Source organism: Nonomuraea sp. NPDC049419, from assembly GCF_040676995.1.
GTDB lineage: Bacteria > Actinomycetota > Actinomycetes > Streptosporangiales > Streptosporangiaceae > Nonomuraea > Nonomuraea salmonea.
In genome coordinates, this window is the sequence record NZ_JBFAQB010000011.1 from 215,181 (window position 1) to 270,482 (window position 55,302).

At 71.9% G+C, this 55,302-nt stretch carries 56 protein-coding genes (1 of these 56 cut by a window edge); 24 read left to right on the forward strand and 32 right to left on the reverse strand.

Annotated elements, in window-relative coordinates; genetic code table 11:
* Positions 1-89: 89 nt before the first annotated feature.
* Both AB0K12_RS29460 and AB0K12_RS29465 read right to left on the reverse strand, forming a co-directional pair.
* Positions 90-1,619: a UDP-N-acetylglucosamine 1-carboxyvinyltransferase gene (locus AB0K12_RS29460; RefSeq protein WP_364568098.1), complete on the reverse strand. Its 1,530-nt coding sequence runs from the start codon at positions 1,617-1,619 to the stop codon at positions 90-92.
* 16 nt (positions 1,620-1,635) lie between these two features.
* Positions 1,636-3,339 (reverse strand): enoyl-CoA hydratase-related protein, encoded by a 1,704-nt coding sequence (locus AB0K12_RS29465; RefSeq protein ID WP_364568101.1) that lies wholly within the window; start codon positions 3,337-3,339, stop codon positions 1,636-1,638.
* A gap of 539 nt (positions 3,340-3,878) precedes the next feature.
* Here AB0K12_RS29465 and AB0K12_RS29470 point away from each other — a divergent pair.
* Positions 3,879-4,253 (forward strand): hypothetical protein, encoded by a 375-nt coding sequence (locus AB0K12_RS29470; protein ID WP_364568104.1) that lies wholly within the window; start codon positions 3,879-3,881, stop codon positions 4,251-4,253.
* A 145-nt stretch (positions 4,254-4,398) separates the two neighbouring features.
* Here AB0K12_RS29470 and AB0K12_RS29475 read toward each other — a convergent pair whose 3' ends face one another.
* On the reverse strand, positions 4,399-4,593 hold the full coding sequence (locus AB0K12_RS29475; protein WP_364568107.1) for a hypothetical protein: 195 nt from the start codon (positions 4,591-4,593) through the stop codon (positions 4,399-4,401).
* A 135-nt stretch (positions 4,594-4,728) separates the two neighbouring features.
* Here AB0K12_RS29475 and AB0K12_RS29480 point away from each other — a divergent pair, with 135 nt between their 5' ends.
* Complete coding sequence (locus AB0K12_RS29480; protein ID WP_364568110.1) at positions 4,729-5,577, forward strand: family 16 glycosylhydrolase; 849 nt, start codon at positions 4,729-4,731, stop codon at positions 5,575-5,577.
* Positions 5,578-5,983: 406 nt separating this feature from the next.
* On the opposite strand, the gene AB0K12_RS29485 is transcribed toward AB0K12_RS29480, so the two are convergent.
* The 6 genes from AB0K12_RS29485 to AB0K12_RS29510 all read right to left on the reverse strand — a co-directional run bounded on the left by AB0K12_RS29485 (position 5,984) and on the right by AB0K12_RS29510 (position 10,447).
* The gene (locus AB0K12_RS29485; protein ID WP_364568113.1) at positions 5,984-6,499 is read right to left on the reverse strand and encodes a GNAT family N-acetyltransferase; all 516 of its coding nucleotides are present in this window, start codon (positions 6,497-6,499) and stop codon (positions 5,984-5,986) included.
* 569 nt (positions 6,500-7,068) lie between these two features.
* Positions 7,069-7,323 (reverse strand): hypothetical protein, encoded by a 255-nt coding sequence (locus AB0K12_RS29490; protein ID WP_364568115.1) that lies wholly within the window; start codon positions 7,321-7,323, stop codon positions 7,069-7,071.
* A 394-nt stretch (positions 7,324-7,717) separates the two neighbouring features.
* Positions 7,718-8,188 carry a hypothetical protein gene (locus AB0K12_RS29495; RefSeq protein ID WP_364568118.1) on the reverse strand — a complete coding sequence of 157 codons (471 nt, stop codon included), beginning with the start codon at positions 8,186-8,188 and terminating at the stop codon, positions 7,718-7,720.
* A gap of 709 nt (positions 8,189-8,897) precedes the next feature.
* The gene (locus AB0K12_RS29500; protein WP_364568120.1) at positions 8,898-9,272 is read right to left on the reverse strand and encodes a nuclear transport factor 2 family protein; all 375 of its coding nucleotides are present in this window, start codon (positions 9,270-9,272) and stop codon (positions 8,898-8,900) included.
* A 9-nt stretch (positions 9,273-9,281) separates the two neighbouring features.
* The gene (locus AB0K12_RS29505) at positions 9,282-10,127 is read right to left on the reverse strand and encodes a DUF952 domain-containing protein (protein WP_364568123.1); all 846 of its coding nucleotides are present in this window, start codon (positions 10,125-10,127) and stop codon (positions 9,282-9,284) included.
* Positions 10,124-10,447 carry a multidrug efflux SMR transporter gene (locus tag AB0K12_RS29510; protein WP_345407234.1) on the reverse strand — a complete coding sequence of 108 codons (324 nt, stop codon included), beginning with the start codon at positions 10,445-10,447 and terminating at the stop codon, positions 10,124-10,126. The genes AB0K12_RS29505 and AB0K12_RS29510 overlap by 4 nt, the downstream gene beginning before the upstream one ends.
* 117 nt (positions 10,448-10,564) lie before the next feature.
* Between AB0K12_RS29510 and AB0K12_RS29515 the strand changes: the two genes are divergently transcribed.
* Both AB0K12_RS29515 and AB0K12_RS29520 read left to right on the forward strand, forming a co-directional pair.
* The gene (locus tag AB0K12_RS29515; RefSeq protein WP_364568126.1) at positions 10,565-11,524 is read left to right on the forward strand and encodes a radical SAM protein; all 960 of its coding nucleotides are present in this window, start codon (positions 10,565-10,567) and stop codon (positions 11,522-11,524) included.
* Positions 11,525-11,900: 376 nt separating this feature from the next.
* Positions 11,901-12,152 (forward strand): hypothetical protein, encoded by a 252-nt coding sequence (locus tag AB0K12_RS29520; protein ID WP_364568129.1) that lies wholly within the window; start codon positions 11,901-11,903, stop codon positions 12,150-12,152.
* Positions 12,153-12,310: 158 nt separating this feature from the next.
* Here AB0K12_RS29520 and AB0K12_RS29525 read toward each other — a convergent pair whose 3' ends face one another.
* The 4 genes from AB0K12_RS29525 to AB0K12_RS29540 all read right to left on the reverse strand — a co-directional run bounded on the left by AB0K12_RS29525 (position 12,311) and on the right by AB0K12_RS29540 (position 17,517).
* A complete protein-coding gene (locus AB0K12_RS29525; protein WP_364568132.1) occupies positions 12,311-13,705 on the reverse strand; it encodes an ABC transporter substrate-binding protein in 1,395 nt (464 codons plus the stop codon).
* Positions 13,706-13,735: 30 nt separating this feature from the next.
* Complete coding sequence (locus AB0K12_RS29530) at positions 13,736-14,581, reverse strand: carbohydrate ABC transporter permease (protein WP_345407201.1); 846 nt, start codon at positions 14,579-14,581, stop codon at positions 13,736-13,738.
* A complete protein-coding gene (locus tag AB0K12_RS29535; RefSeq protein WP_364568135.1) occupies positions 14,578-15,483 on the reverse strand; it encodes a sugar ABC transporter permease in 906 nt (301 codons plus the stop codon). The genes AB0K12_RS29530 and AB0K12_RS29535 overlap by 4 nt, the downstream gene beginning before the upstream one ends.
* Before the next feature lie 189 nt (positions 15,484-15,672).
* The gene (locus tag AB0K12_RS29540; RefSeq protein WP_364568137.1) at positions 15,673-17,517 is read right to left on the reverse strand and encodes an MOSC and FAD-binding oxidoreductase domain-containing protein; all 1,845 of its coding nucleotides are present in this window, start codon (positions 17,515-17,517) and stop codon (positions 15,673-15,675) included.
* A gap of 159 nt (positions 17,518-17,676) precedes the next feature.
* Here AB0K12_RS29540 and AB0K12_RS29545 point away from each other — a divergent pair, with 159 nt between their 5' ends.
* From AB0K12_RS29545 to AB0K12_RS29560, 4 genes are all read left to right on the forward strand, one after another.
* Complete coding sequence (locus tag AB0K12_RS29545; RefSeq protein ID WP_364568140.1) at positions 17,677-18,558, forward strand: NlpC/P60 family protein; 882 nt, start codon at positions 17,677-17,679, stop codon at positions 18,556-18,558.
* A gap of 98 nt (positions 18,559-18,656) precedes the next feature.
* Positions 18,657-21,857, forward strand: coding sequence for a BTAD domain-containing putative transcriptional regulator (locus AB0K12_RS29550; protein WP_364568143.1), 3,201 nt, complete (start codon positions 18,657-18,659; stop codon positions 21,855-21,857).
* On the forward strand, positions 21,829-22,119 hold the full coding sequence (locus AB0K12_RS29555) for a hypothetical protein (RefSeq protein WP_364568146.1): 291 nt from the start codon (positions 21,829-21,831) through the stop codon (positions 22,117-22,119). The genes AB0K12_RS29550 and AB0K12_RS29555 overlap by 29 nt, the downstream gene beginning before the upstream one ends.
* 34 nt (positions 22,120-22,153) lie before the next feature.
* Entirely contained in the window at positions 22,154-23,173 is a 1,020-nt protein-coding gene (locus AB0K12_RS29560) for an NADPH:quinone reductase (RefSeq protein WP_364568149.1), read from the forward strand.
* Here the strand turns inward: AB0K12_RS29560 and AB0K12_RS29565 are convergent.
* The 4 genes from AB0K12_RS29565 to AB0K12_RS29580 form a co-directional block, all read right to left on the reverse strand.
* Positions 23,163-23,669, reverse strand: a complete 507-nt coding sequence (locus AB0K12_RS29565) for a GNAT family N-acetyltransferase (protein WP_364568152.1) — start codon at positions 23,667-23,669, stop codon at positions 23,163-23,165. The two genes, AB0K12_RS29560 and AB0K12_RS29565, sit on opposite strands and share 11 nt — an antisense overlap.
* Positions 23,666-24,862, reverse strand: a complete 1,197-nt coding sequence (locus AB0K12_RS29570) for an Ig-like domain-containing protein (RefSeq protein ID WP_364568155.1) — start codon at positions 24,860-24,862, stop codon at positions 23,666-23,668. Before AB0K12_RS29570 ends, AB0K12_RS29565 begins: the two co-directional genes overlap by 4 nt.
* 98 nt (positions 24,863-24,960) lie before the next feature.
* Positions 24,961-27,195 (reverse strand): ATP-dependent RecD-like DNA helicase, encoded by a 2,235-nt coding sequence (locus AB0K12_RS29575; protein ID WP_364568317.1) that lies wholly within the window; start codon positions 27,193-27,195, stop codon positions 24,961-24,963.
* A 69-nt stretch (positions 27,196-27,264) separates the two neighbouring features.
* Positions 27,265-27,702 (reverse strand): group II truncated hemoglobin, encoded by a 438-nt coding sequence (locus AB0K12_RS29580; RefSeq protein ID WP_364568158.1) that lies wholly within the window; start codon positions 27,700-27,702, stop codon positions 27,265-27,267.
* A 111-nt stretch (positions 27,703-27,813) separates the two neighbouring features.
* Here AB0K12_RS29580 and AB0K12_RS29585 point away from each other — a divergent pair, with 111 nt between their 5' ends.
* The gene (locus AB0K12_RS29585; protein ID WP_364568161.1) at positions 27,814-27,993 is read left to right on the forward strand and encodes a hypothetical protein; all 180 of its coding nucleotides are present in this window, start codon (positions 27,814-27,816) and stop codon (positions 27,991-27,993) included.
* Here AB0K12_RS29585 and AB0K12_RS29590 read toward each other — a convergent pair.
* Positions 27,965-28,633, reverse strand: coding sequence for a TetR family transcriptional regulator (locus AB0K12_RS29590; protein WP_364568164.1), 669 nt, complete (start codon positions 28,631-28,633; stop codon positions 27,965-27,967). The genes AB0K12_RS29585 and AB0K12_RS29590 overlap by 29 nt on opposite strands.
* 338 nt (positions 28,634-28,971) lie before the next feature.
* Here AB0K12_RS29590 and AB0K12_RS29595 point away from each other — a divergent pair, with 338 nt between their 5' ends.
* The 4 genes from AB0K12_RS29595 (at position 28,972) to AB0K12_RS29610 (ending at position 32,371) form a co-directional block, all read left to right on the forward strand.
* Positions 28,972-29,385, forward strand: a complete 414-nt coding sequence (locus tag AB0K12_RS29595; RefSeq protein ID WP_364568167.1) for a hemerythrin domain-containing protein — start codon at positions 28,972-28,974, stop codon at positions 29,383-29,385.
* Between the two features lie 86 nt (positions 29,386-29,471).
* The gene (locus AB0K12_RS29600) at positions 29,472-30,419 is read left to right on the forward strand and encodes a hypothetical protein (RefSeq protein ID WP_364568169.1); all 948 of its coding nucleotides are present in this window, start codon (positions 29,472-29,474) and stop codon (positions 30,417-30,419) included.
* A gap of 22 nt (positions 30,420-30,441) precedes the next feature.
* Positions 30,442-31,773: a serine hydrolase domain-containing protein gene (locus tag AB0K12_RS29605; protein WP_364568172.1), complete on the forward strand. Its 1,332-nt coding sequence runs from the start codon at positions 30,442-30,444 to the stop codon at positions 31,771-31,773.
* 13 nt (positions 31,774-31,786) lie between these two features.
* Positions 31,787-32,371, forward strand: a complete 585-nt coding sequence (locus AB0K12_RS29610) for a cadmium resistance transporter (RefSeq protein ID WP_364568175.1) — start codon at positions 31,787-31,789, stop codon at positions 32,369-32,371.
* A gap of 44 nt (positions 32,372-32,415) precedes the next feature.
* Here the strand turns inward: AB0K12_RS29610 and AB0K12_RS29615 are convergent, their stop codons facing one another.
* The gene (locus AB0K12_RS29615) at positions 32,416-32,790 is read right to left on the reverse strand and encodes a hypothetical protein (RefSeq protein WP_364568177.1); all 375 of its coding nucleotides are present in this window, start codon (positions 32,788-32,790) and stop codon (positions 32,416-32,418) included.
* Positions 32,791-33,025: 235 nt separating this feature from the next.
* Between AB0K12_RS29615 and AB0K12_RS29620 the strand changes: the two genes are divergently transcribed.
* Entirely contained in the window at positions 33,026-36,247 is a 3,222-nt protein-coding gene (locus AB0K12_RS29620) for a BTAD domain-containing putative transcriptional regulator (RefSeq protein WP_364568179.1), read from the forward strand.
* 15 nt (positions 36,248-36,262) lie between these two features.
* Here the strand turns inward: AB0K12_RS29620 and AB0K12_RS29625 are convergent, their stop codons facing one another.
* A complete protein-coding gene (locus tag AB0K12_RS29625) occupies positions 36,263-36,643 on the reverse strand; it encodes a LysR family transcriptional regulator (protein ID WP_364568182.1) in 381 nt (126 codons plus the stop codon).
* A 70-nt stretch (positions 36,644-36,713) separates the two neighbouring features.
* Between AB0K12_RS29625 and AB0K12_RS29630 the strand changes: the two genes are divergently transcribed.
* A complete protein-coding gene (locus tag AB0K12_RS29630; RefSeq protein WP_364568185.1) occupies positions 36,714-37,013 on the forward strand; it encodes a hypothetical protein in 300 nt (99 codons plus the stop codon).
* Here AB0K12_RS29630 and AB0K12_RS29635 read toward each other — a convergent pair.
* Positions 37,008-37,433, reverse strand: a complete 426-nt coding sequence (locus tag AB0K12_RS29635) for an SRPBCC family protein (protein ID WP_364568188.1) — start codon at positions 37,431-37,433, stop codon at positions 37,008-37,010. The genes AB0K12_RS29630 and AB0K12_RS29635 overlap by 6 nt on opposite strands.
* 10 nt (positions 37,434-37,443) lie before the next feature.
* The gene (locus AB0K12_RS29640; RefSeq protein ID WP_364568191.1) at positions 37,444-38,340 is read right to left on the reverse strand and encodes a LysR family transcriptional regulator; all 897 of its coding nucleotides are present in this window, start codon (positions 38,338-38,340) and stop codon (positions 37,444-37,446) included.
* A 160-nt stretch (positions 38,341-38,500) separates the two neighbouring features.
* On the opposite strand from AB0K12_RS29640, the gene AB0K12_RS29645 reads away from it, so the two are divergent.
* Positions 38,501-39,352: an SDR family NAD(P)-dependent oxidoreductase gene (locus AB0K12_RS29645; protein ID WP_364568194.1), complete on the forward strand. Its 852-nt coding sequence runs from the start codon at positions 38,501-38,503 to the stop codon at positions 39,350-39,352.
* Between the two features lie 6 nt (positions 39,353-39,358).
* Here the strand turns inward: AB0K12_RS29645 and AB0K12_RS29650 are convergent, their stop codons facing one another.
* Positions 39,359-39,964, reverse strand: coding sequence for a TetR family transcriptional regulator (locus tag AB0K12_RS29650; protein ID WP_364568197.1), 606 nt, complete (start codon positions 39,962-39,964; stop codon positions 39,359-39,361).
* Between the two features lie 105 nt (positions 39,965-40,069).
* On the opposite strand from AB0K12_RS29650, the gene AB0K12_RS29655 reads away from it, so the two are divergent.
* The gene (locus AB0K12_RS29655; protein WP_364568200.1) at positions 40,070-40,852 is read left to right on the forward strand and encodes an SDR family oxidoreductase; all 783 of its coding nucleotides are present in this window, start codon (positions 40,070-40,072) and stop codon (positions 40,850-40,852) included.
* 7 nt (positions 40,853-40,859) lie between these two features.
* Here AB0K12_RS29655 and AB0K12_RS29660 read toward each other — a convergent pair whose 3' ends face one another.
* Positions 40,860-41,438 (reverse strand): dihydrofolate reductase family protein, encoded by a 579-nt coding sequence (locus tag AB0K12_RS29660; protein ID WP_364568202.1) that lies wholly within the window; start codon positions 41,436-41,438, stop codon positions 40,860-40,862.
* Positions 41,439-41,570: 132 nt separating this feature from the next.
* Complete coding sequence (locus AB0K12_RS29665) at positions 41,571-42,485, reverse strand: aldo/keto reductase (RefSeq protein ID WP_364568204.1); 915 nt, start codon at positions 42,483-42,485, stop codon at positions 41,571-41,573.
* 88 nt (positions 42,486-42,573) lie between these two features.
* Here AB0K12_RS29665 and AB0K12_RS29670 point away from each other — a divergent pair, with 88 nt between their 5' ends.
* A complete protein-coding gene (locus AB0K12_RS29670) occupies positions 42,574-43,323 on the forward strand; it encodes a TetR/AcrR family transcriptional regulator (RefSeq protein WP_364568206.1) in 750 nt (249 codons plus the stop codon).
* Between the two features lie 9 nt (positions 43,324-43,332).
* Positions 43,333-43,626 carry a hypothetical protein gene (locus AB0K12_RS29675; protein ID WP_364568209.1) on the forward strand — a complete coding sequence of 98 codons (294 nt, stop codon included), beginning with the start codon at positions 43,333-43,335 and terminating at the stop codon, positions 43,624-43,626.
* Here the strand turns inward: AB0K12_RS29675 and AB0K12_RS29680 are convergent.
* Both AB0K12_RS29680 and AB0K12_RS29685 read right to left on the reverse strand, forming a co-directional pair.
* The gene (locus AB0K12_RS29680) at positions 43,602-44,114 is read right to left on the reverse strand and encodes an N-acetyltransferase (RefSeq protein WP_364568212.1); all 513 of its coding nucleotides are present in this window, start codon (positions 44,112-44,114) and stop codon (positions 43,602-43,604) included. The two genes, AB0K12_RS29675 and AB0K12_RS29680, sit on opposite strands and share 25 nt — an antisense overlap.
* 169 nt (positions 44,115-44,283) lie before the next feature.
* Complete coding sequence (locus AB0K12_RS29685; protein ID WP_364568214.1) at positions 44,284-45,480, reverse strand: MFS transporter; 1,197 nt, start codon at positions 45,478-45,480, stop codon at positions 44,284-44,286.
* Between the two features lie 59 nt (positions 45,481-45,539).
* Between AB0K12_RS29685 and AB0K12_RS29690 the strand changes: the two genes are divergently transcribed.
* Positions 45,540-46,568, forward strand: coding sequence for a helix-turn-helix domain-containing protein (locus AB0K12_RS29690; RefSeq protein WP_364568216.1), 1,029 nt, complete (start codon positions 45,540-45,542; stop codon positions 46,566-46,568).
* Between the two features lie 296 nt (positions 46,569-46,864).
* Positions 46,865-47,701: an NAD(P)H-binding protein gene (locus AB0K12_RS29695; RefSeq protein WP_364568218.1), complete on the forward strand. Its 837-nt coding sequence runs from the start codon at positions 46,865-46,867 to the stop codon at positions 47,699-47,701.
* Here AB0K12_RS29695 and AB0K12_RS29700 read toward each other — a convergent pair.
* Entirely contained in the window at positions 47,685-48,248 is a 564-nt protein-coding gene (locus AB0K12_RS29700) for a TetR/AcrR family transcriptional regulator (RefSeq protein WP_364568220.1), read from the reverse strand. The genes AB0K12_RS29695 and AB0K12_RS29700 overlap by 17 nt on opposite strands.
* Positions 48,249-48,376: 128 nt before the next feature.
* On the opposite strand from AB0K12_RS29700, the gene AB0K12_RS29705 reads away from it, so the two are divergent.
* From AB0K12_RS29705 to mca, 3 genes are all read left to right on the forward strand, one after another.
* Entirely contained in the window at positions 48,377-49,291 is a 915-nt protein-coding gene (locus AB0K12_RS29705) for an NmrA/HSCARG family protein (RefSeq protein WP_364568223.1), read from the forward strand.
* Between the two features lie 629 nt (positions 49,292-49,920).
* Positions 49,921-50,094 (forward strand): hypothetical protein, encoded by a 174-nt coding sequence (locus AB0K12_RS29710; RefSeq protein ID WP_364568226.1) that lies wholly within the window; start codon positions 49,921-49,923, stop codon positions 50,092-50,094.
* Complete coding sequence (gene mca / locus AB0K12_RS29715) at positions 50,091-50,954, forward strand: mycothiol conjugate amidase Mca (protein WP_364568229.1); 864 nt, start codon at positions 50,091-50,093, stop codon at positions 50,952-50,954. Before AB0K12_RS29710 ends, mca begins: the two co-directional genes overlap by 4 nt.
* Before the next feature lie 26 nt (positions 50,955-50,980).
* Here the strand turns inward: mca and AB0K12_RS29720 are convergent, their stop codons facing one another.
* The 4 genes in view from AB0K12_RS29720 to AB0K12_RS29735 are tightly spaced (at most 39 nt apart) and all read right to left on the reverse strand, a layout consistent with a single transcriptional unit that may run on beyond the window.
* Positions 50,981-51,841: a hypothetical protein gene (locus tag AB0K12_RS29720; RefSeq protein WP_364568231.1), complete on the reverse strand. Its 861-nt coding sequence runs from the start codon at positions 51,839-51,841 to the stop codon at positions 50,981-50,983.
* A 26-nt stretch (positions 51,842-51,867) separates the two neighbouring features.
* Positions 51,868-54,450 (reverse strand): DUF6493 family protein, encoded by a 2,583-nt coding sequence (locus AB0K12_RS29725; RefSeq protein ID WP_364568234.1) that lies wholly within the window; start codon positions 54,448-54,450, stop codon positions 51,868-51,870.
* 39 nt (positions 54,451-54,489) lie between these two features.
* Positions 54,490-55,134, reverse strand: a complete 645-nt coding sequence (locus AB0K12_RS29730; RefSeq protein WP_364568237.1) for a response regulator transcription factor — start codon at positions 55,132-55,134, stop codon at positions 54,490-54,492.
* Positions 55,125-55,302 carry the final stretch of a histidine kinase gene (locus tag AB0K12_RS29735; protein WP_364568240.1) on the reverse strand. The gene runs 926 nt beyond the window's last position, so the window shows 178 of its 1,104 coding nt (coding positions 927-1,104); its start codon lies beyond the right edge, outside the window; its stop codon occupies positions 55,125-55,127. Before AB0K12_RS29735 ends, AB0K12_RS29730 begins: the two co-directional genes overlap by 10 nt.

The following is a 55,302-nucleotide window of genomic DNA, read 5'->3' on the forward strand; positions in this document are numbered from 1 at the left end:
GCGCCTCGCGGCTTTGACAGCGGCGGGGCCCCCTGACTGACGAGCGGGGGGCCGCGCCGCTCAAAGGACAGGGTCAGATAGGGACAGGGTCAGATGTCGCGGAAGGTCTCGATCCGCGCGCCCAGCGCGTTCAGCCGCTCGGCCAGATCCTCATACCCCCGGTTGATCACATACACGTTGCGCAGCACGGACGTGCCCTCGGCCGCCATCATCGCCAGCAGCACCACCACCGCGGGCCGCAACGCCGGCGGGCACATCATCTCCGCGCTGCGCCACCGCGTCGGCCCCTCCACCAGCACCCGGTGCGGGTCCAGCAGCTTCACCGACGCGCCCAGCCGGGTCAGCTCCGTCAGGTAGATCGCACGGTTGTCGTACACCCAGTCGTGGATCAGCGTCGACCCCTGCGCCGAGGCCGCGATCGCCGCGAAGAACGGCACGTTGTCGATGTTCAGGCCGGGGAACGGCATCGGGTGGATCTTGTCGATGGGGGAGACCAGCTTCGAGGGCCGCACCGTCAGGTCCACCAGCCGCGTACGGCCGTTCGCCGCCGCGTACTCGCCGCCCCGATCGTGATCGAGCCCCATCTCCTCCAGCACCGCGAGCTCGATCTCCAGGAACTCCACCGGCACCCGGCAGATCGTCAGCTCCGACGACGTCACCACCGCCGCCGCCAGCAGGCTCATCGCCTCCACCGGGTCCTCGGACGGGGAGTAGTCGACGTCCCGCTCGATGTGCGGCACCCCGTGCACCGTCAGCGTCGTCGTGCCGATGCCCTCCACCCGCACGCCCAGCTGCTCCAGGAAGAAGCACAGGTCCTGCACCATGTAGTTGGACGAGGCGTTGCGGATCACCGTCACCCCGTCGTGGCGGGCGGCGGCCAGCAGCGCGTTCTCCGTCACCGTGTCGCCCCGCTCGGTCAGCACGATCGGCCGCGACGGCGCCACCCCGCGATCCACCCGCGCATGGTAGAAACCACCCGTCGCGGTGATGTCGAGCCCGAAGTGCCGCAACGCCGACATGTGCGGCTGCACCGTACGCGTGCCCAGGTCACAGCCGCCCGCGTACGGGATCTGGAACTGCTCCGTGCGGTGCATCAGCGGACCCAGGAACATGATCACGCTCCGGGTACGGCGCGCCGCCTCGGTGTCCATCGCCTCCAGCTCCAGCCGGGACGGCGGCACGATCTCCAGGTCACTGCCCTCGTTGATCCAGCGCGCCCGCACCCCGATCGAGGCCAGCACCTCCAGGATGCGGTACACCTCCTCGATCCGCGCCACCTTGCGCAGGATCGTCCGGCCGGAGTTGAGCAGCGACGCGCACAGCAGCGCCACGCACGCGTTCTTCGACGTCTTGACGTCGATGCTGCCCGACAACCGGCGGCCGCCCACCACCCGCAGATGCATCGGCCCGGCATAACCGAGCGAGACGATCTCACTGTCGAGCGCCTCGCCGATCCGGGCGATCATCTCAAGACTGATGTTCTGGTTTCCGCGCTCGATCCGGTTCACCGCGCTCTGGCTCGTCGCCAGCGCATCCGCCAGCTGCAGCTGCGTCCAACCGCGATGCTGGCGAGCGTCCCGGATCAGCCGGCCGATCCGCACAAGGTAATCATCTGCCACAACAGCGAACCATATCTCACATATGAGATGTAGTTGCGTCCGAGGGTGCCGACGCGCCGGACAACTCCCGAAGACGCGCCAGATGCTCCGGCGTCGCCTGCGCCTTCGCCTTGTGCACGAACGCCTGCCGCGCCTGCCGGAAGCCGTTCTGATCGTCGAACATGTCCCGGCTCATCTCCGCCAGCTCCTCCGCCCGATAGGCGTCCAGCGGCTTACGCCGCTCATCGGCCTCCCGCGCATGCCGCCTGCCCGCCAGGAACCGGTCATAACCCGGATCGGCCGCCAGCCGCTCGGCGTACTCCAGCACCCGCCGCTCGAAGTCCAGCCGCGAACCCGACAGCGCCTTGTCGGCCAGCCCGAACTCCACCGCCTCCGCCGCGCCGATCGGCAACGCCTCCTGCGTCAAAGCCCGCGCCCGCTCCGCACCCACCCGGCGCGTCAGCGAATACGTCCAGTACTCGCTGCCGAACAACCCCATCGTGCGGTAATGCGGGTTCAGCACCACCGAGTCACGCACGATCACCCGGTCGGCGCCCAGCCCCATCATCACCCCGCCCGCACCGGCGTTGCCCCCGATCGAGGTCACCACCAGCTGGCTCGTGCAGCCCACGATCTCCCGGCACACCGCGTTGATGGCGTTGATGTTCATCCACGCCTCCAGCTCCGGCTGCTGCGCCGCCTCGATCACGTTCAGGTGGATGCCGTTGGAGAACACCTCGCCACCGCGCACCACCAGCACCCGCGTGTCCTGCGAGACCGCGTACCGCAGCGCCGAGGCCAGCCGCCGGCACTGATCGGTCGACATCGCGCCGTTGTAGAAGTCGAAGCTCACCACGCCCACGCCCTCGCTGCGGTCGTAGGTGATCTCGCTGTAGCCCGACCGCTGCGGCGCCCCCGCCACCAGGTCGCCCAGCGCCAGCGTCGCCGGCAGCTTGATGCCGCCCTCCCGCTCGACCTTCACATGACCCACCCACAGCGTGCCGTCACCGGTGTGCACCAGCACCGCGCCCTCCCGGCGCCCCGCCACCTCACCGGGCGTCCCCGCCAGCTCAGGGCCCCGGTAGACGTCGAACACCCGCACCGGCAGGTCACACAGAACCACCCGCCCGCCGGGCGCGCCGTCGGCCGCGCGCACCCGCCGCAGGATGTCCTCGGTCGGCTCGCTCCAGGAGAACTCCCGGTCGGCGTGCCGCATCGCCCGCCGCAACCGGCCCCGCACCTCCGGCGAGCGGTAGTCCAGCGGCACCGGCACGAACGCCGGATCGGCCGCCTTGTCCGCCACCTCCGCCACCAGCTCGACCGCCGCGTCCGAGACCGGCCCGTTGTACAGCGCCGACTTGCGCGGCGGCTCGGCCGGCATCGGGAACGTCCGGTACCCCCAGATGGGGCCGGCGTCCATCTCCTCCACCGCCTGCAGCGCCGTGACGCCCCACTCGGGCTCGGCGTCGGCGATCGCCCAGTCCAGCGAGGACGGGCCCCGGTCACCGGGCGGCCCCGGGTGGATGATCACCGTACGGTGGGTGCGCCACAACGCGTCCGGCACCCGCTCCTTCAGGAACGGGCAGATGATCAGATCGGGCTTGTGCAGCTCGGCCGCCTCCGTCATCTGCTCCTGCGAGATGGCCAGCTCGACACCGACGTCATGCCCGGAACGGCGCAACTCGAGCCAGGCGCGCTGGGTCAGGCCGTTGAAGGAGGAACAGAGCAGCAAGATACGCAACGCGGGAACTTCTTTCCGAACAGGGGAGCAGCGGTCACCAGGGGAGGGGCTACCAGGCGGACGGCGGATCGCCGCACGCGTCACGACCCTTTACGGCAGTCCCATATGACCCATACATGCACATGATGCTGACATGAAACTTCCACTGCTGGTGACCAATCACGGCAAAAAGCCACGTCCGCAGCCCCAGATTGACCCGCTTTGCCCCGTAAGATCCCGCCAGGTCACAGCCCCCCACCCCCAACGAAAAAGGGGCGCCCGAGCGGGGGAGTAGCCCGAGCGCCCCCGGCGATGACAGCCCGCCCATGCGAGACACATCACCACACCCCCAGCATCCCGCCCCACCACCCCACCCCAGGTCACGCCCAGGACAGAATCCACCGCCGGCCCCTTGACACAACCCCACCCCACCACGATCCAAACCCGCCCGCCCACCCCGACTTCCCGCACCCCCAAAACCCCTTGAACCGACCTTCACCCCCACGACACCCACCCACCGGTCGTCACCCCGCATCCTGACCAGAGAAGGGGGACACACCATGCACACCACCCTCACCACCCTGACCGCCACCCTCGCCCTCACCACCGCCTGTACCACCGCCTGCACCACCACACCACCGACTCACGACACCGCCGCCCACCCACCATCCGCAGCCGCCCGCACCACCGACTGCGGCCGAACCCCCACCGGCCTCCACATCACCGCAGACCTCCCCACCCCACCCACCACCGCCTGCACCACCGCCCGCCACGTCGCCGACGCCTACCACCGCAACCGCCCCACCCCAGGCGACGACCTCCCCAACTTCACCGTCAACGTGGACGGCACCACCTGGGAATGCCGCCAACTCGATCGCCCCCGCCCCCACGGCCGCTGCCAACACCCCGCGGGCGGCGACGTCACCCTCACCTGACCGCTCAAGCCCACATCCGCCCGAACGGCCGCTCCTGGATATACCGCCGCCACTCCTGCATGGTCAGCGACCGCACACATCACCGCCCCGGAACAACAGCCCCGAGCGGGCGCGGGGGAGCGGCCACCCCGCCACGGGCACCCGATCAGGCGATACCGCCCACCGGCTTGCCGTTGTGCAGCCCCCCGACACACACCAGCCGCGTCGGACTCGACGAACTAGGCATGACGATCCCGGCCCCGAGCACACAGCCGGCGATCGTGACCGTCCCCGCCCGGAGCACTTCAGCCGAAGCGGCCGACGCGACGCCCACCGGCAGCACGGCACCGAACGCGAGCACAGCGGCGACGACACCGACTCGAAACATAATCCCGTCCAATCACTATGAGTCATGATAAGTGACTCATAGCTACCGCACCCACCACACCCCGAAACCCTCTACCGTACGACTGACAATGATCAAGAAAGGAGCCACATGCCCGACCACACCCTCAACCGCCGCACCCTCCTCACCCTCGGCACCACAACAGCCGCCGGCCTCTTAGGACTCGCCACCCCCGCCCGCGCCACCGCCCCCACCTGGGAGAACATCGTCGAAAAGACGTCATTCGACGACCAGGCCAGCTTCACCGCCGGCTGGCAGCACGGTTACCCCTGGGGCCAATACCACAACGGCGCCGCCAAAATGCTCCCCGGCAAGGCCACCCTCTCCGGCGGCGTCCTCACCCTCACCGCCACCCGCCTCGCCACCAGCACCGAGAACAGCCCCTCGAACCCGAACGCCCCCATCTGGTACCACTCCGGCGCCGTCCACGCCACAACCCCCATCCTCATCAACGACCAATTCCCCGAGTACGACATCGAAGGCGAATTCCGCACCCAGACCGGCCAAGGCATCTGGCCCGCCTTCTGGACCACCGGCATCTACCCCGACTGGCCCCCCGAGAGCGACATCCTCGAATACGTCGGCGACTCCACCAACCTCTTCAACACCTGGACCAAAGCCGCCGGCGAGAACGACCCCGCAGAACGCACCCCACTACCCGTCGCCGACCCCGGCGCCTGGCACCGCTACCGCCTCTGGATGGAGAAGGACGGCGACGACGTCCTGCTCGACTACTACTTCGACGGCCAATGGCAGGCCACCCACCGCGGCGTCGGCTGGGCCGGCATCCCGCAGTACCTCATCATCAACCTGCAGATGGGCTCCTGGGCCTCCGGCGTCGAACCCGGCGACCCCGAATGGCCCCAGCAGCCCGGTCCCAGCGGCGACACCACTTTCCAAGCCCGAAATGTCTGGTTCGGCCGCACTCGTAACTGGTGACCGTCCGTGACCTGAAGCGAGGGGAACTCCTGGCCGCGAGCCTGGCGGGGTAGGGGAGCGGCCCCTGTGATTCGAGGCCGGACGCGACCTGCCCGCGCTCCTGCACCGCCTCCGGCGCGCGGGCACCGCCTTCACACCGGCTTCTTCCAGGGGATCCACTCGCCGCGTGGCCGCGTCCACGTCGAGCGCCGCGATGGGACGCCATCACGCGTCTGTCCCGTCTCAAACGATCCGCTCACCGTCCAAGACCCTGCCTGGCCAGGGAGCAGATCGTTTGAGACATCCCGCCTTCGTAAGGCTCATCTGATCTGCTCTGTTAGCAGCGTTTGTTGAGCAACGTCTCATCTGATCTGCCCGGCGAGATGGTTCGCTGCAAAACATCTCGCCGGATGGCTACTCCCGTCGATCAGATGTTCCCGGCGTAGATGCTCACCTTTCGGTCGTTCCAGGTCGCCGAGCGTTCAAGCGTGAGACCAAGCTTCTCCGCAACGCGTTGAGATGGCACGTTGTCGGGGTTGATGATCGCGATGAGCCGATCGAGGTGAAGGGCGTCGCGAGCGTGGTCGCGGCAGGCGACTGCGGCTTCGGTAGCGTAGCCGTTACCCTGGAGATCGGCTCGGACAAGGTAGCCGATCTCAACGTGGATGGCTCCCTCGACGTTTTGCACGGTCAAGCCACAGTTGCCGACGAACTCGCCGGTGTCCTGAAGCGTGATCAGCCACAATCCGTGGCCGTGTTCTGCGTAGAGACGCTGGTTCCATTCGATCCAGCCCAAGGCTTCGTCGCGGGTCTTGGGCCTCGGGTAGTACCGCATGACCTCGGGGTCGCCCAACAGTTCCGCCATGTCGTCGAGGTCGTCAACTGTCATTTCGCGGAAGGTGAGTCTCTGGGTGGGCACTGGTGTGCGGCGTAGGGGGGTCACTGAATTCCTTTCCAGCGGGGTGCTCTTCGGGCGACCCAGCGTCCCACGGGGTCGTTCTGAAGCGCGGGCATGGTGTGGTTCGGCACGACGCGGCGTTGCACTTCGCGGTTGAAGTAGGCGAGGGAGGGACCTCCGCTCGCGGCCGGCAACCGCCAGTGGGTGGAAGCGAGAAGGCCTGTCAGAGCGACGATCTCGGGATAGTCGATGGCGTGATGACCTGACGGATAGGTGTGGTGGTGGAGGTGATGAGCGCAGCGACCAGATATGGCTAAACGCCCGACGGGATTGATTGAGACAACCGTGATCACGGTGCAGGTCAATTGAGACGCGAGCCCAGATGCACGCCCCCGGAAGCGGCCGCAGGGAGCAGGTTAAGTGAGACAAGCGCGGAACGAGAGCAGGTCGCGTGAGACACCGAGCAGGTCATCTGCGATGGGACGCCATCACGCGTCCCGCCATACGACGCTAAATCGGCATGAACGGGATGAAATACGCTATACCAGACAGAACCCACATTCTGTCTGGTATCACAATCGAGGATGAGGGCGGCCGGAAGCGGGGGCCGGGGGTCATAAACGGTTGACGAAGCGCGCGGCCGCGCGCTGGCTCATGCCGGTTTCGCCGCGTACGAGGAAGACGGCTTCCTGGATCTGGCCGACCGCCTTCAGCTCTCGTGCTTGATCGACGAGGTCGATGCTGACCGTCGGCCTGTTGCGCGGGTTCCTGGTGAGCCGGACAGCGAAGATGATCAGCCAGATGGCTGCGGCGGTGATCACCGCGGTGATCGCGACGAGGCTCGGTGTGGTGATGGCGAGGGCGGGCATGTGCAGGCGACTGCCCGGGTGCGCGGGCTTTATTCACCGCGGCGGCTCGTTGCTTGATAATGAACATTATGTCAAGTAGACCGTTCCGCGGGATCCCCTGTCGGAAGGACGTGACCGTGCGCCCGCTCAGCCGGCGCCGGTGCGCCCACCACAGCAGCGCCTGAGCGGCAAGCAGCAGCGGGACGATGAGCAGCGCCGCGACGGCCATCCGCTCGAGCGTGCCGGCCCCGCGAGTGCTCGGTGAGGAGTCCGAGTGCCGCTCCTCCCCCCGAAAGCGATGAGTCCGTCGATGCCGAGGCCGGCGGGGATGGTCAGTGAGGAGGGCGACGGCCAGGCGGGTGGTCGCTCCCGAGGGCTGATCGTGTCTCGTTCTCGAGTTGAGGGGGTTTCGTTCTCAGGTATGGGGTCGCAGCGCCGGGGTGAGGAGTTTGAGTGCGGCGCCCATGAGGAGGCGTACGGCGCCGATGATGAGCCAGCCGGTGAGGATGGCGGTGGGGCCGTCGATGCGTAAGGGCAGGCCGAGGGTGGTGCACAGCAGTGCGGACAGCCATAGGGCGGCTGGGGTCAGCAGGAGGGGGATGGCGAGGGTGGCGGGGCGGAGTGGGGCTGGGGTGTGGGGGTGGGTGCGGTGGAGGGTGATGCGGCCGGCGAGGGTGGTGGCGAGCAGGAGGAGTGCGGTGATGGCGATGGCCTGGGCCTGGTGTGCGGGCGGGCCGTCGAGGTGGATGCCGGGGGTGAGGTGGAGGGCGGCCCAGGCGGCGGCGGTGGAGCCGGCCAGTGCGATGGCGATGGTGGTGGTGGTGCGTGGTTGTGGGGGTGGTTGTGGGGGTGGTTGTGGGGGTGGTTGTGGGGGTGGGTGCGCCATTGCTTCAGAATCACATGGAATTCGGGGTTTGTGAGGTGGCGCACATTTGGCGGTGTTTGTGTGCGTAATGCAGGTGCTTATTGTGCGGTGGCGCGCAGTGGAAGTCGGGAAATGGCGGGTTTTGCCGGTTTCTCGCAGGTGGGGCGGGGGTGCGTAGCGTGATGGGTGCTGGTCGGCGGGGTGGGGTGCCGCTCCCCCGCCGGTGGGATGGGTGTGCCGGTGTGGAGATTTTTTAGCCGTGTCGGGGTGCGTGCGCAGGGTGATATCGGGGGTGTTGAGCGGGGGTTTCAGCGGCCGGGGCGGCCCGGTGGGGGCTTTGACGGCGGAATTGACTGTGTGTTGATTGGGTGTCGCCCGCTGGGGGTGGCGTTTTAGGGTGGAGCTCCTGCTATTCGCGCCGCGAGAGGAGCAGCACGTGGGGACTGAGTCGGTGTTATGCCCGGTGTGCCGGGGGGTTCTTCCCGCTTCGGGGAAGGATGCGTACACGACGTTGCGTGGTCGGCTGATCGTGACGAACGGGTACTGCGCGGGTGGTTGCGCGGAGCGGCGGACGGCCGAGCAGGAGCAGCGGCTTGCACAGCAGCAGGCGCAGCCGACTCGGCCGCAGCCTCGGGTGCAGGCGCAGCCCCGGCGGGAGCCCTCCCCCGCGCCGGTTCTTGCTGGGCCGGTGCCGTTGCGGGTGGTGCGCTGACCGGTCGACGGCCGGCGGTCAGGTGTGGCCGTCGGTGGTGTGCCAGTAGTCGCGGGTGCGGATGGCGAGCCCGTCGGGGGTGAAGCGGGCGAAGACGCAGCCCGCGAGGGTGACGGGGCGGCCGTCCTCGTGGGCGTGGACGCGGAACTCGATGGCGGCCTGGTCTCCGTCGACGATCGGGGTGGCGAAGGTGACGTGGGGGTCGGTCTCGCCGCTGAAGGACCAGGTGATGTAGTCGGCGATGGCCTTCTTGCCGCGGTGGGGCGGGCGGAAGGGCATGCTGAGGTGTTCGGCGTCGTCGTGGTAGAGGGCGATGATGGCGTCGGTGTCGTGGTGGGTCCAGCCGTGCTGCCAGGTGTCGGCGAAGCGCTGAGCGGCGGTCCTGGTGTCCATGGCGGGTCTTCAGGGCGTGTAGGGGCGGGCGGCGGTGACGGCGGTCAGCGGCAGGGGCCCGTAAAGGTGGGGGTAGCCGTTCTCGACGCGGACGTCGAGGCCGGTGGGGTCGATGTCGAGGACCAGCAGCGGCTCGGTGACGTCGGCGTAGAAGGTGTCGTGGACGGTGCGCAGCTGGGCGAGGTCGCGGCTGCAGTGGATGAAGCCTTCGTCGTCGAGGGTGCGGCCGAGGGTGGAGATGCGGTACTCCCCCGCGTTCTGGGCGTGCTGCCAGTCGGCGTGCAGGGCGAGGTGGTGGATCACGGGCCTCATTATGGCGTGCTCGATGGCGAGGGTGAGCAGGGTGCGGGCTTCGTCGAGGGGGCGGCGTTCGACGAGGTGCTCGAGCCAGAGGGTGGAGACGGTGGTGTGGAGCAGGCGCAGGCGGGGGTCGTCGGGCGGCAGGCGGAGGGTGTCGGCGAGGATGCGGAGGCAGCCGTCGCTCCAGCGGCGGGCGAGGGCCTGCAGGGCGGGGTCGCGGCCGGCGTGGACGTAGAGCTCCCACAGGGCGAGCTGGCGGGTGTGGTCGGCGGCGGCGACCTGGTCGAGGAGGCGGTGGGGGCCGTGGCGGGTGATCCAGGTGCGGGTGGTGGCGAGTTCGCGGTCGACGAGCTGGGCGAAGGCTTCGGCGATGAGCTGGTCGCGTGAGGTGAAGTAGTAGGTGGTGGCGGCCAGGGGCAGGCCGGCGCGGTGGGCGACGGCGCGGTGGGTGACGGCGGCGAATCCGCCGTGGGTGAGCAGGTGGACGGCGGCGTCGAGGAGGGTGGCGCGGCGGCGTCTGCTGCGGTCTTGGGCGGGGCTGCCGTGTGGGGTCAATGGCCACCTGCGAGGTTGAGGACGACGACGCCGGCGATGATGAGGAGGATACCGCCGATCTTGAGGGCGGTGAGGGTCTCGCCCATGAAGGCGGCGCCGATGAGGGCGATGGCGGCGGTGCCGGCGCCTGACCAGACGGCGTAGGCGGTGCCCATGTCGAGGTGGAGTTTGAGTACGCGGGCGAGCAGGGCGAAGGAGGTGAGGTAGCCGGCGGCGACGACGATGCTCCAGCCGAGGTGGGTCAGGCCGTTGGAGAGTTTGAGTGCGCTGGTGGCGAGGACTTCTGAGGCGATGGCGAGGGCGAGCAGGAGCCAGGCCATGGGGTCTCCCCGGAGTGAAGTGGTACGGGCGTACCGAATTTTAGGGCTCTTCTCCCCCGGGTCCGCGTTGGCGGGAACTGCTTGAAAACGCTGTCGAAAACGTGTTCCACTGGTGGCGTGGGTTGGGACGTGCTGGCGTTGGTCGATGACGAGGCTGCCGATGATCGGCCGCTGATCGAGCGGCGTGCGGTGGTGCGTGGCGGTTTTTACGAGATGCAGGCCCGTACGGTGATCGAGCGGGTGCCGCCCGCGGCGGGCATCGTCCAGCAGTGGGCCGTCTCCCCCTATCGCGGGTGTGCTCATGCGTGCCGGGGGTGCGGTGCGCGGGCGGGGCATCGGCGGCTGGGGCTGGGTGCGGGGGCGGATTTCGACGAGCGGATCGTGGTGCGGCCGAACGTGGTGGAGCGGTTGCGGGCGGAGCTTGCGCGGTGGGACGGGCAGGAGCTGGCGGTGGGGGTGGGTGGTGACTGTTATCAGGCGGCGGAGGAGACGTACCGGCTGATGCCGGGGGTGATCGGGGCGCTGGCGGCTTCGGGGACGCCGTTCACGGTTTACACCAAGAGTGCGCTGGTGGTGCGGGATGCGCCGTTGCTGGTGCGGGCGGGTGCGCGGGTGGCGGTGTCGATCGCGTTCGTGGACGAGCGGATCCGGCGGGCGGTGGAGCCGGGCGCGCCGACGGCGCAGGCTCGGCTGGAGCTGGTGTCGGCGCTGGTGGAGGCGGGGGTGGAGTGCCGGGTGCTGATGGCTCCGGTGCTGCCGTTGCTGAGTGACGCGGCCGATCAGCTGGGGGCGACGGTGCGGCGGATCGCGGCGACGGGTGCGCGGGTGGTGGAGCCGGTGGTGCTGCGGCTGCCGTCGGGGACGCGGGAGTGGTATCTGGAGTGGCTGGGGCGGGCTCATCCGGCTCTGGTGGAGCGGTATGAGGAGCTGTACGACCGGGCGGGGTCGCCGTCGGAGGGTTACGAGCGGCGTATCACGGGGCAGATCGCGCAGCTGTGCCGGGTGTACGGGATGGAGTGTGGTGCTCCTGAGCCGGTGCCGGGTGAGCCGAAGGCGGCTCAGCTGGCGCTGGTGTAGGGGCGCTCGAACTCGTCAGCCGGACGCTTTTCCGAACCGTTCAGCAAGCCCGGCGTCAGGCTGGCCCGGCCGGGGAAGAGAAGATCGTCTCAGGCGGCGTGGCGAGACGGGAGTCCGTATCGCCGTGTGCACGCGATGTAGCGGTTCTCCTTGCAGTGCCGACCTCACGGCGAGATTCGTTGGTGCCGTTCGCACGGAATATAGGGCCGATTGTTCGAAAATTGAGCTTTGCCGCTGGTGGGGGGACGTCTTGGGCGACCGTCGCTAGCGTGGAATTGTCCATAGCGCCGTTGGGGTGACGTTCGTACACCCGTGAACGACGCTTCGACTGTTCCAGGCCGGACCTGGGACTCTTCCCTCCATCAGGAGGAGACCAATGGTGAAACGACTTCTCGTCGCCATGGCCGTGGCCTCGTCCACGCTGGTGATCAGCAGCCCTGTCAGCTCTCAAGCCGCCACCGTCACCGACACGAACTGCACCGTCGCCGGGCAGAGCGCCGCACCGGGAAACGCCGCGGTCAAGTGCCGCTGGAAGACCGTCTACGGCGACTGGTGCAAGCAGTGCTACAGGCACGGAAAGTGGAGGACCGAGTTCTGCAAGGACGCAGATGAGGTCGAGGACGACTAGAAGCGGCTGGGCGCTCCACTAGCGCCAGCGCATCCGGCGCTCCGCGAGGATTCTCCTCGCGGAGCGCCCTATTCCCGGCCAGGCGGGGCTGCTGGCCGCTCGCCGCGGCTGGGGCACCCCTGCCTGATCACCCCTGCCTGATCACCTCGGGCGTGCCGCTACTGGCCGACGTTGGCGTTGTACTTCTGGATGGCCTGCTGCAGCCCGTCAGCCGCCGCCTGCATGGCCTGCTGGGCCGAGGTCTTCGGCTCCTGGCCGGCGCCGGCGGGGACGGCCTGCTCCAGGCCGACCTCGGCGGCCTTCCTGGCTTCGGGCATGATGCCGAGCAGGCAGCCGGAGGTGGCCGGCGAGGGCTGCTGGGCGCGCAGCTGGGTGACGGCGACCTGGAAGTTGGCGTCGTCGTTGGACTTGGCCTGCGGGTTGACCGGCACGTACCCGGTCGCGGCGTGCCACTTGGCCTGCTGCTCGGGCGTGTTGGAGAACTTCACGAACTCCCAGGCGGCGCGCTTTTCTGCGTCGCTGTGGCCGACGGCGTCGATCCACAGCGACGCGCCGCCGATGATGGTGCCGCCGCTGGAGGAGGCCGACGGCTTGGGGAACGGCGCGGTCTTCAGCTCGAACTTGCCCTCGGCGGCCTGGGTGTAGCCGCCGAGGGCGGAGGTGGATTCCAGGTGCAGGGCGACGGTGCCGGTCTTGAAGGCGTTCTGGGCCTGGTCGGTGGGGCGGCCGGTGTTGGTGGCGTAGCCCTCCTTGACCAGGGTGCCGAGCCATTCGGCGAACTTGGGGCCGGCGCCGGTGCCGAAGTTGACCTTGGTGGCCAGGCCGTTCCTGCCGTTGCCGTTGTCGCAGTACTCGGCGTTGTCCTGGGCGGTGAGCTGTTCGACGAACCAGCCGTACAGGGCGGCGTTGAAGCCGTACTGCTTGACGGTGCCGCCCTCCTTGACGGTGAGCTTCTTGGCCCATTCGCCGATCTCGTCCAGCGTCGCCGGGGGCTTGTCGGGGTCGAGGCCGGCCTTGCGTACGGCGTCGGCGTTCATGTAGAGCAGCGGCGCGGAGGAGTTGAACGGCATCGACCAGAGCTTGCCCTGGATGGAGTAGTAGCTGGCGATGTTGGGTTCGATGTTGGCGTTCTGGTCGAACTTGTCGGCCTCGATGAACTTGTACATCGGCACGACCTGCTGGGCGTCGTACATGAAGCGGGAGCCGATGTCGTAGATCTGCACGAGCGGCGGGGTGGCCTCCTGCTGGACGGCCTGCTTGTAGGCGACGATCATCTGGTCGTAGTCGCCCTTGAAGACCGGTTTGACGGTGATGTTGGGGTTGGCCTTCTTGAAGTCGTCGACCATTGCCTTGATGGCGAGCTCGTTCTTCTCCTTCATGGAGTGCCAGAACTCGATCTCGACGGGCTCGGTGATCGCGTCGGGGCCGGGGGCGGTGGCGGCCTCACCGCCCTCGCCTGAGCCGCCGTCGCTGCCGCAGCCCGCCAGGGTGAGCGACAGCGCGGCCGCGACGGCCAGTGCGCCGCGCAGGTGCCGGGTTCGGGGAGATGCCATGGGGGGAACTCCGTTTCTGGTTCGAGGAGGTCACTTGACCGCGCCCGCGGTGAGCCCGCGGATGATGAAGCGCTGTCCGAAGATCACGAGTGCGAGGGTGGGGAGCAGGGCCAGGGTGACCCCGGCCAGGATGAGCGTGGGGCTGGAGGACTCGGCGTCGTTCAGCATGGACACGCCGATCTGCAGGGTCTTGTACCTGTCGTCGTTGCCGAGGATGAGGGGCCAGAAGTACTGGTTCCAGGTGGTCATGAAGACGTAGACGCCGACGGCGGCGATGGCCGGCTTCGACAGCGGCAGCAGGATGCGCCACAGGAAGCGCAGGTGGCCGCAGCCGTCCATGACGGCGGCGTCGCGTACCTCGACGGGGAACTGCAGGAACGACTGCCGCAGCAGGAACGTGCCGAAGGCGTGGGCCAGGAACGGCAGGGTCAGCCCGAGGTAGGTGAGCGGTCCCTTGGTCAGGCCCAGGTCGGAGATGAGCAGGTAGTTCGGCAGGATGATCGCTTCCCACGGGACCATGAGGGTCACCATGAACAGCGCGAACATCGCGGTCTTGGCCCACATGCGCAGGAACGCGAACGCGTAGGCGGCAAGGACGCTGGTCAGCAGCTGGCAGATGGTGACGATGCCGGTCTGGATCGCCGAGTTGAGGTATTGGCGGGCCAGCGGGATCGTGTCGAGCGCCGAGGTGAAGTTGCCGAGGTCGATCGCCGTCGGGATGAGCTTGGGCGGGTAGCTGGCCAGGTCGCTGGGGGTCATGATGCCGCCGACGACGGCGTAGTACAGCGGGAAGACCACCGGCAGGGCGCACACGCCGAGCACGACGTAGACGACGAGCTTGCTCGTGAAGGATGAGGTGGTGGAAGAGCGGCTCATCGGTAGTGGACTTTCCTTTCCAGCACGCCGAACTGGATGCCCGTGCAGATCAGCACGATGACCAGCAGCACGATCGCGGCGGCGCTGGCGGTGCCGAAGTCGGAGGAGCCGTAGCTGAAGGCCTTCTCGTAGATCCAGTAGACGAGCGTGGAGGTGGCGCCGTCGGGTCCGCCCTTGGTGAGGATGTGGATCTGGCCGAAGCTCTGCAGCGCGTGGATCGTGGAGATCACGATGAGGAAGAACAGCTGTGGCGACAGCATGGGGATGGTGATGCGGTGGTGCAGCCGCCATCCGGTGGCTCCGTCCAGCCTGGCCGCCTCCACCACCTCGGTGGGGATGGCGCCGACCCCGGCCGACAGGACGAGCACGTTGTAGCCGAGCGTCATCCAGACGGTGGTGATCGAGACGGAGATGAGGGCCAGGTCGGGTTCGGTGAGCCAGCCGATGCGTTCCACGCCGATGTGGCTGAGGATGCCGTTGGCCATGCCGACGGCGGGGTTGTAGATGAGCGCGAAGATCACCGACGCGGTCGCGACCGAGAAGGCGAACGGCAGCGCGAACACCGTGCGGAACATGCGCTGCCCGCTGATGCGCGACTCCAGCAGCAGCACGACGGCGAGGGCGCCGAGGATCGCCGGAACCACCGTGAACAGGACGAACAGCGCGGTCGTGCCGATCGCCTTGAAGAAGGCGGGGTCGGAGAACATGGCCGTGAAGTTGTCCAGGCCGACGAACTTGTTGGCCCGCCCGATGATGTCGGTCCCCATGGTGGACAGGTAGAAGGTCCTGCCGAGGGGGTAGAAGACGAAGATCGCGAAGATGAGCAGTGAGGGCGCGAGGTAGAGCAGTGCTAACCGGCGCTCGCCCGTCGGTCCCCGTTGACTGATAGCGCGCGCTTGCATGGTCGTGCGGTCCTGCTTTCGTTCATGGTGTATTCACATTCGTGCTTGCTGGATTCTGCCTATCGCGGTCAGCTTGCGGTAGGTCTGACCAGTGTCTTCACCATGAACGTTCGCGGAATGTTATTCGGCCGAGGAGGGGGCCGTTCATCGGCGGTGGCCGCTCTGACAGCGTTTGGCGGGGGTCGCGCCTCACAGGTCCAGCACGACGTCGTGGCGGGGGCGCGAGCAGCAGATGAGCGCCTGGCCGGCGGGCGGCGGCTCCAGGGGGTCGGGGGCGTAGTCGACGTCGCCGGACAGCAGCGGCGTGGCGCAGGTGTGGCAGACGCCCGTACGGCAGGACCAGCGCGTGGGCACGTCGCAGGCGTCGGCGAGGTCGAGCAGGGAGCGGTGGCGGGGTGACCAGGCGACCGCCAGGCCGCTGCGGGCGAAGGTGATGAGCGGGCCGGTGCCCGGCTCCCCCGGCGGCTGGTGCGGGGCCACGGCGGGGCGGGCCGTCAGGCCGGGGGTGATGGCTTCGCGGGCGCCGAACAGCTCGGTGCGGATGCGCTCCGGCGGCAGGCCGAGCCTGGTGAGCATGGCGCGCAGGGCGGTCATGAAGGCGGCGGGGCCGCACAGGTAGGCGGTGGCGTCGGCGGGCGTGGCGTCGGCGGGCAGGCCGAGCGCGGCCAGGCTCTCCAGCGTGGGCCGTCCGCGGTGCACCTCGGGCGGGCGGCCCGCTCCCCCGCCGACGGGGTGGCCCCCACCCGGACCGGCCTCGCCGGGGCCGCTCATGCCGGGGCCGCTCATGCCGGGGCCGCTCATGCCGGGGTCTGTGTAATAGATGTGTTCGCGGGCGTCGGGCAGGGAGGCGAGCAGGGTGTGGGCCTCGCGGGCGAACAGGTGCTCGGCTCGGCTGCGTGCCACGTGGATCCACCACAGCGGCCCTTCTGTGGGCCCTGCTGGGGGTTCGGCGGCCAGGCGGTGCAGCATCGCCATGACGGGGGTGACGCCGACACCGGCCGAGGCGAGGATGACGGGGCCGGTGCGGGGGGCCAGGACGAAGTCGCCGCGGGGAGCCGCTGTCTCCAGCACCGCGCCGGGGCGAAGGTGGCTGTGCAGGTAGCGGCTGACTAGGCCGTGCTCCTCGCGTTTCACGCTGACCCGGTAGCCGGCCGCGCCGGGCGCGGAGGACAGGGAGTAGCTGCGCACAGGCGGCGGGTCGCCTGCTGCGGCGATCCGGAACGTCAGGTACTGCCCGGCCTCGGCGGCCGGCAGTGCGGCCCCGGCGGGCGCCTGGAGGTGGAGGGACAGCACCGAGGGGGTCTCGCGGACGACGGCGGTGACCCGCAGCGGCCGGAACCCCGGCCAGGCCTCGGCGGGCGGCTTGGCGTGCGGTTCGGTGGGCGGCTCGGATCGCGCCGCCAGGTCGAGGAACGACTGGCGCCAGCCGGGGCTGAGCGCGGGGATGGCCAGCGCTCTGCGCAGGTCGTCGGGGTCGCGGCCGGGCAGGTAGAGCAGGGCGTCGATGCTCGCGACGGTGAACGCCTGCGGACCGGTGCGCGTCTTGACGATGGCGTCGCCGGCCCGTACCTCGCCTTCGGTCAGGACGCGCAGGTAGAAGCCGGGCCGGTGGTGGGCGACGAGCAGGGCGGGCAGTTCGGGCTCGCCGAGCCGCATGCCGACGCGGTAGCAGGTGACGCGGGGCTGGGTGACCTCGAACTCGGCCTCGCCGATGCGGTAGCGGTCGCCGATGCACACCTCGTCGTCGGGCAGCCCGTCGACGGTGAAGTTCTCGCCGAACTGGCCGTAGGTGAAGTCGTCGCGGCCGAAGTGCTCCTGCCAGTGGGCGTAGGACTGGATCTGGTAGACCAGCACCGCCCGCTGCTCGCCGCCGTGTCCTTGCAGGTCGCCCTGGCCGTCGCCGTCGATGTTGAGCCGCCTGGCCATGCGCGGCCCGGCGACGGGACGCTTCCAGACGCCGGTGTGCACGGTGCGGCCCTGCCAGGACACGTCTTTCGGCATCCCGACGTTCACCGACAGGAGTGTGGCCGTCATGTTCCTCATAGCGTGAGTGCCCGTCACCTCCCACCCTAATCAGGTGGTACGGGCGCAGTACGGACAGAGTGCTGCCAGCGGCCTTTCCTACGGTGTGCTCACGCCTCTCGAGGCCGGGATCCGGCTTTCGGGGGACCCCCGCGTGAAAGGAAGACCCCGTTGAGATCCAGAATCATCGCGTCCTTCGTGGCCTTGGCCGCCGCGGCCTCCGTCTTCGTCAACGTGCCCGCGGCCTCCGCCGACGGGCTGAGCAACCCGAGCGGCACGCTCACCGTCGAGTGTGCGGGCGCCAAGGCGTTCCTGCAGGTCGACTGGAAGGCCGGCGACCGGGTGACGATCCGCTGGCGGGTCGACGACACCGGTACGGCCGGCGGCGTCTCCCCCGTGCTGCGGATCTCGGCCCACGACTTCGACCACCAGGGGTCGGCGTTCATCTTCCCCGCGGGTGATGCCTACTACATCCACAACGGCGGCAACGGCACCCATGAGGTGGGCCTGAAGTCGGACTGGAACCCCACCGCCATCGGCAACATCAACCACCTGCGGGTGCAGGTCCAGAACGGCACGGCCGCGCAGGGCGTGCACTGCACGCAGGTGCGGGAGATCTGGAACTGGAGCATGATCGGTCACAAGAACGCCATGGGCAAGCGCGGCGTGCCGTACGTGCTGGGAGGCGAGGACACCGCGGCCAACCCCGGCTTGGACTGCTCGGGCCTGGTCAAGGTGTCCTACGACGCGATCGCCCACTTCCCCGGCTGGCCCGTGCGCCGCGCGGTGGACATGTGGCGGTGGGCCGAGAGCCACCAGACCCCGTCGAAGTTCTACGCCAAGTCGGTCGCCTGGTCGGACCTGAAGGTCGGCGACCTGATCTTCTACAAGACGACCGCGGAGGCTGTCGGGCACGTGGCGTTCTGGGAGGGTGACGGCAACGTGCTGGACGCGCTCGAGCCGGGCACCGAGGTCGCCGTGCATCCGGAGGGCAGCCTGCGCAACGTGCGGGTCGCGGCCTTCCGCATCCTGGGCGTGACGACCGTGTCCTAGCTCGTCCTCCTGCGAACGGCTCAGGGTGCCCCGGCACTCTGGGCCTTTCGCGTACTTCTGACCTAAGATCGTGCGGTGTCGCACGTCACGGTCACCGGGTGCGGTCACCGGTGACGCAGGAGAGCTTCGGTGATCTGCTGCGCGCCCTGCGCCGCCGCGCCGGGCTGACCCAGCGGCGGCTCGCCGCCCGGGCAGGGGTGAGCGCGGGCGCGATCCGCGACCTCGAGCAGGGCAGGACGCGCACCCCGAAGCAGGACTCCGTACGCGCGATCGCCGCCGCGCTCGCCCTGGACGACGCCGAGGCCGCACGGCTGCACGCCGCCGCGCGCACCCGGCCCGCCCGGCACACCGAGACTCCCGGCGGGGGGCCGTTGCGCATCCGGGTGCTCGGTCCCGTCGAGGTGTGGCACGGCGAGATGCGGGTCCCGCTCGGCTCCGGCCTGCAACGCACGCTGCTGGCCCGGCTCGCGCTCGGCGCCGGCGCGCCGGCCGGGCAGGACGAGCTGATCGAGCTGCTGTGGCCGGACGGCGCCGCCTCCCGCGCGGTGGGCCTGCTGCACACGCACGTCGCCCGCTTACGCCGGCTCCTGGAGAAGGGCTCCCGGCCCGGACCCAGCCCGGAAAGCGGGCCCCGAAGCGAGGCCGACTCCGGCAGCAGTTCCAGCGGCGGGTCTGGAGGCGGGTCTGGAGGCGGGTCTGGAGGCGGGTCTGGAGGCGGGGGCGTGCTGCCCGGGGGGCGGGGCGGGTACCGGCTCGCGGTCAACGCCGACCAGCTCGACCTGCTGCGCTTTCGCGACCTGATCGCGCGGGCGGCCTGTGACGGGCCTGAGGAGGCGCTGGCCCGGCTCGGCAAGGCCGTCGCGCTGTGGCGGGGAGAGCTCGACGTGCCGCAGCTCGCCTCCGGCCCGCTGCAGGCCGCGGTGACGGCCGAGTACGCCGCCGCCGTAGGCAGGTTCGCCGCCCTGGCGCGCGACCTCGGCGTACCGGAACGGGCCCTGGAGCCGGTGGGCCGGCTGGCGCGGCGGCACGAGCTCGACGAGCCGCTGCACGCCGAGCTGATCCTCACCCTGGCCGCGAGCGGCAGGCAGGCGCAGGCGCTGGCCGCGTACGAGAGCATCAGGGCCGCGCTGGCCGACCAGCTCGGCATCGACCCCGGCGAGCGGCTGCGCGAGGCCCACCTCGCGGTCCTGCGCCGGCAGGAGCGCCACGCGGCGGGATGGACGGCGATCCAGCAGGCGCCCGCCCCGCCCCCGGACTTCGTCGGCCGGACGTCCGAACTGGCCGCCGTCGAAGCCGCCTTGACCAGCCGCCACGAGGAAGCCAGGAACGCGGCCGGCCGGAACGAGGAAACCCTGGAGGAGGCGGGCCGGCGCGAGGAAACCCCCGACGGGACGGGCAGGCGGGAGGAGGTGGGGGTGCCGCCGAGGATTGTGCTGATCGACGGGATCGCGGGTGTCGGGAAGACGGCGCTCGCGCTCGCCGCCGCTCACCGTCTGCGCGCCCGCTACCCCGACGGCCAGCTGTACGCCGACCTGCGTGGCTCCGCGGCGGCGGCGCCGGAGCCGATGCGGGTGCTGGGCCGGTTCCTGCGGGCGCTGGGCGTGCCGGGCCGGCGGATCGGGACCGACGAGAGCGAGGCGGCCGCGTTGTTCCGCAGCGAGCTGGCCGATCGGCGGATGCTGGTGCTGCTGGACAACGCGCACGACGCGGGCCAGGTGCTGCCGCTGCTGCCCGGCGCGGGCGGCAGCGACCTGATCGTCACCAGCAGGCGCAGGATGGCGGGCCTGGCCGGGGCGCGTACCGTGCACCTCGAGCCGCTGGACGCGCGGGAGTCGGTCACGCTGATCGCCGCGACGGCGGGAGCGCACCGTGTGCGGGCCGATCCCGGCGCGGCGGGAGCGCTGGCCGAGGCGTGCGCGCACCTGCCGCTGGCGCTGCGCATCGCCGGGGCGCGGCTGGCCACCCGGCAGGCGTGGACGATCGGTGACCTGACCAGGCGGCTGCGTGACGACAACCGCAGGCTGGCCGAGCTGTCCACCGGCGAGTCGAGCGTGCTGGCCGGTTTCCAGCTCGGCTACGCCGATCTGAGTGGCGCTGCCCGGCAGGCGTTCCGGTTGTGCAGCCTGCATCCGGCCGACGACTTCGGGGCGGGCGCGACCGGCGCGCTGCTCGGCCTGCCGTCCGCCGAGGCCGACCGGGTGCTGGAGGAGCTGCTGGAGGCGAACATGCTGCTGCAGTACGCGGCCGACCGTTACCGCTTCCACGACCTGCTCGGCCTGTACGCGCGGCGGCTGCTGGCCGAGGATCCGGAGGGCGAGGCGGCGCGGGCCCGGTTGCACGCCTGGTACATCGACACGGTGACGGCGGCGATGGAGTGGGTCTACCCGCAGCTGGTCAGGCTCGGCAGGCACGCCCGCAGGCAGGAGGTGTTCGCCGGGGAGGAAGAGGCGCTGGCCTGGCTGGACGGCGAGCTGCCGGCGCTGGTGGCGATCGTGCGGCAGACGGCCGTGTCGCAGGACCCGGCGGCGGCGTGGCGCATCACCGACCAGTTGCGCGGCTATTTCCTGATCCGGCGGCACGTGGAGGGGTGGCTGCCGGCGGCGCAGGCGGGCATGGAGGCGGCCGGGCGGGCCGGGGACGACGCGGCGCGGACCGCGATGCTGATCAGCCGCGGGCAGGCGTTGTGGTCGGCGGGCCGGGACGAGGAGGCGCTGGCGGACTGCCTGGCCGGTGAGCGGCTCGCGGTGGACACCGATCAGCCGAGGGCGGCGGCGTACCTGGCGCATCAGATCGGCTGGCTGCGGCTGGAGCAGGGCAGGCTCGCCGAGGCCGAGACGTGGTTGCGGCGGGCGCTGGCGCGGACGGAGGACGAGCCGCGCGGGCACGTGCGGGCGGTCGCGCTCAACGGGCTGGGGGTGCTGCGGCTGAGCCAGGGTGAGCTGCGGGAGGCGGCCGGGCTGTTCGGGGCGGCGCTGGCGATCAACGAGGAGACGGGCCGGCTGACGTCGGCGCTGGTGAACCGGGGCAATCTGGCCAGTGCGTTGCGGGGGCTGGGTGCGGAGGAGCGGGCGGGCGGGCTGCTGGGCGAGGTGCTGGCGGCGTATCGGAGGGCGGCGAACCTGCGCGGTGAGCTGTCGACGCTGGATGAGCTGGGTCTGCTGCACTTGCAGCGCGGGGACGCCGCGACGGGGCTGGGGGTGGCGCGGCGGGCGTATGACATGGCTCTCGCGGTGCGCGACAGGAAGGCCGACGGCGCAGACGGCGGCGACGGTGGCGGAGGCGTATCTGGCGCTGGGTGAGGCGGGCACGGCGGCGGCGTGGTTCGAGCGGGGCGTGGAGCTGGCGCGGGGTGGTTATCCGTTTGGGGAGGCGCGGGCGCTGGCCGGGCTCGCCGCCGCGCGGTTGCGTGCCGGTGACGTGGCGGGGGCGCGGGACGCGGCCGGGCAGGCGGCGGGGATCGCGGCGGCGTGCCGGTTCCGGCTGCTGGAGGGGCGGGCGCGGGCGGTGCTGGCCGAGGCGGGGCCGGGTCGGCTGATCACGGGTGTGGGTAGGAGGTCATAGGCTCAGCATCATCGAGGAACGGGGAAGGCACGTCATGAAGGCCATCGTTTACCGTGAGACCGGCGACGCCGGTGTTCTGCAGCTCGCCGAGCGTGACCTGCCCGAGCCTGGCCCGGGTCAGGTGCGGGTGCGCGTCGCCGTGTCGGGGGTGAACCCGACGGACTGGAAGACCCGTTCGGGGGCCACCAACCCGCAGAGCGTGCCCGAGGTCATTCCGCATCTCGACGGTGCGGGGGTGATCGACGCGGTAGGCGAGGGGGTCGATCGGGGGCGGGTGGGTGAGCGGGTCTGGCTGTTCATGGCCACGCAGGGCGGCTCCACCGGCACCGCCGCCGAGTACGCGCTCCTTGACGCCGGCCGGGCGGTCGCGCTGCCGGAGAAGGCGGGGTTCGACGTCGGGGCGAGCCTCGGGGTGCCGGCGCTGACCGCGCACCGGGCGCTCACGGTGGCCGAGGACGGGCCGCGGCGGCTCGGGCCCGGCGCGCTGGAGGGCAAGGTGGTGCTGGCCGCGGGCGGGGCGGGCGCGGTCGGGCACGCGGTCATCCAGCTGGCCCGCTGGGCCGGCGCGACGGTGATCACCACGATCTCCGGGCCGGAGAAGGCGCGGCTGGCCGCGGCCGCGGGCGCCCACCACGTCATCAACTACCGGCAGGGGGATCCTGCGGCGGAGATCCGCGAGCTCGCGCCGGGCGGCGTCGACATCATCGCCGAGGTGGCGCTGGGCGCGAACCTGGCCCTGGATCTGGCGGTGCTGCGTACCCGCGGGGTGATCGCGACCTACGCCAACGACGGCGGCAAGCCGGTCTCGCTGGATGTGCGGCAGAACATGACGCTGAACACCCGCTTCCAGTTCCTGGTGCTCTACACGGTCGGCGACGACGCGCTGCGCGCGGGCGCCGAGGACGTCGCGGCCGCCGTCGCCGACGGTGCGCTGCCGGTGGGTGAGGAGCACGGGCTGCCGCTGGTGCGTTTCCCTCTGGAGCGCACCGCCGACGCGCACCGCGCGGTGGAGGGCGGCGCGGTCGGCAAGGTGCTGGTGGACGTCAGCCCGTGATGCGGCGCTCCAGGAGCATGCCGGGCCACTCCCCCACGGTGAACGGGGCGACGCGGGTGAAGCCGCAGCTTTCGTAGAAGGCGACCAGGCGGCCGTCGTCGCCGGCGTAGCAGTCGACCCGCAGCAGCCCGAGGCCGCGTTCGCGGGCCTGCTCGGCGGCCCAGTCGAGCAGGGCGCGGCCGATGCCGTGGCCGGCGTGGCGGCGGTCGGTGACCAGGGCCTGGACGTACAGCTCGGGCTCGGTCGCGGGGGTGACGTAGGCGTGGGCGGGGCCGATGGAGATGGTGCCGGCGGGCTCGCCGTCGTGCTCGGCGATGTGCATGCCGCCGCCGCGCTGCCAGGAGGCGACCTGCTCGGTGCGGCGCTGGTCGCCGGTGAAGGGGCGGCTGCCCCACTGGCCGGTGCGGCCCTGGGCGGTCAGCCAGGCCACGGCGCTGTCGAACATGGCGAGCGTGACGGGCACGTCGCCGGGCCCGGCGGGACGGACGCGGATCACTTCTTCTTGACCGTCCTCAGGGCGCTGCCCTTCTTCCACTGGGAGAACGACATCTGCCAGTAGCCCCAGCCGTTGTTCCACTCCAGCTCGCGGTTGGTGCCGGTGATCTCCACGACGTCGCCGCGCTGCATGTGGTCGTAGAACCACTTGGCCTGGTCGGGGCGGGCGTTGACGCAGCCGTGGCTGACGTTGGTGCGGCCCTGGGCCCAGACGTTGTCCTTGGCGTGGACGTACTCGCCGGAGTTGGAGATCCGCACCGCGTGGTTGATCATCACGTCGTAGTACTCGGGGTCGTCCTTCTCGCGGCCGGGCGAGATCATGCGGACGGGGTTCCCGCGTTCCATGGTCAGGTGCACGCCCGAGGTGGTGGTGTATTCGCGGGTGTTGCCCTTGCCTGCGCTGATGCGCATGGTCTGGACCCGCTTGCCGTCCTTGTAGACGTACATCATGTGCTTGGCGACGTCGACCTTGCTGATCTGCTTGGCGCCGATCTTGAGGTTGGCGGTGTAGTCCTTGACGCCGTAGAGGTCTTTGCCGCCCTTGATGCCGGTGATGTTGGCGTTGAAGGTGACCTTCTGGTGGGCGGGCCAGTATTTCGCGGTGCGGTAGATGACGACCTTGTCGTTGATCCATCGCCAGGCGCCCTGGACGGGCTTTTCCGCCTCGACCTCCAGGGCCCGCTCGATGGTGGCCTTGTTGGTGACGGGCTGGTTGAACGTCACGATGATGGGGGCGCCGACGCCGAGCGTCTCGCCCTTGGCGTTGGGGGTGACGTCGGCGACCTGGAGCGCCCGCTCGGGCTTGGCGGTGGTGAAGGTGCTGGTCGCGGTGGTGGCGCCGGCGGTGGCCGAGACGTTGTAGCGGGTGGAGGGCTTCAGCGGCGTCTTGGAGATCCAGCGGGTCTTGTCGGCGTTGTACTTGCCGGTGACCTGCTCGCCGTCGGCCTCGACCGTGACGTTCTCCAGCGCGCCGCCCGCGGCGGAGACGACGACCTTCTTGTCGGGGTGGACCTTGCTGGTGCCCTCGGCGGGCTTGATCGCGACCGTGGGCGCCTGCGGGGTGGCGACGATGGTGGCGTCGGGCGCGTCGGGCGGAGGGCTCGCGGGACCGCCTGAACAGGACGCCGTCAGGGCAGCCGCTGCCAGCAGCGCGAATGCGGTGGCGGGTCTCCTCGGGCCGGTCTGCGCGTTCAAGTTCTTCCTCTCGCCAACGGCGCCGCAAAGGGCACTTCAAAAACCTTAATGCTCCTGCCTGTAAGACGCCGAATCGTTTGGGAGAGTTCGATCACATTTCAATTACTTGTGCGGGCCAGGCGGTGGGTCAGGCCGGTGTGGCGGCGTCCGGCGCCCTTGGTGCGTACGGCCTGGGCCAGCGCCCGGCGTGAGCCGACGATGACGACGAGCTTCTTGGCGCGGGTGATCGCGGTGTAGAGGAGGTTGCGCTGCAGCATCATCCAGGCGCTGGTGGCCAGCGGGACCACCACGGCCGGGTATTCGCTGCCCTGGGAGCGGTGGATGGACACCGCGTAGGCGTGGGCCAGCTCGTCGAGCTCGTCGAAGGCGTAGTCGACCGGCTCGTCCTCGTCGGTCAGGACGGTGAGTTTGTGCTCGTCGGGGCGGATGTCGGTGACGATGCCGACCGTGCCGTTGAACACCCCTGCCGCGCCCTTGTCGTAGTTGTTGCGCAGCTGGGTGACCTTGTCGCCGACGCGGAAGACGCGACCGCCGTAGCGGCGCTCCGGCATGCCGTCGCGGGCGGGGGTCAGCGCCTCCTGCAGGGCGGTGTTGAGCGCGCCGGCGCCGGCGGCGCCGCGGTGCATGGGGGCCAGGACCTGCACGTCGCGGCGGGGGTCGAGGCGGAAGCGGCGCGGGATGCGGCGGGCGACGACGTCGACGGTGAGCGCGGCGATCTCCTCCGGCTCCTCGCAGGGGAACAGGAAGAAGTCCTTCATGCCCTCCAGGACGGGGTGGCGGCCGGTGTTGACGCGGTGGGCGTTGACGACGACGCCGGACTCCTGGGCCTGGCGGAAGATCTGCGTCAGCCGCACCCGGGGGATGTCGGGGGCGGCCAGCAGGTCTTTGAGCACCTCGCCCGCGCCGACCGAGGGGAGCTGGTCGACGTCGCCGACGAACAGCAGGTGCGCGCCGGGCGCGACGGCCTTGACGAGCTTGTTGGCCAGCAGCAGGTCCAGCATGGACGCCTCGTCCACGACGATCAGGTCCGCGTCGAGCGGGTTGTCGCGGTCGAAGGTGGCCTCCCCGCCGGGGCGCAGCTGCAGCAGGCGGTGCACGGTGGTGGCCTCGTGGCCGGTCAGCTCGGCCAGGCGTTTGGCGGCGCGCCCGGTGGGGGCGGCCAGGATGACCTTGGCGCGGCGGGCGCGGGCCAGCAGCACGATCGAGCGTACGGTGAAGCTCTTGCCGCAGCCGGGGCCGCCGGTCAGGACGGCGACCTTGTGGGTGAGCGCCAGGCGGACGGCCTGGCGCTGCTCGGCGGCCAGGTCGGCGCCGGTCTGGCCGTGCAGCCAGCGCTCGGCGCGCTCCCAGTCGACGTCGGCGAAGCTCTTGAGCCGGTCGTGGCCGTTGCGCAGCAGGGTGAGCAGGCCGCCGGCCAGGGAGGTCTCGGCGCGGTGGAAGGGCGGCAGGTAGACGGCCGGTACGTGGTTGTCGCCGGCCGGCACCTCCTCGCGCACGACGCCCTCCTCGGCGACCAGGGTCTCCAGGCAGGTGGTGACGAGGTCGGGCGGCACGTCGAGGATCTTGACGGCGTCGGCGGCGAGGTTGGGGGCGGGCAGGTAGCAGTGGCCGTCGTCGGCGGCCTGCGACAGGGTGTAGCGCAGCCCGGCCTTGACGCGTTCGGGGCTGTCGTGGGGGATGCCGACGGCCTGGGCGATGGTGTCGGCGGTCTTGAAGCCGATGCCCCACACGTCGTCGGCCAGCTTGTACGGCTGGGTGCGCACGACGTCGATGGAGCCTTCGCCGTACTGCTTGAAGATGCGCACCGCGATGGAGGTGGACACGCCGACGCCCTGCAGGAAGATCATCACCTCTTTGATGATCTTCTGTTCCTCCCAGGCGGCGGCGATCATCCTGGTGCGCTTGGGGCCGAGCCCCGGCACCTCGACCAGGCGTTCGGGCTGCTGCTCGATGACCTCGAGCGTGTCAGTGCCGAAGTGGTCGACGATCCTTTCGGCCATCTTGGGCCCGATGCCCTTGATCAGCCCGGAGCCGAGGTAGCGGCGGATGCCCTGCACGGTGGCCGGCAGCACGGTGGTGTAGGACCACACCTCGAACTGGCGGCCGTAACGGGGATGCGACGTCCAGCGGCCGTGCAGCCGCAGCGACTCCCCCACCTGCGCGCCGAGCAGCGGCCCGACCACGGTGAGCAGGTCGGCCCCGGTGCGGTCGGTGGCGACGCGCGCGATCGTGTAGCCGGTCTCCTCATTCGCGTAGGTGATGCGCTCAAGGACGGCGCTCAACTGAGTGCCGGCATCTCTGGGGCCCGCGTCCGGGCCCGCCTCGCGGTCCACCACACCGACGAGATTAGGGGAGATCCTCACCGCCGCGACACCCGGCCCGGCCGGTGGTCCGGCCCGCGTTCACCCCCACGTCCAGAGCGGCACCTCACGCAGCGGATGGAGTTGATCGTCGGTCTCGGCGTGGGAGTTCTGCTTGGCCACCTCCGTGCCGAACTCCACGTGCGAGCGCAGGGCGGCCCGGAACGGCTCGTCGTCGGGCAGCCCCGCGCGGTCGGCGGCCTGCATGTACAGCTCGACGAAGCGCAGCCGCTGCTCCTCGGTGATCCGCAGCCCCCGGTGGGCGCGGATGAGCAGCGGGAACCCGCCCATGTCGGTGGAGAAGGTGTCGGGGCCGCCGAAGGTCTGCGCCGTGAAGGCGGTCAGGTGGTCGACGTGGGTGGCCCGGCCCGTGCCGAAGAGCGGCTGGAGCAGTGGGTCGGCCAGCAGGCTGCGATAGAAGATGTCGATGAACTCGTGCAGCTTGTCGTGACCGCCCGCGTGCTCGAATAAGGTCTCCATGGCTCCAGGGTCACACGCGCGCCGTGCGGCGGTCCAGGACAGGTCTCCGCGCTCTTTCCGGGCGGGATCACCACGCACCTGATGGGGTAATCGATCCGATGAACCGGGCCGGTGGTCAGGTTATGCGGGCAGAAACTCGGCAGCGGCAGGTGCCTCGACGTCGACAATCCTGCGGGCGTCGGCCGGGCCGTCCTGCCGCCTGACGGCGCTTTCCTGCAGATCTGGGACTGCTTCCCGGACAAGTCCTACGTGCATTGGCGGATCAACCAGTCGTGGGAGCTCCGGTTCTGACCGCGGGCAGCAGGCCGGTGACGAGGGCGCGGACGCCCTTGGCGTAGGTGTCGCGGGCCGTCAGCTCCTCCCACCGGCCGGCGATCTCGCTGAGGCGGGGGAACTCCGCCGCGTCCAGGCCGGTGAAGACCTTCTCGCGGTAGGTGGGGCCGCCCTGCTCGCGGCGCCGGCGGGCGGCCGCGCGGCCGCCGATCTCGCCGGCCGTGTAGTGCCAGATGATCCGGTACGCGTCCACCGCCTCCTCCATCGGCAGTCCCGCCCGCAGGCCGGCGTCGACGATCCGGTCGGGGTACCACAGCGCGCCCACCGCCAGCAGGTCGTCGGCGCGCAGCACGTCGACCGCCCACGGGCAGCCCGAGACGGCCTCGTGCATGGCCAGCGCGGCGGTGATCGCGCGTTCGCGGGGGTCGTCGGGCAGGTCGGGGCGGGGGATGCCGGCGGCGTAGTCGTCGAGCAGCAGCACCAGCAGCTCGTCCTTGTCGCGTACGTGCCGGTAGAGCGCCATCGGCGTGCTGCCGACCTCTCTGGCCAGCCTGCGCATGGTCAGCTCGCCCACTCCGTCCTGCTCGATGACCCGCCAGGCGGCGGTGACGATCTCCGCCCGGGAGATGCGGGGCGGCCTTCCTGTACGCGTCGGCATGACCGCCATGCTACTTTGTGTACGTGTATACAAAGTCGCTGGCCATCCCGTCCTCGCCTTCGCCGTCGCCGCGGGCTCCCTGCAGATGACCGTTGTCGTCCCCCTGCTGCCCGGCCTCCAACGCCTGTTGCACCCCCCGCCCACCACCGTCTCCTGGGCGCTCACCGCCGGCCGTCAGCAAGGGCGCCGCGTGGGGCCGGCCCTGCCCGGCTCCTCCCCACGGGCCTGTACGGCGCCGCGACCGTGCTCGGCTCGGGCACCGGCCTCGGCCACGCCGCCCTCTTCGCCACCGCCCACACCCGCCTCACCCACACACCGACCCGAGAGATGGAACCGGTATGAACGACCGCATCGCCGCCTGGGGCGACGAACTGATCAAACTGCACGACGGCTTCCGCAGGGACCTCGCCGCGCTGCGCGAGTCCAGGATGGACCCGGCCGACCTGCGTACGCACTGCCTGACCTTCTGCGACGCCCTGCACGCCCACCACGAAGGCGAGGACGGCGCCCTGTTCCCGCACCTCGCCACCGAGCACCCCGAACTGGCCGACGTCCTCACCCGGCTGCGCAAGGAGCACCAGGTGGTCGCCACCCTCATGAACGAGATCCGGCGCCTGCTCGACCACGACCGGAGCCGGATCCAGGCCGAACTCGACCGGCTCACCACGAAACTGGAGGCCCACCTCGACTACGAGGAACAGCAGCTCGTCCCGGTGCTCAACACGATGCTCACCCTCCCCGACGACGTCTGACCGCCGAAGGGGGGAAGGGACCGCCGAAGAGGGGCGTCGCAGGGGCTGCCGCTGTAGCGTTGAAGGCGGGACGGAAGGAGGCGTCCATGCTCGCCCGCCTCGCCCTGACGGCGGCACTCGCCCTGCTGGCCGTCCGCTGCGACGGAGCGCCACCGGCGCCCGTCCCGCCCTCCCCCGCCGCCCAGCCCGCCATCACCAGCGGCTGCCAGTCCGCCGACCGGCTGGAACCCGGCACCCACCGCCTCGCCCACGACGGGCTCAGCCGCCGCTTCCTGCTCGCCCTGCCCGACGGCGACGGCCCCCACCCCCTCATCCTCGACCTGCACGGGCTCAACTCCACCGCCGCCCGCCAGAACGCCTACAGCCGCCTGGCCGAGCACGGCACACGCCGCGGTTACATCGTCGCCACCCCCCAGGCCGCCGACGGCCACATGGGCTGGACCCTGCCCCGCACCGCCGGCCCCGACGACACCGGCTTCCTCACCGCGCTGCTCGCCCACCTCGAACGCCGCCTGTGCGTCCGCGCCGACCGGCGGTTCGCCGCCGGCATGTCCTACGGCGCCGCCATGGCCACCGGCCTCATCTGCGCCCTCGACGGCAAGCTGTCGGCCGTGGCCGCCGTCGCCGGCATCAACATCGCCCGCCCCTGCCGCCCACCCGCCCCCACCACGATCATCGCCTTCCACGGCACCGGCGACCGCATCGTCCCCTACGACGGCGGTCACCCCTTCCGCGACGCCACCGGCGACCTGCGAAAACTCGCCGACCTCATCGTCCTGGACCCCGTCGAGCGCGCCACCGCCGGCTGGGCGGACCTGCTCGGCTGCACCGGCCCCGCCACCACCACCCCCGCCCCCCGCGTACGCCTGCACGACTGGACCTGCCCCGGCGCCACCCTGCGCCTCTACACCGTCACCGACGGCGGCCACACCTGGCCCGGCGCCATGCCCGTCCCCCGCCTCGGCCACACCACCCGGGACCTCGACGCCACCCGCCTCATCCTCGATGCCTTCGACCGCGCACCCTCCCGCTGAGCAGCCGCTACTCTTGTCGCTCATGAGTCAGGTGGGACAGGCGACGGCGCGCGCCCTGCTGCGCAGGCTGGCCGTCGAACAGGCCGAGTGCAGGGTGCCGTCGCTGACGGCGGCGATCGTCCGCGACGGGCGGACCGCGTGGTTCGGCGGCAGAGGCCGCGTCGGCGACCAGCAGCCGACGCCCGCCACCCAATACCGCATCGGATCCATCACCAAGAGCATGGTCGCCGTCGTCGTCATGCGGCTGCGCGACGAAGGCGTCCTCGACCTCAACGACCCCCTCGAGCGGCACCTGCCCGGCACCCAGGTCGGCCACCTGACCATCGGCCAGCTGATGTCCCACACCGCCGGCCTGACCGCCGAGCCGCCCACCGACTGGTGGGAGCGCACCCCCGGCATCCCCGCCCACGACCTGCTCGACCGCCTCGGCGGACCCGAGCTGAAGCACCGTCCCGGCCGCCGTTTCCACTACTCCAACGTCGGGTTCGCGCTGCTCGGCGAGCTGGTGGGCCGGCTGCGCGGCACCACCTGGCTCAAGGCCCTGCGCGCCGAGGTGCTCGACCCGCTCGGCATGCACGACACCACCCCGCGCCCCCGCCCGCCCCACGCCACCGGCTACGCCGTCCACCCCTACGCCGACGTCGTGCTCGCCGAGCCCGAACACGACGCCGACGCCATGGGCCCGGCGGGCCAGCTGTGGTCCACCCCGCACGACCTGGCCCGCTATGCCGCGTTCCTGTCCGGCCACACCAGCGGCGTGCTGCCCGCCGCCACCCTCGCCGAGATGCGCGAACCCGTCGGCGTCGACGACGGCCACACCTGGACCGGCGGGTTCGGGCTCGGCCTGCAGCTCTCCCGCGCCCGCGGCCGCCGCCTGGCCGGTCACACCGGCTCCATGCCCGGCTTCCTGGCCACCGTGTGGGCCGACCCCGACGAGGACACCGGCGTGCTGTTCATGGCCAACACCACCTCCGGCCTCACCGGCGCCCTCGCCGACGACCTGCTCGACATCCTGCACGAGTACGAGCCGCGCCTGCCCGACGAATGGCAGCCCGCCCCCGCCGACCCCGACCTGCTCGCCCTGACCGGCCTGTGGCACTGGGGTCCCAAGCCGTACATGCTGAGCCTGCTGCCCGACCGCGGCCTGGCGCTGGAGCCGGTCGGCGGGCGCGGCCGCGCCTCCCGCTTCCTCGCCCAGGACGACGGCACCTGGCTCGGCCTCGACGGCTACTACGCCGGCGAGACGCTCAAGGTGGCCCCCGACCACCTCGACCTCAACACCTTCATCTTCACCCGCGACCCCTACGACCCCGCCGCCCCGCTCCCGGGCGGCCCCGGCGACTGGCACGCCTGACGAGGCGGGGTCGGTGAACGCCGGCGTCGCCGGGCAGGCGGCGGCCCTGTTCGCCGTCACCAACATCGACGACATCCTGATCCTGGCGCTGTTCTTCGCCCAGGCCGCCGGCCGGCCGGGCGCGGCGGCGCGGATCGTGGCCGGCCAGTATCTCGGTTTCGCCGCGATCCTGGCCGTGGCCGTCGCCGCCGGGTTCGGGGCGAGCTTCCTGCCCGGCCCCGTTCTCCCGTACCTGGGGCTGCTCCCGCTCGCCATCGGCCTCAAGGCCGGCTGGCAGGCGTGGAAGAACCGCTCCGAGGAGCAGGAGCCGCCCGGCGGGCCGGGCGCGCTGGCGGTCGCCGCCGTCACCTTCGCCAACGGCGGCGACAACATCGGCGTGTACGTCCCGGTCTTCGCCACCTCCGGCCCCGGCGGCATGACCGTCTACGTCACGGTCTTTCTGCTGCTGGTGGCCGTGTGGTGCGCGGCCGGCCGGTTCTTCGCCACCCGCCCCGCCATCGCCGCAGCGCTGACCCGCTGGGGCCACATCCTGCTGCCCGCGGTGCTGATCGCCGTCGGCGCGTTCATCCTCATCGACGGCGGCGCCTTCGGCCTGTGACCGACGCCCAGCCCGCCGGCCCCTGCGCGGCGGGCGTCAGGCGGTCAGTTGCAGCGCGCCGGCTTGGTCGCGTTGAGGTAGACCTCGTACACCTTGCGATCTCCCAGGCTGAAGGAGTCCCCGTCGCAGAAGTAGCGGGGTCCGTACTCGATGCTGTAGACGGCGCCCGACCAGCCGCCCGCCGAGAACGAATGCGAGATCAGCGACGGTATCCGGTGCTGCCCGGAGCAGTTGAAGCTCAGCGACCCTCCATAGGTGTGCAGGACAGCACGGGTGCTCTGACAGCCGAGAACGGAGGAGGAGGCCGTCGCGGGGGTCGCGACGGCACTCGCCGTCACGGTGGCCAGGGCGGCCGCCACCGCCAGGCGCTTCAGCGAGGTCCGTGACGCGCGGAGTTTCCGGTACGTGGTGCGGGACATGAGCGGTCCTTTCCGCAGAGAAATGCGGGTCGAATGGTGAGAGCCGGGGGCGGCCGCGGTATTTCCGTGGCCTTTTCGAGCGCCCCGGCGGCCGGTCGTGATCGCCGGCACACGTGTCATTCTTCGAAAGGCCGGTAGAGCGCCGGTAGCACGCCGGCCGCACGCCGGTTGACGGCGCTTACCTCACCTGACAAGGTGAGTCACCGGGCGCGTTGTGGATCATGAGGACGGTCGGATGCTGGAGCTCGGCGTGCTGGGTCCGCTGTCCGTCCGCCGCGGGGGCACCGCCGTTCACCTCGGAGCGGGCATGGTGCGCCGGGTCCTGGCCGTGCTGCTGGTCCGGGCCGGGCAACCGGTCGGTGCGGCGGAGCTGCTCGACGAGCTGTGGGGCCAGGCGCCGCCGGCCACGGCTCGCAAGACGCTGCAGACCTACGTGCACCGGCTGCGGAAGGATCTCGGCGACGAGCGGCTGATCCGGCACGGGCCCGCCGGATATTCGCTTTCCATGGACGCCGTCCGCACCGACGCCGAGCAATTCACGGATTTAGTCGACCGGGCGCGTCTTGCGCATCGGCACGGCGACGCCGCGCACGCCCGCGACATCTACGAACAAGCGCTTCATCTGTGGCGCGGAACGCCGTTCGAGGGCATCGAGGCGGGCCCGACGCTCTCCGACGAGATCGGCCGCCTGCAAGAGCGCCGGTTGACGGCACTGGAAGAACGCGTCGTGCTCGACCTGGCGCTCGGACGGCACACGGAGGTGATCGGCGAGCTCGACGTGCTGGTGCGCGCGCATCCGTACCGGGAGAGCCTGCGCGCGCACCTCATGCTGGCGCTGTATCGCAGCGACCGGCAGGCCGAGGCGCTCGAGCAGTTCCAGCTCGCCCGCGCGGTGCTGCGCGACGAGCTCGGCATAGACCCGTGCGCCTCGCTCCGGCAGCTGTACGAGGCCATCCTGCGGTGCGACCCGTCCCTGCACCGGCCAGGCATCCCACCGGCGGCACAGCAGACGGCACAGCAGACGGCACAGCAGGCGGTGGTCGTCCCGCGGCAGTTGCCTGTGAGCATGGGACGTTTCACCGGCCGCGAGGGCTATCTTCGCGACCTGGACGACCTGCTGTCGCAGCCCGGGGCGGTGGTGATCTCGGCCATCGCCGGGACGGCGGGGGTCGGCAAGACGGCGCTGGCGGTGCACTGGGCGCACCGGGTGGCCGAGCGGTTCCCCGACGGGCAGATCTACCTCAATCTGCGGGGTTACGCCCCGTCTGCGCCCATGCGTCCCATCGAGGCGCTCAGCGTGCTGCTGCGGGCGCTGGGACTGCCGGCCGAACAGGTGCCGGTCGACCTCGCCGAAGCCGAGGCCCGCTACCGCACCCTCGCCGCCGGTCGCCGGCTGCTCATCGTGCTCGACAACGCCCGCTCCAGCTCACAGGCCCGGCCCCTCCTGCCCGGGACCGGTGACTCGCTGGTGCTCATCACCAGCCGCGACCGGCTGACCGGGCTGGTGGCCCACCACGGCGTACACCGCCTCATCCTCGACGCCATGACCGGCCAGGAGGCCGAAGACCTGCTCGTCGGTTTCCTGGGGCGCGACCGCGTGCAGGCCGAACCGTCCGCCTGCGCGGCCCTGATCGAGGTGTGCGCCCACCTCCCGCTCGCGCTGTGCATCGCGGGCGCCCGCCTGGCCGACCAGCCCCATGCCGGCATCGGCCAGTTCGTCCAGGACCTGATCGCGGGCGACACGCTGGCGTCCCTGACCGTGGAGGACGACGAACACCCCGGGGTCCGGGCGGCCTTCGATCTGTCCTACCGGGCGCTGACCGCCGACGAGCAGCGGGTGTTCCGCCGCCTCGGCCTCGTGCCGTGCGGCGACTTCACGCCGCCGGTCGCCGCGGCGCTCGCCGATCTCCCACCGGCGCGGGCCGCGCAGATCCTGCGGCGTCTGACGGCGGCGCACCTCACCACGGAGGAGAGGCCGGGCCGGTTCTCCCTGCACGACCTGCTGCGCCGGTACGCGGCCGCCCAGTCGGAGCAGGAGGACGGAGACGAGGACCGGGCGGCGGCCGTCACCCGATTACTGGAGTGGTATCTGCACCAGGTCACCACCGCCGACCACCGCATCCGCGGCACGAAACCGCCGCCGGGCCCCGCGGACAGCCCGGGCCCGCCCGACCACTCCTCCGCCCTCGACTGGGTGACCGGCGAACGCCACAACATCGTCAAAGTCATCGACTTCGCCCTCCGCCACGGCCACCACGACACCATCGTCCTGCTGGCCGACCGGCTGCGCGGTTACTACGGCCTGCGCCCCGACAAGGCCGAATGGCTGACCATCGCCAGGTCGGCCCTCGCGGCGGCGCGCACCGGCCGCGATCCCGCACTCCAGCGGACCGCTCTCAACGGTCTGGCGCAGGTCTCCTTCAGCCTCGGCCGGCTCCCCAGGGCCATCGCCTACCTTCGTCAAGCGATCGCCCTGGCCGACGACACCGTCACCACCGTGCAGCGGGGACACATGCTCTGCAACCTCGGCCACCTCCTCGGCACGGTCGGGCGGACCGAGGAGGCCGCCGCCACGCTGCGGCAGGCTCACGACCTGTACGCCGACGTCGGCGATGAAGCCGAACGAGCGGGAGTGCTGCTCAACCTGGCGAACCTGCACCGCGACGGCGGCCACCTGCACGAGGCCCTGCGGCTGGCGGAGGAGTCCGTCCTCCTGCACCGGCGCTTCGACGACCCGGTGTGGGAGGCGCTGTCCATCGCGACCGCGGGAGAGGTCAGCCACCTGCTCGGCCGGTACGACGCCGCCGTCGGCCACCTGGACCGAGCCCTCGCCATGCATCGGGAACGGGGCAACCAGCGCAGCGAGGCGGAGTTGCTGTGCTCACTCGGCCGCGCTCATCTCGATCGCGGCGGCACGGACCTCGCCCGCCGCTCCTTCGAGACCGCCCTGCACCTGGCCCGCGAGGTGGACCACCGCACCGCGGAGGCGCAGGCGTTGCACGGCCTGGCCCTGCTGAGCACGGGTGACGGCGCCCTGCCACGGGCGATCGCCCTGCACCGCGAGGCCCTGGCCATCGCCGGCGACACCGGCGCCCTGTACCTGACGTGTGAGGCGCGCCTGGGCCTGGCCGAGGCGCATCTGCGCGGCGGCCGCCTCGCCGAGGCGATGACCTGCGCCCGCCAGGCGGTGACGCTGGCCGAGCAGAGCCGGTTCCGCGTGCTGTCCGGCCGGGCGGTGCACCTGCTGGCCCGCTGCTGCGCCGCGGGCGACCTTCTGGAGCAGGCGCGCGGCCACGCCTTCCACGCGCTGGACGTGCACCGCGGCACCGGCCACCGGCCGGGCCTGCTGAGCACGCACACGTTCCTCGCCGAGCTCCTCGGCGACGACGAGGGAGGCGAACACGCCGAAGCCGCGCGGAGCCTGCACGCGGACCTGTACGGGAAGCGTTCCCAGTAGAGCCGCCGAGACCGGTCAGCCGCCGGTCAGGGTGGCGGCGACCTCGGAGACGGGGCCGTCCGGGAGAGTGGTGTGCAGGAGTTCCACGCGGTGCACCAGGCGAGGTTCGGCCAGGCGCACCGCGGCGCAGGGGCCGGGGCCGGCCGAGGCGGGCAGCAGGGTCAGGCCGTGGCCGGCGGCCACCAGGTTCAGCACCGTGTGCACGTCCTCGCCGTCGTAGCCGACCGCCGCAGGGAAACCGCCGCCCACCAGCTCGCGCAGGCGCGGCAGCGGGCACAGCGGCGTGCGCAGCCAGCGCGCGTCGGCCGACTGGGTGTAGCCGAGCTCGGCGGCGGCGGACGAGAACGAGCCGTGGCGGGCGACGGCGACGAACGTGGCCAGCAGATGAGGGTCCATTAGTGGTGCTTATAGCACGGCCAGAAATGATCGTTGGCGCTTGAGCCCGGCGGGCGGCCACGATGGGGGCATGAGAATCGCCCTTGTGGGGGAACGCTCCCCCTCCGTCCGTTCCCACGCCAGGATGCCGCTGCTGGTGCGGGCGTTGCGGGAGCGTGACGGCGTCGCGATGGACGCGTACTGGATCTCCACCGCCGACGTGAGCGGAGTGGACGAGTTCGACGGGATCTGGCTGGTGCCCGGCAGCCCCTACCGCGACGAGGCGGGCGCGCTGGAGGCGGTACGGGTGGCGCGCGAGCGCGGCATCCCTGATCATCTCCGCCAGCGCCTCCACGCCGTCGGACGCCGTCGGCGCGCCGGTCAGCTATGAGGCGGGCAGCAGGGCCGCGAGCTTGCGCAGCGAGCGGCGTGCCACGGCGTTCACCAGCGGCCGGATGAACGGCCAGGCCGCCACGCCGAGCGCCCCGAACGGCAGCAGCAGCTCCTCCGCCCACACCACCCGGCTGCCATCGCCCTCAGGCCGCACCCGGATGGCGCCGCGCCCGCGCACCACCCGCCCGGTGTGATCGACCCGCATCAGGAACGGCGGCTCCCAGTGCGTGATCGTCATCGTGTCGAGGAACCCGAACGGCCGCAGGCCGGTGTACGCCTCCAGCCCGTCCGCGCCCACCCGCCGCGCGGTCGTCATGAACATCCACTCCGGATGCCGCGGCCAGTCGGTGATCAGCGCGAACACCTGCTCAGGCGGCGCCGGCACATGGGCAGCGGCGGCGGCGTACACGGCTCTCACCCCGCAGCTCCTACCCGCTGATGACCGGCTGAGCCGCGACCCGCGCACGGCTGTGGCGGACGAACGCCCGCACCGCCGGCAGCCGGGCGTGCTCGCGCAGCCAGACCAGCCGCAACGGCACCGGCTCCTTGTCGGCCAGCGGCAGGGTGACGGTGCCGGGCTGCTCGTCGAAGCCCTGCGCAGGGGGCGGGCACAGCACGACGGCCTGGCCCAGCCTGACGACCGCGAACAGCTGCATCCCGTCGCTCACCTCGGGCCCAGGACGCCCGGGGAAGCCTTCGGGCCACAGCTCCGGCGTCATCATCTGCAGGTTGCCGCCCTGCCAGCGCAGCACCGGCTCGCCGGCCAGGTCGGCCGTGGTGAGCGAAGAACGCCCGGCCAGCCGGTGGCTCGCCGACAGCATGACGTGCACCTGGTCGAGCAGCAGCAGCACACCGTCCATGGTGGCGGGGTCGGGCGCCGCGCGCAGCAGCGCCAGATCGGCCGCGCCGGAGCGCAGCCGGTCGAGCTGGTCGGCGGCGTTGCCCACGACCGCCTGCGCCGGCACCGCGGGATCGCCGTCGTTGAAGGAGCGCACCAGGTCGTCCATCAGCGGGGCGTTGCAGCCGGACGCCGTCACCGTCAGCGCGGACGGGCCGCCGCCGGTGCGCCGGGCGCGGGCGAGCGCGTTGCCCGCCTGGGCGACCAGCGTGCGGGCCTCGGCCAGCAGCATCCGCCCGGCCGGCGTCAGCCCGACGTCGCCCGGGGAGCGCACCAGCAGCTCGGCGCCGACCTCGCGCTCCAGCGCCCTGATCGCGCGCGACAGCGCGGGCTGCGTCATCAGCAGCCGCTCGGCGGCCCTGGTGAAGTTGCGTTCCTCGGCCACCGCGATGAAGTAGCGCAACTGCCGGATCTCCACATCACTCACCCGTGCAGTCTTTCATGTGCGGCTATGCCGCCGGGGCATCGCGGCCTGCCCGATAGGAACTTCCATCGCCGCAGGCGGCCGGTGTTGTCTGGTCAAGGCGCCGGCCGCATCTTCTTCCGGGCCCGCGCTCTTCCTGATCCCTTTCCTGAATGGATGACGCATGTCTACATATGTCCGTAAGGCGGTCGTGACCGCGGCGACCGGCGGCATCGGCCTGGAGACCGCCACGGCGCTGGCCGCGTCCGGCTTCGACGTCACGGTCGTCGGCCGTGACGCCGGGCGCGGCGCTGCCGCGGTGGCCCGCCTGGACGAGGCGGCGGGGCGCGCGGCGGGCCGGTTCCTGGCCGCCGACCTGTCCTCGCTGGAGGCCGCGCGCGCCCTTGCCGTGCGGCTCGCCGACGAGGGGCCGCTGCAGCTGCTGGTCAACAACGTGGGCGGCATGTGGAGCACGCGCCGCGAGAGCGCCGACGGCATCGAGGCCGGCGTCGCGGTCAACCACCTGTCGCCGTACGTGCTGACCGAGGCGCTGCTGGACACCCTCAAGGCGGGCGCGCCGAGCAGGATCGTGAACGTGACGTCCTCGGCCATCATGGCGGCCGACCCCACCTACGACGAGACCGAGCCGCCCGGCCCCTACTACGGGATGGCCGCCACCGGGCGGGCCAAGCTGGCCCACCTCGTGCACACCATGGACCTGGCCGCGCGGTTGGACGGCCAGGGCGTGGACGTCGTGGCCGTCGACCCGGGCCCCGCCGCCACGCCCAACGCCGCCGAGATGACGATCGACCTGCTGCCGCCGCCGATGCGGCCGCTGTGGGAGCAGATCCAGGAGGGCGTCAAGCGCCCGGCCTCGGAGGCGGCCGCCGCCGTCGTGGCCGCCGCCACGGCCGACCTGCCCACCGGCACGCTCATCGGCCCGGCCGGCGTGCCGGACGACACTCTGCGGCAGTACCTCACCGAGGAGGTGACGGCCGCCGTACGCCGCTGGACGCCTCGCCTGCTCGGCGCCTGACCCCCGTCAGGAGAGGCTGCGGGCGTAGGCGGAGGTGAGCAGGCGGGCGGTGTCGATGACGTGCCGGCGGCGGCGGGCGTAGGCGGCGCACTCGTCGTCCTCGTCCAGGACCGCCCGGCACATCCCGGGCACCGCGAAGTTCCAGGCGATGAGCCCCATGAGGGTGAACAGCAGGTCCTGGCCGGCGCGTACGCACTCGGTCTTCTCCGGCTCCGGCACCACGCCGCTGTCGGCGAGGAAGCGTACCTTGTCGCGGAAGGCCTCCCGCCGCTCGGCGTCGCCCGCGCCGGCGCCGCCCGCCTCCAGCGCCTCCCACAGCAGCAGCCTGATCAGCTCGGGATGCTCCTGGTACCAGTCGAACATCTGGCCGATCGACTCGGCCACCGCGTCGGGGTCGATCGACACCGAGCGGCTGACCTCTTCCAGCTTGGCCCGCACCACGGCGGCGAACAGCTTCTCCTTGCTGCCGTAGTAGAGGTAGATGGCCTGCTTGTTGGCCCTGGCCTCTTCGGCGATGCGGCCGACCCGCGCGCCGGCCAGGCCGTAGCGGGCGAACTCGGCCGTGGCGGCCTCGAAGATGCGCCGTCTGGTGTCCTCCGCGTCGTAGGCCATGCGAGGAATTAAACCACCCGGTTGACTCTTGTGCCTCCTGGGGGCAGGATCGCCCTTGGAACAAAAACATCCGGTTGGTTTATTTTGCCTCGGAAGGGCATCCCCATGACCTCACCCGTTCCCGTCCGCACGCCGCTGCCCGCCTCGCTGGCCGGCTCCACCGCGCTGCTCATCGGCGGCAGCTCCGGCATCGGCCTGGCCGCCGGCGTCCTGCTGCGCTCGGTCGGCGCCCGCGTCGTGCTCCTCGGCCGCGACGCCGAGAAGCTCAAGGCCGCCGCGGGGCACGTCCGGGCCGCCGCACCCGGTGGCGAGGACGACGTGCTCACAGTGGCCGGAGACGCCGGCGACGAGCGCACGCTGGACGAGGCGTTCGAGCGGGCGGGCCAGCTGCAGCACGTCTACCTCACCGCGGGCGGCATCAGCGGCGCGGGCCCGCTGGCCGACCTGCCGCCCGACGACATCCGCGCCACCCTCGCCGACGGGCTGTGGCGGCCCTTCGCCGCCGCCCGCGTAGCGGCCACCCGCCTGCCCGCCGGCGGCTCGCTCACCTTCAGCTCCGGCATCCTCGTCACCCGGCCCATGCCCGCCATGACCGCCCCGCTCGCCGTCGCCGGCGGCGTGGAGATCCTCACCAGGGCTCTGGCCGTCGAGCTGGCCGCCGCCCGCGTCCGCGTCAACGCCATCCGCTACGGCCGCATCGACACCCCGCTGCTGCGCTCGCTGCCCGGGCTGGACTCCGACGAGGGCGTGGCCGCCGCCGGGCAGAGCGCCCCGCTCGGCCGCGTCGGCACCGCGCAGGAGGCCGCCGCCGCGGCGCTGTTCTGCATGGCCAACGGCTACGTCACCGGCCAGGTCATCACCGTCGACGGCGGTGAGAGCCTGACCTGAGCACCGCTCAGGCGTGCAGGGCGGGGCGGTAGACGAGCTCCTGGATACGGCCGTCGAGCGTATGTGACTCCAGCAGCTCCAGATCGAAGTCCGCCGCGCCCTTGAAGATCGGGGAGGCCCCCGTCCGCCCCGTGATGACCGGGAAGATCGTCACCTGGACCCGGTCCACGAGGCCGGCCGCCATCAGCGCGCGGTTCATCGCCAGGCTACCGTGCGAGCGCAGCGGCACCTTCGACTCCTCCTTCAGCCGCCGTACGACCTCGACGGCGTCGCCGCGCTCCACGGTCGCGTCCCGCCAGTCGAGGGGCTCGGCGAGGGTGCTGGAGACCACGGTCGCGGGAAGGTCGCACATCCGCCGCACCCACGGGTCGCGTACGTCCGCGTCGTCGGCGGCGCCGGCGAGCATGTCCACGAAGTTGCGGAAGGTGGTGGCGCCGAACACCATCCGCTGCTCCTCGCCGTAGCAGGCCAGGCGGTGGTCCAGCAGTTCGGGGCCCTGCTTGCCCCAGTAGCCGCTCCAGCCGGCCGTCGCCGAGCCGAAGCCGTCGAGACTGCTGAAGACGTCGAAGGTGTAGGTGACGGTCACGGCGCTGCTCCTCGCGTACGGGCGATCGGGTTCGTCCTTACGGACCACGCATCGGCCCGGAACTCATCGCCGCCGGGCGTGCGCCGATTCTCACCGGCGCACGCCGGTACGGCCAGGGCGCGGGAGGGACATTCACCGGGCATGGGCGGCGTGGCGCTCCGCCGCCGCCGTCAGCGCGTCCAGCGTCGACTGGTGCGGCTGCCCGAGCGCGGCCTGCGACTCGTCGGCCAGGCCGGTCAGGCGGGCCACCTCGTCGTCGGTCAGGTCCGCGGCGATGCCGGCGGCGGCGACGTTGGCCCGCAGGTGAGCGGGGTTCGCCGTGCCGGGGATGACGACCATGGCGGGCGAGCGGCGCAGCAGCCAGGCCAGCGCCACCTGGGCCGGCGTCACGCCCAGGCGCTGCGCGGGGCCCGCCAGCTCGGCGTAGCCGGCCAGGCGTCCCGAGGCCAGCGGGAAGTAGGGGACGAACATGATGCCCTGCTCCTCGCACGCCTCGAGCACCTGGACGCCGCTGCGGTCGAGCAGGTTGAAGCGGTTCTGCACGGCCGCGATCGGCGTCATCTCCTGCGCGCGGGCCAGCAGCTCCGGCGAGGCTCCCGACAGGCCGATGCGGCGGATCAGCCCCTGCTCGCGCAGCTCGACCAGCACGCCAAGCGACTCCTCCAGCGGCACGTCGGTGTGCGTGCCGGGCGTGTCGCCCGGCAGCCGCAGGTACGTCAGCTCGCTCGCCTCCGTGCCCATGTCGGCCAGCGCCTCATGGACCTGCGCACGTACGGTGTCCGGGTGGTCGGTGATGATCCACGACCCGTCGGGGCCCCGCCCCGCGCCGACCTTGTTGCCGACGATCACCCCGTCGGGGAACGGGCGCAGCGCCTCGCCGATCAGCTGGTTCACGATGCGGGGCCCGTAGGCGTTCGCGGTGTCGAAGAACGTCACGCCCAGCTCGACCGCCAGGCGCAGCACCTGACGCGCCGCCTCGGGGTCCTGCGGCGGGCCCCACACGTTCGGGCCCGCGAGCTGCATGGCGCCGTATCCGATCCGGTTCATCGGCTTCTCCCTCGATGTATCACTGCCACGCTTCTGTTCGTAGCACTGTTCCGTTCCAGTGTTACGCGAAATGCCGTAGCATTGCAACGTGGACGACGTGAAGACCAGGACCAGGCAGCGGATCCTCGCCGCGGCGGCCGGCATCCTCGAACGCGAGGGCGCCCAGGCCGTCTCCACCCGCTCCGTCGCCGCGGCGGCCGGCATCCGCGCCGCCTCGCTCTACCAGCTCTTCGGCGACAAAGACGCCCTCCTCGCCGCCCTGGCCGTGCACGGCTTCGACCTGTACCTCGCCGAGAAGCACGAGCTGGCCCACACCGGCGACCCGGTCGAGGACATGCGCCGCGGCTGGGACATGCACGTCGACTTCGGCCTGCGCCACCCCGCCTTCTACGTGCTGATGTTCGGCACCGACCGCCCCGGCCGCCGCCCGCCCGCCGCCCAGGAGGCGCACGAGCTGCTGCTGGGCCACCTCGAGCGCATCGCCGCCGCCGGCCGCCTGCGCCTCCCGCCCCGCACCGCCGCGGGCCTCCTGCACGCCGCCGTCACCGGCGTCACCCTGTCCCTGATCGGCGCCCCTGCCGTGGGGCCTGAAGGGCCGGACGGTCGCGTACCTGAGACCTCAGGACAGCAGTCCCGCCTGCCGGAGCTGTCCGAGAGGATGCGCGACACCCTCATCGCCTCGCTCACCACCGACCCGCCGCCGGCCGAGGACACCGGCCTCGCCTCCCGGGCCCTCGCCCTCGACGCCGCACTCACCGCCGCGCCACAGGACACCCTCCCCCTCCGCCCGGCCGAGACCGCCCTGCTGCGCGACTGGCTCGACCGGCTCGCCCGCTAGGAGACCGCCATGACTCCCCTGGCCCCGTTCCGCTGGCTCAGCGTCCCCGAAGTACGGGGCGGCGGCCCGCTCGGCTTCATCTTCAGCGTCGCGTTCTTCCGCGGCCTCACTCCCGCCGAGGTGGTACGCCGCTTCACCGGGGACACCGGCCGCTGGGCCGGCTTCGACGGCCTGAACGAACGGGTCCAGGAGTTCCTCGACGCCACCGATGCTCGTGGGGCCCATCCGCATGGAATGAGGCGGCCCCCAGTCGTGCTGGGGGCCGCTGGATGGATGAATCAGATGCCGAACGGCGCCGCGTAGCGGATCAAGCCGGTCGGGACCGGCCGTCCGGGGTCGAGGGCGAGGGCCATCATGTACTTGTCCTCGACGTCGAACGGCGGGCGGATGCCGTGCCCGGAGGCCCGGGTGAAGCCGAAGCGCGGGTAATACTCGGCGTGGCCGAGCACCACCACCAGGTTCTCGTCCTGCGCGCGGGCGGCATCGAGCGCGGCCCGGATGGCGGCGCCACCGGCGCCTCGCCGCTGGTGCTCGGGCAGGACGGCGCACGGGCCGAGAGCGAGGGCGGGTTCGCCGCCGACGTGGCAGCGGGTGAGCAGCGCGTACCCGGCGGGGTCGCCGCCGGGGGTCTCGGCCAGCCAGGACAGGCCGGGCAGCCACGCCTGCGGGTCGGCCCGCAGCGCCTCGACGAGGTCGGCCTCGTGTGCGGTGGGGAAGGCGGCGAGATTGATGTCGCGGATGGCGGCGACGTCACCGGCGCCCTCGGGGCGGGTGATCCAGGAATGAGACAACGTAAGAACCCTTGTGAGAAAGGGGCCCCGACGAGGTCAGCCCGTGCGGCTCAGGCCTGCGGGCGGACCGGGGCCCGGGATGTGAGGTCGGTCCGGGCGCTGCCCAGGGCAGCGGTCTTCGCCGCGGTCATCAACCTCACCTCCCCTCTCACGATCGAAAGGCACCCTATCACCCGATCCCGCGTGGCGTGAGCACGCGCCACAGGCCCGCCACGGCCAGCACGGACGCCGCGCCCGCCGTGGCGACCACCTGGCCGGGCGTCACCACCTCACCCAGCGCCCCGCCACCGGCCGCGAACAGCCCCTGCCACGTCATGGTCCCGGTCAGCGCCAGCCCGAACGCCTGCCCCCGGTTCGCCTCCGGCACCACCTCAAGGAACCGCCGGGCCAGCCCCAGCTGGTACGCCACCCCGAACCCCGACGCGGCCAGCAGCACCCCCGCCACGACGGGCCCCGGCGAGCCGGCGAACCCGAGCAGCGGTCCGCCGAGCAGCAGCGCCAGCGGCCCCGCCAGCCGTTCCCTCAGCCGGGGGGCGACCAGCCGCCCGATCACCAGGTCCCCGGCGAGCATGCCGAGCGCCACAGCGGTGAACAGCAACCCGGCCGCACCCGGCGCCCCGACCTGGACCGCGTACGGAACCAGCACCCCTTCGGCCCCCACCACCAGCGCGGGCGGCAACCACTGAGCCCACAGCAGCGCACGGACATCGGGCCGGCGCAGCAGCTGGTGGTTGACGCGCCAGGTACGCCCCACCGTCGACCCGCCGGCGGGACCACGGCCCGGCCGATCGGCCAGCCGGAACCGCAGCAGCGCCGCCGACACCAGGCAGCTCGCCACCGTGATCCACAGCGCCCCGTACGGGCCCACCGCCGCGATCAGCATCCCGCCCACGGCGAAGCCGAGCACCTGCGTACCGCCCGCGGCCATGGAGAACACGGCCCGGCCCAGCACGTACCGGTCGCCGTCGAGCAGATCCGGCAGCAACGCGCTGCGCGCCGCCGAAGCGACCGCGCCCGGCACGCCGGTGACGAACACCAGCACCAGCATCGCCACCGGCGGCAGCACCCCGGCCGCGAGCACCGCCGCGACTCCGGCCCTGACCAGGTCGTACCCGGCCATCACCGCCCGGGGCGGCCACCGGTCGGCGTACGCCAGCAGGAACGTGCCCCCGAGCGCGTACGGCAGGAAACCGGCCACGTAAGCCAGCGCGGCCAGCAGCGGCGAGCCGGTACCGGCATAGACGGTCACCGACAGCGCGAGCATCTTCACCGTCTCGCCGCCGAGGTAAAGCGTGTAGCCAGCGAACAGCACGCGGAACTGGCCCACCGCGAACACCTCGCGGTACGTGGCCCGGGTTGTGATCATGCGGGCCAGTCTCGGGGCAGCGTCCGGGAGGGCGTTAAGGTTTCGGGTGGAGGCGAAAAGTGCTGCTCATCGAGGTAGGCCCACTCGACGTGGCCCACACCCGCTACGCCATCTCCCCGCTGGGAGAGGCGATGAACGCACTCCGCGTCGCAGCGGGCAAGCAGCCCGCCGGCCCCTTGCGCCCCTGGGCCGAACGCATCGCCCCCCGCTACGAGCGACTGCTGCGCGAGACCCCTGAGGTCGCGGCCCTGACCACGCTGTTGCGCCGCGACGCCTACAACGCCGACTTCATCCAGCCCCCGCCGACGGGCCGCAGGGGCAACCTCGCCGCACTCACCACCCCCGAGGGCGACTTCGCCGCCGAGCTGGCCGTGGTGCGGGCGACCCCGCTGGAGCGGGTGCGCGCGGAGCTCGCCCGCAACCTGGCGGGGATGCGTACGCCGCCGCGCCACGTCCAGCAGATCCTGGCCGCGCCCGACGTGCTCACCCGGCTGGCGGACGCGATCGAGGCGGCCTGGCACGCCCTGGTCGAGCCCGACTGGCCGCGCCTGCGCACGGTGCTGGAACGCGACCTCGTGCACCGCGCCGGGCAGCTGGCCATGGACGGCTGGGCCGCGGCGCTGTCCGACCTGGACCCGCGCGTACGCTGGCGCTCCGAGGCGGACCGCGGCGTGATCGAGGTGCGCACCGGTCCCCGGGACGTGCAGGAGCGGCACCGGCTCAACGGCACGGGGCTGCTGCTGATGCCGACCGTCTTCGGCACCCTCATCAGCTACGTCGAGCCGCCCTGGCCGTACGCGCTGGTCTATCCGGCACGCGGCGTCGCGAACCTGTTCGGGCCGCCATCCGCGCGCGGCGGCGCGGCGGCCCTGGCCCGGCTGATCGGCCCGCACCGAGCGCAGATCCTGCGAGCGCTGGCGGCCCCGGCGACGACCACGCAGCTGGTCCGCCAGCTGGGCCTCAGCCTGGGCACGGTCGGTGGCCACCTGGCCGTGCTGCGCGAATCCGGCCTGGTCACCCGCACCAGGACCGGCCGCAGCGTCCGCTACGAACGCACCACCCTGGGCGACACGCTGGCAGCCGACTGACCGCACAGTCCAGCGCGCCGAGATGGAGATGGCATGACAGGTCTGAGGCGTTGCGTCGGGGTGAGGTGCGCGACAAACACGAGGCGTTGTGCGGGGTTGTGGTACGTTCTGCGGCGTAAGGTGCAGCGCTCCTCGGTGAGCGCGTCGGGACATCCGGCCGGCACGGCAGCCCCACAAGCGCGGCTGTCTGATTCTCTCAACGGAGAGCGTGCTTCGCCATGTCCACCTTCTTCACAGCGACCGGCGGTACCGGTCGGGGCATGTCCGCCAGCGTGCTCCCAGATCGGACTCGTTCCATGATCCTCGTCACCGGAGGCCGCGGCGCGGTCGCCACCCACCTGGTCACCCTGCTGCGCCAGGCCGACCTCCCCGTACGCGTCGCCTCCCGCAATCCCGGCGCGCTCCAAGTCCCCGACGGCGTCACGACCGTCACCTGCGACCTCGCCGACCCGGCCACCTTCCCGGCGGCGCTGCGCGGCGTCAGCCAGGTCTTCCTGTACGCCGAGCCGGCCCACATCGGCCGGTTCGTCGCGGCCGCCAAACTGGCGGGCGTCGAGCACGTGGTCCTGCTGTCCTCGGCGTCCGTGCTGGGCACGGCCGACGACCCGCTGGCCAGGTCGCACCTCGACGTCGAGACGGCGCTGCTGACGTCCCAGCTCACCACCACGCTCCTGCGCCCTGGCTCGTTCGCGAGCAACGCGAGCGCCTGGGCGTGGTCGATCAAGAAGGGCGACCCGCTGAGCCTGCCCTACCCGGGCGCGCACACCGGCCCCATCCACGAGCGCGACATCGCCGAGGCGGCCAGAGCCGTGCTCACCGACCTGCGCCACCAGGGCCGGCACTTCCACCTGACCGGCCCGCAGTCCCTCACCTTCACCCAGCAGGTCGACCGGCTCGCCGAGGTGATCGGCCGGCCGATCGGCATCAAGCACGTCACCCGGGAGGAATGGAAGCAGGAGATGGAGGCGTACATGCCTGGTGACTACGCCGACGCCCTGCTCGACTACTGGCAGGCCGGCGACGGAGCGCCGGCCCAGATCACCGACACCGTGGAACGCCTCACCGGCCACCCCGCCCGCGCGTTCGCGACATGGGCGCGGGAACACGCCGGCGCCTTCAGAGCTTCGGGCTGATGCCGGCCACGATGAGCCCGAACAGGCGCTTTGCCGCCGCCTGAGAGTCGGGGCGGTGCTCGGTGGTCAGGACGATGCCGATGATCAGGGCCACCAGCTCGGAGACGGTGACGTCGCCGGGCACCGCCTTCTCCTGCACGGCCCGGCGCAGCAGCGGCTCGCCGGCCTCCTCGATGCGCGTCGAGCAGGAGTTCTGGTGCACCGACTCGCTCTCGCCGTCGTAGACGAGCGCGGCCGCCAGCCCCCGGGCGGCCACGCAGTAGGTGAGCAGGTCGTCGAGCCAGTCGAGCAGGGCGGCGCGGGCGTCGTCCTTGCCGGCCAGCTCGTCGGCGCGCTCGCACAGGGCGTCGATGCGCTTGTGGGAGACGGCCTGCAGCAGGGCCCGGCGGGTCGGGAAGTGGCGGCGCACGGTGGCCGAGCCGACGCCCGCGACGCGGGCGATCTGCTCGAGTGAGGCGGCGGCGCCGTGGGCGTCGACCTCCTGCTCGGCCACGGCGAGGATCCGCGCGTAGTTGCGCCGGGCGTCCGCGCGCTGGCGTTCGGGCATGGCGTCTGCTCCCCCTCACTAAATGGCGGTCCCCGCCGTTTCGGGTTGCTAAGTGGCGGGGGCCGCCATATCGTACCGCAAGAGGAAACGGCGGGCCCCGCCGTTTCCCGTACGCCATGAGGAGCATCATGTCCGCATCCACCGCACCCGTCCTGGTCACCGGCGTGACCGGCAGGCAGGGCGGCGCCACCGCCCGCGCCCTGCTCGCCGCCGGCGTCCCCGTCCGCGCCCTCGTACGCGACTCCGCTGCCGAACGCGCCAAGGCCATCGAGGCGCTCGGCGCCGAGCTCGTCACCGGAGACCTCGGCGACCGAGACTCCGTGGCCCGCGCCGCCGAGGGCGCCCGCGCCGTCTTCTCCGTCCAGATGCCCCCCTTCACCGCCGCCGGCGTCGACTTCGACGAGGAGGTGCGGATGGGCGTCAACCTCATCGAGGCCGCGAGGGCCGCCGGGGTGGCGCAGTTCGTGCACACCTCCGTCACCGGCGCCGGCCACCAGGCCGACATTCCTGGCTGGTCCGAAGGCCGCTGGAGCGCCCTGAAGGCTCCGATCGAGGCCAAGGCCGCCATCCAGGACCGGCTGCGCGCGGCCGGCTTCCCCCGCTGGACGATACTCAAGCCGTCCTTCTTCATGGTGAACTTCCTGCCGTCCATGCGGTTCCTGTTCCCGCGCGGCGTCGAGGGCGGCCTGGTGAGCCTGCTCAAGCCGGACACCCGCGTGCCTCTCATCGACGCCGAGGACGTCGGCACCGCGGCCGCCGCCGCCATCGCCGACCCGGACCGCTTCCACCAGGTCGAGCTGGAGCTGTGCGGCGACTTCCTGTCGATGACGGAGATCGCCGCGACCCTCTCCCGCGTGCTGGGCGCCCCGCTGACGGCTCCCGACATGACCTTGGAGGAGGCGAAGGCGGCCGGGATGCCGGACATGGGCATCCCGCACGCGTACATGAACGTCAGGAGCCAGCCCGCCAGGCCCGAGTACGCCAAGGGCTTCGGCATCCCCATGACGACCTTCGCCGAGTGGGCCGAGAAGAACCTGGCCTGACGCTCGGACGCTCCTCCTCGGGCGGAAATCTTGGGTCAGACCTAAATTAATGCTTGACAAGGTTTTTAGGTCAGTACTAAGTTTATGCTCACGCCAAGACGAGAGGAGCGCTCATGAATCTGCGCACCACCCAGCCGAACGCGCGCACCACCCGCGACCAGCGCACCGGCCCGATCCGCTCGACCGTCAAGCCCGTGCCGCTCAAGCTGCCGCGCGGCAAGAAGGGCCGCTGAGGAGGCACCCCCTGAACGTCCACCTCACTCCCAGCGAGATCACGGCCGTCACCGAGCACCTCGGCCTCCTCCAGACGGGCGTCCCCGGCCTGCCGGCCGACGCCGACCTCACCCCCGGGCACGCCGCGACCGGCGGCGTGCCCGGCCGGTGGGTCAACGCCTCAGGGCGGTCCGCCACCGAGGCGGGGACCTTGCTGTACGTCTCGGCGAGTCGGCCGGCGCCACCCTGGTCCTGTCGGCCCTGCTCGCGCTCGCCGCCCGGGGCGAGGCGCCGCCCAGGGCGGTCGTCGTCTCCCCGCTGGCGGACCTCACCCTGTCCGGCCCGTCGCTCGACGCCGGGCACGACCTCACCTCACCGTCCTGCCCGCGCTGCTGGTCGCGGCGGGCTCGCGCGAGGTGCTGCTGGATGACGCCCGCCGCCTGGCCGCCGCGGCCCCGCGGGCCGTCCTCGACGTGTACGAGGGCCTGCCGCACGTCTTCCACCTGGCGATGCTGACCGGCGCCGGCCTGCCCGCCATGACCACGTTCCTCCGCCGCCTGGCGGACTTCGTCCACGAAAGGCCCCTATGACCTCACCCCTGCGCCTGATGAGCGTGCACGCCCACCCCGACGACGAGTCGAGCAAGGGCGCCGCCACGCTGGCCAAATACGCCGCCGAGGGTGTGGACGTGCTCGTCGTCACCTGCACCGGCGGGGAACGCGGTGACGTGCTCAACCCCGCCATGGACAAGCCCGGCGTACGCGAGAACCTCGCCGGGATCCGCCGCGCCGAGATGGCCGCCGCCCGCGAGATCCTCGGCGTACGCCAGCACTTCCTCGGCTACGTCGACTCCGGCCTGCCAGGACCCGGCGAGCCCCTGCCCGGCGACTGCTTCGCCCGCCGGTCCGTCGAGGAGGCGGCCGGGCGGCTGGTGGCGCTCATCCGCTCCTTCCGCCCACACGTGATCATCACGTACGACGAGACCGGCGGTTACCCGCACCCCGACCACGTCCACACCCACCGGGTGACGGTGGCCGCCTTTGATGCCGCCACCGACCCGGGCCGCCACCCCGAGGCGGGCCCGCCGTGGCGGCCGGCCAAGCTCTACTACCACGGCGCCCTGTCCAGGGCGTGGTTCCAGGCCATGCACGACGCCTTGACCGCGCGCGGCCTCGACTCCGGCATGGCCGACGTCCTCGCCGAGTTCCCCGCCGACGCACCGGACCCCGGCTTCACCACCCGCGTCCCCTGCGCCGAGCACTTCGCCACCAGAGACCGGGCGCTGCTCGCCCACGCCACCCAGATCGACCCCGCAGGCGGCTTCATGCTGCATGACCGCGACGTCGAACGCGAGGTCTGGCCTACGGAGGACTACCACCTCGCCCGCACTCACGTCGAGGTCGCTCTCCCGGAGAACGACTTGTTCGCCGGCCTGCGTACCACCCCGTGACCGCCAGAAGCTTGGGCCGGGGGTGGTCAGAAGCCGAGCAGCTCCGGCCCGTCCGTGAGGTGCCCCAGCATGCCCGGCACCGCCGCCCGCACCGTGGCCATGCTCTCGGCGGGCAGGTCGAGACGGACCTCGAAAACGGTCTCGGTCCGCAGGCGGTCGGCGGCCTGCGGGGTCAGCTCGGCCCGCAGCGTCGCACCGTCGAGGGTCAGCGAGCGCAGGCCGTCGTCGGTGGCGCCCTCCGGGTGACGCGCCAGGTAGTACGTCCCCTCGTGCACGGTCAGCACGACCACCCCGGCGTCGGGGTCGTCCGGCCGCTCGCCCAGCCAGAGCAGCCGCCGTCCCGGCACGGGCTCGGAGTCCTCCTCGTGCCCGGCGACGCGGGCGGTCATGCCGGCGGCAGGGGTGTAGGACACCTCGCCGTTGATCGGCGGGGCCGGCCGGTGCTCGTCGAAGGGAGAGTGCCACGGCCGCTCGTCCAGCAGCGGAACGGGCAGCCCGAACGGCATGGCGGTCGGCAGCGCCGCGATCAGCCACTCCGGCGGCACGTCGCGGGGGAACGTGGTCAGCTCCCCCAGCGCCGCCGCAGGCTCCACCAGCGCCGAAGGCATCGCCTCACCGTCAGCCCGGCAGGTGTAACCCCGGCTGCCCGCGGTGAACTCCAGCTCGCAGCTGAACCAGGTGCCCTTCCCCTTGCGATAGGACAGCTCGCGCAGCCGTTCAAAGGGCTCGTCCAGGCCGTCGACCACGAAGGGCCGCCCGTCGCCCATCACGGTCGTCACCCCGGACGCGCCCAGCTGGGCCCGCCGCACCGTCACCCGAGAGGCGTCCGGGACGGCGGCGCGCACCAGATCGCCGATGTGCATGCGCGTGTCGTGCCCCTCGTCCATCTGACGAGGAATCCTGCGGTGCGCCATCACGCCCCTTCCCGAGCGACGTTCGCCGAAGTGCCAGTGGTGAGCAGCGCGTGCAGGGCCCGCAGCTCGCTCAGCAACGCACTGCTCCCCTTGCGCGCCGCCAGGTCGCGCACCCGCGGGATCTCCCCGCGCGCCCCGCACCACCCCGCGACGGTGCCGGCCAGCGCGACGAAGGCGGCCGACCCGTTGCGCGGCCGCGCGCCCGGCTCGGGCAGCACCACGGGCAGCGCCGCCGCCATGATCTCCCACACCTGGGCGTGCGCGCCCCGCTGCGCGGCGGTGTCGAGCGCGGCGATCATGTCGCTCATCTTGACCTCGCCGCTCGCCAGCAGCAGCCCGGCCTGCCTGCCGACCTCGGCCGCCGGTAACTCGCCGCGCGCGGCCACCTCCAGCAGCACATCGACCGCCTCCATCTCCTGCGGGTCGCCCAGCACCCGCGCCAGCACCGCCGCGAACGCCGCCCCGGCCGGGCCGCCGGCCCGCGCCAGCGCCCGCGCGTGCTCCGCCTGCACGTGCGGCCGGCCGTAGGAGTGCACGACGTAGGGGCCGAGGTGCGCCGCGGCCGTCTCCCGATGGGAGGGCAGCATGGCGGGCCACCAGTCGAGATGACGCACCTCGGCGTCGGAGGAGACGGAGGTCTCGAAGCGGTTGAGCAGGAAGTCGACCAGCGGCAGCCCGGTGCGCGCCGCCCGGCGGACGAGGAGATGCGGCCTGCTGTAGTGGTGGTGGTCGCGGGCGTGCCAGTCGTGCTCGGGCCCGTGGTCGCCGCACCGCCACTGCAGGCCCAGCTCGGTCTCCGGGTGCCGCCAGGCGGCCAGGATGCGCCCGGCCGGCGACCTCAGGTGACCCGCCTCGACCGGCTCATCGGGAGGCAGCCGCAGCAGCGCCTGCTGGAAGTCGGCGGCCGGCGGCTTGGCGCCCGCCGCCTCCAGCACCTCGAGCCGGCGCACCAGCTCGGCCGCCGCCACGTGCCCGGTGTCGTGGGTGGGGGTGGCCAGCAGCAGCGGCGGCAGCGTGCCCTCATCGAGGGCGCGCAGGATCTCCGCCGCGCGGTGCAGCAGCACCCGGTGCGGGACGGCCAGCCGCCCCGACGGCATCAGCGTGCGCCACGCCGGCTGGCCGGAGGCGCCGCCGACGACGTGCGTGACCGCCCCCCTGAACCAGTCGTCCACCGAGTCCCAGGACGAGGACTGGTAGTGCCAGCGCCACCACGGCTGCCTGAGGCCCTCCAGCCTGGCGGTCAGGCCGGCGCGGTCGCGGCCGGCCAGCGTGACGAACCCGGCCAGCAGGCGTTCCCACGTCTGCCACGTGCGGGACATGGACACCCACAGCGTCACCAGCTCGTCGGGAGTGGCGGGCGGCTCTTCGAAGGGCCGGGCCCGCTCGGGCACGGCCGGCAGCGGGGGCGGCGCGAAGACCGGCTCGGCCACCGCCGGACCGCCGAAGGCCGCCGCGAGGTGGCCGCCCAGCCGGGGCGGCAGCAGCCCGATGGCCTCGCGCACGGCCGCGCGCCCCTCCTCGTTCATCGCCGCCGCGTGGGCCAGCGCCAGCTCGGCCGCCTTCTCCTGCAGCTCGGCGGACTCTGCGGCGAACGCCCTGGCCAGCGGCGCGGCCACCACGCCGGCCAGCTCGGGCTGCCGGCGCACCGCCGCCTGCAGCCACGACAGCCCGGCCCGCACCAGCTTGCGCTCCTGGCGGAACAGCAGCGACTCCCACGCCTCGGCCAGGTCGTCGGACGTCAGCGCCGAGCAGCCGCGCAGCCGCTTGGTGGCCGCCTCGGCGACCTGGCCGGGCGCGGCGGGCAGCAGCCGAAGGTAGTCGCGGGCGCGGCCGTCGACCTCGCCGGGCGCCGGATCGAGCGCCTCGTGCAGGTGGACGAAGAAACGCAGCTCGGCGGGGGCGCCGCCGAGCAGGAACCGGCGCAGGCAGCCGTCGAGGAGATCGGCCCTGCGCACGCGCCCCGTCTCGGCGAGCCGCAGCAGCGCGCCGAGCCAGCCCTGATCCGGATCGGTCTGCCACTGCAGCTCCCGCCCCACGCCCTGCGCCTCGAACAGCCGCGGCAGCAGGCGGTCGAGCAGCGGGTCGCCGGCCAGGTCCTTGGGCGGCTCGGACACCCAGCCGGCCACCAGCACGTCGTGCGGCGGCGGCTCGATGCCGGTCTCGCGCAGCAGGGCCAGCGCCAGCCGCATGCCGCGGTCGTCGGCGGTGCGCAGCCGCAGCGTCAGCCGCTCGGCCAGGTCGGCCCGCCAGGCGGCGGGACGGTCGGCGATGACGGCCAGGACGAGATCGACGTCGTTGTCGGGGCCGGCCCACTGGGGCGCGAAGGCCCGGCGGTAGAGCCAGGACGCGACGGCCGCCGCGCCGCCCAGCGTGGCCGCGCCCGCCACGCGCAGCGCCGGGCCGAAGTCGGTCAGCCCGTCGCTCTCCCACCGGCTGAAGGTGGCCGTCAGCTCCTTCAGCAGCTGCGGCAGCTCGGCCGCGACCCGCTTGCGCGCGGGCTCGTCGAGGGCCTTGACGCGGTCGGCGAGCCGGTCGGCGTGGCGCTGCCAGATCAGCTTTCTGATCTCGTCCTCATGATCCATGGCGGGGACGGTAGCGGGCCGCGCCGACAATTCTCCGGGTCAGGACTCCAGGAAGTGCAGGACCGCCAGGACGCGCCGGCTGTAGCCGGTGATGTGGGACAGGTCGAGCTTGTCGAACAGCGCGTTGACGTGCTTTTCCACCGCGCTCTGGGAGACGTGCAGGGCCTGGGCGATGGAGGCGTTGGTGAGCCCCTGGGCCATGAGCTCCAGCACCTCGCGTTCGCGGGGGGTGAGCCTGGACAGCGGGTCCTGCTGGGTGGTGCGGGCCAGCAGCTGGCGCACCACCTCGGGGTCGAAGGCGGCGCCGCCCGCGCCCACGCGTTCGAGCGCGTCGAGGAAGTCGCCGACCTGGCCGACGCGGTCTTTGAGCAGGTAGCCGACGCCTTCGACGTCGGAGCTCATCAGCTCGGTGGCGTAGCGCTTCTCGACGTACTGCGACAGCACGAGCACCTTGACCGACGGCCGGCGTCTGCGGATCTCCAGTGCCGCGCGCAGGCCCTCGTCGGTGTGGGTGGGCGGCATGCGCACGTCGACCACCACGATGTCGGGCTCGTGCTTCTCGACGGCCTCGATGAGCGCCTCGCCGTCGCTGACGGCGGCGGGGACCTCGTGGCCCTCCTCCAGCAGCAGGCGTACGAGGCCCTCGCGCAGCAGCGTGGAGTCCTCGGCCAGGATCACCCGCACGGCAGCACCGCCGTGACCGTGGTGGGGCCGCCGGCGGGGCTGTCGACCTCGAAGTGGCCGTCCAGCGCCGCCACCCGCCTGGCCAGCCCCGACAGGCCGCCGCCCGTCGGGCGCGCGCCGCCCGAGCCGTCGTCGCGCACGCGTACGACCACCGCCGCCCCCTCCTTG

Coding starts and splice junctions, on each gene's coding strand:
- AB0K12_RS29605 (WP_364568172.1), top strand. CDS start 30,442: ATGAGTCAGGTGGGACAGGCGACGGCGCGCGCCCTGCTGCGCAGGCTG.
- AB0K12_RS29685 (WP_364568214.1), bottom strand. CDS start 45,480: ATGATCACAACCCGGGCCACGTACCGCGAGGTGTTCGCGGTGGGCCAG.
- AB0K12_RS29600 (WP_364568169.1), top strand. CDS start 29,472: ATGCTCGCCCGCCTCGCCCTGACGGCGGCACTCGCCCTGCTGGCCGTC.
- AB0K12_RS29560 (WP_364568149.1), top strand. CDS start 22,154: ATGAAGGCCATCGTTTACCGTGAGACCGGCGACGCCGGTGTTCTGCAG.
- AB0K12_RS29705 (WP_364568223.1), top strand. CDS start 48,377: ATGTCCGCATCCACCGCACCCGTCCTGGTCACCGGCGTGACCGGCAGG.
- AB0K12_RS29525 (WP_364568132.1), bottom strand. CDS start 13,705: ATGGCATCTCCCCGAACCCGGCACCTGCGCGGCGCACTGGCCGTCGCG.
- AB0K12_RS29590 (WP_364568164.1), bottom strand. CDS start 28,633: ATGCCGACGCGTACAGGAAGGCCGCCCCGCATCTCCCGGGCGGAGATC.
- AB0K12_RS29720 (WP_364568231.1), bottom strand. CDS start 51,841: ATGGACGAGGGGCACGACACGCGCATGCACATCGGCGATCTGGTGCGC.
- AB0K12_RS29620 (WP_364568179.1), top strand. CDS start 33,026: ATGCTGGAGCTCGGCGTGCTGGGTCCGCTGTCCGTCCGCCGCGGGGGC.
- AB0K12_RS29520 (WP_364568129.1), top strand. CDS start 11,901: ATGGTGAAACGACTTCTCGTCGCCATGGCCGTGGCCTCGTCCACGCTG.
- AB0K12_RS29595 (WP_364568167.1), top strand. CDS start 28,972: ATGAACGACCGCATCGCCGCCTGGGGCGACGAACTGATCAAACTGCAC.
- AB0K12_RS29675 (WP_364568209.1), top strand. CDS start 43,333: ATGACTCCCCTGGCCCCGTTCCGCTGGCTCAGCGTCCCCGAAGTACGG.
- AB0K12_RS29630 (WP_364568185.1), top strand. CDS start 36,714: ATGAGAATCGCCCTTGTGGGGGAACGCTCCCCCTCCGTCCGTTCCCAC.
- AB0K12_RS29535 (WP_364568135.1), bottom strand. CDS start 15,483: ATGCAAGCGCGCGCTATCAGTCAACGGGGACCGACGGGCGAGCGCCGG.
- AB0K12_RS29695 (WP_364568218.1), top strand. CDS start 46,865: ATGATCCTCGTCACCGGAGGCCGCGGCGCGGTCGCCACCCACCTGGTC.
- AB0K12_RS29725 (WP_364568234.1), bottom strand. CDS start 54,450: ATGGATCATGAGGACGAGATCAGAAAGCTGATCTGGCAGCGCCACGCC.
- AB0K12_RS29540 (WP_364568137.1), bottom strand. CDS start 17,517: ATGACGGCCACACTCCTGTCGGTGAACGTCGGGATGCCGAAAGACGTG.
- AB0K12_RS29500 (WP_364568120.1), bottom strand. CDS start 9,272: ATGGACACCAGGACCGCCGCTCAGCGCTTCGCCGACACCTGGCAGCAC.
- AB0K12_RS29615 (WP_364568177.1), bottom strand. CDS start 32,790: ATGTCCCGCACCACGTACCGGAAACTCCGCGCGTCACGGACCTCGCTG.
- AB0K12_RS29495 (WP_364568118.1), bottom strand. CDS start 8,188: ATGGCGCACCCACCCCCACAACCACCCCCACAACCACCCCCACAACCA.
- mca (WP_364568229.1), top strand. CDS start 50,091: ATGACCTCACCCCTGCGCCTGATGAGCGTGCACGCCCACCCCGACGAC.
- AB0K12_RS29470 (WP_364568104.1), top strand. CDS start 3,879: ATGCACACCACCCTCACCACCCTGACCGCCACCCTCGCCCTCACCACC.
- AB0K12_RS29625 (WP_364568182.1), bottom strand. CDS start 36,643: ATGGACCCTCATCTGCTGGCCACGTTCGTCGCCGTCGCCCGCCACGGC.
- AB0K12_RS29650 (WP_364568197.1), bottom strand. CDS start 39,964: ATGGCCTACGACGCGGAGGACACCAGACGGCGCATCTTCGAGGCCGCC.
- AB0K12_RS29490 (WP_364568115.1), bottom strand. CDS start 7,323: ATGCCCGCCCTCGCCATCACCACACCGAGCCTCGTCGCGATCACCGCG.
- AB0K12_RS29665 (WP_364568204.1), bottom strand. CDS start 42,485: ATGAACCGGATCGGATACGGCGCCATGCAGCTCGCGGGCCCGAACGTG.
- AB0K12_RS29480 (WP_364568110.1), top strand. CDS start 4,729: ATGCCCGACCACACCCTCAACCGCCGCACCCTCCTCACCCTCGGCACC.
- AB0K12_RS29645 (WP_364568194.1), top strand. CDS start 38,501: ATGTCTACATATGTCCGTAAGGCGGTCGTGACCGCGGCGACCGGCGGC.
- AB0K12_RS29510 (WP_345407234.1), bottom strand. CDS start 10,447: ATGGCCTGGCTCCTGCTCGCCCTCGCCATCGCCTCAGAAGTCCTCGCC.
- AB0K12_RS29580 (WP_364568158.1), bottom strand. CDS start 27,702: ATGGAGACCTTATTCGAGCACGCGGGCGGTCACGACAAGCTGCACGAG.
- AB0K12_RS29700 (WP_364568220.1), bottom strand. CDS start 48,248: ATGCCCGAACGCCAGCGCGCGGACGCCCGGCGCAACTACGCGCGGATC.
- AB0K12_RS29530 (WP_345407201.1), bottom strand. CDS start 14,581: ATGAGCCGCTCTTCCACCACCTCATCCTTCACGAGCAAGCTCGTCGTC.
- AB0K12_RS29655 (WP_364568200.1), top strand. CDS start 40,070: ATGACCTCACCCGTTCCCGTCCGCACGCCGCTGCCCGCCTCGCTGGCC.